General features: G+C 59.3%; 52 protein-coding genes, 1 tRNA gene, 1 pseudogene and 1 riboswitch (1 of these 55 cut by a window edge). Of the genes and pseudogenes, 36 read left to right on the top strand and 18 right to left on the bottom strand.

The window, feature by feature from the left end:
* Positions 1–358, bottom strand: the 5' portion of a protein-coding gene (gene lolB / locus CK911_RS11575) for a lipoprotein insertase outer membrane protein LolB (RefSeq protein WP_172954009.1). 221 nt of this gene lie to the left of the window's left edge; only the first 358 of its 579 coding nucleotides appear in the window; the start codon lies at positions 356–358; the stop codon falls past the left edge of the window.
* Positions 359–483: 125 nt separating this feature from the next.
* Here lolB and hemA point away from each other — a divergent pair, with 125 nt between their 5' ends.
* The 6 genes from hemA (at position 484) to kdsA (ending at position 5941) form a co-directional block, all read left to right on the top strand.
* Positions 484–1740 carry a glutamyl-tRNA reductase gene (gene hemA, locus CK911_RS11570; protein WP_098970076.1) on the top strand — a complete coding sequence of 419 codons (1257 nt, stop codon included), beginning with the start codon at positions 484–486 and terminating at the stop codon, positions 1738–1740.
* Between the two features lie 54 nt (positions 1741–1794).
* Complete coding sequence (prfA, locus tag CK911_RS11565; protein WP_042020540.1) at positions 1795–2883, top strand: peptide chain release factor 1; 1089 nt, start codon at positions 1795–1797, stop codon at positions 2881–2883.
* Positions 2884–2944: 61 nt separating this feature from the next.
* Complete coding sequence (gene prmC / locus CK911_RS11560) at positions 2945–3790, top strand: peptide chain release factor N(5)-glutamine methyltransferase (RefSeq protein WP_098970074.1); 846 nt, start codon at positions 2945–2947, stop codon at positions 3788–3790.
* Positions 3791–3878: 88 nt separating this feature from the next.
* On the top strand, positions 3879–4262 hold the full coding sequence (locus tag CK911_RS11555) for a SirB2 family protein (protein WP_098970072.1): 384 nt from the start codon (positions 3879–3881) through the stop codon (positions 4260–4262).
* 12 nt (positions 4263–4274) lie between these two features.
* Positions 4275–5075 carry a SirB1 family protein gene (locus CK911_RS11550; RefSeq protein ID WP_098970070.1) on the top strand — a complete coding sequence of 267 codons (801 nt, stop codon included), beginning with the start codon at positions 4275–4277 and terminating at the stop codon, positions 5073–5075.
* Between the two features lie 11 nt (positions 5076–5086).
* The gene (gene kdsA / locus CK911_RS11545; RefSeq protein WP_042020544.1) at positions 5087–5941 is read left to right on the top strand and encodes a 3-deoxy-8-phosphooctulonate synthase; all 855 of its coding nucleotides are present in this window, start codon (positions 5087–5089) and stop codon (positions 5939–5941) included.
* 52 nt (positions 5942–5993) lie between these two features.
* Here kdsA and CK911_RS11540 read toward each other — a convergent pair.
* Positions 5994–7330, bottom strand: a pseudogene (locus CK911_RS11540) (IS4 family transposase).
* Between the two features lie 175 nt (positions 7331–7505).
* Here CK911_RS11540 and CK911_RS11535 point away from each other — a divergent pair.
* Positions 7506–8468, top strand: coding sequence for an IS1595 family transposase (locus CK911_RS11535; protein WP_098969540.1), 963 nt, complete (start codon positions 7506–7508; stop codon positions 8466–8468).
* Between the two features lie 173 nt (positions 8469–8641).
* On the opposite strand, the gene CK911_RS11530 is transcribed toward CK911_RS11535, so the two are convergent.
* Complete coding sequence (locus CK911_RS11530) at positions 8642–8824, bottom strand: DUF3545 family protein (protein WP_042020087.1); 183 nt, start codon at positions 8822–8824, stop codon at positions 8642–8644.
* A 158-nt stretch (positions 8825–8982) separates the two neighbouring features.
* On the bottom strand, positions 8983–9933 hold the full coding sequence (gene tal, locus CK911_RS11525) for a transaldolase (RefSeq protein ID WP_139425208.1): 951 nt from the start codon (positions 9931–9933) through the stop codon (positions 8983–8985).
* A gap of 701 nt (positions 9934–10634) precedes the next feature.
* On the opposite strand from tal, the gene CK911_RS11520 reads away from it, so the two are divergent.
* Entirely contained in the window at positions 10635–12065 is a 1431-nt protein-coding gene (locus tag CK911_RS11520) for a sodium:alanine symporter family protein (protein ID WP_068976797.1), read from the top strand.
* Between the two features lie 197 nt (positions 12066–12262).
* Here the strand turns inward: CK911_RS11520 and CK911_RS11515 are convergent, their stop codons facing one another.
* Together CK911_RS11515 and cysZ are read right to left on the bottom strand one after the other, a co-directional pair.
* Positions 12263–12877 carry a trimeric intracellular cation channel family protein gene (locus tag CK911_RS11515; RefSeq protein WP_042020091.1) on the bottom strand — a complete coding sequence of 205 codons (615 nt, stop codon included), beginning with the start codon at positions 12875–12877 and terminating at the stop codon, positions 12263–12265.
* Positions 12878–13023: 146 nt separating this feature from the next.
* On the bottom strand, positions 13024–13788 hold the full coding sequence (gene cysZ, locus CK911_RS11510) for a sulfate transporter CysZ (protein ID WP_068976796.1): 765 nt from the start codon (positions 13786–13788) through the stop codon (positions 13024–13026).
* A gap of 110 nt (positions 13789–13898) precedes the next feature.
* Between cysZ and CK911_RS11505 the strand changes: the two genes are divergently transcribed.
* The 3 genes from CK911_RS11505 to ligA all read left to right on the top strand — a co-directional run bounded on the left by CK911_RS11505 (position 13899) and on the right by ligA (position 20610).
* Complete coding sequence (locus CK911_RS11505) at positions 13899–17273, top strand: AAA family ATPase (protein WP_098970066.1); 3375 nt, start codon at positions 13899–13901, stop codon at positions 17271–17273.
* 15 nt (positions 17274–17288) lie between these two features.
* Positions 17289–18503: a cell division protein ZipA gene (zipA, locus tag CK911_RS11500; protein ID WP_098970064.1), complete on the top strand. Its 1215-nt coding sequence runs from the start codon at positions 17289–17291 to the stop codon at positions 18501–18503.
* 100 nt (positions 18504–18603) lie between these two features.
* Positions 18604–20610, top strand: coding sequence for an NAD-dependent DNA ligase LigA (gene ligA, locus CK911_RS11495; RefSeq protein ID WP_098970062.1), 2007 nt, complete (start codon positions 18604–18606; stop codon positions 20608–20610).
* 82 nt (positions 20611–20692) lie between these two features.
* Here the strand turns inward: ligA and CK911_RS11490 are convergent, their stop codons facing one another.
* Entirely contained in the window at positions 20693–21667 is a 975-nt protein-coding gene (locus tag CK911_RS11490; RefSeq protein WP_098970059.1) for an ABC transporter substrate-binding protein, read from the bottom strand.
* A gap of 446 nt (positions 21668–22113) precedes the next feature.
* On the opposite strand from CK911_RS11490, the gene nrdD reads away from it, so the two are divergent.
* From nrdD to CK911_RS11470, 4 genes are all read left to right on the top strand, one after another.
* Complete coding sequence (gene nrdD, locus CK911_RS11485) at positions 22114–24231, top strand: anaerobic ribonucleoside-triphosphate reductase (RefSeq protein WP_098970057.1); 2118 nt, start codon at positions 22114–22116, stop codon at positions 24229–24231.
* A 100-nt stretch (positions 24232–24331) separates the two neighbouring features.
* Positions 24332–24841 (top strand): anaerobic ribonucleoside-triphosphate reductase-activating protein, encoded by a 510-nt coding sequence (gene nrdG, locus CK911_RS11480; RefSeq protein WP_098970055.1) that lies wholly within the window; start codon positions 24332–24334, stop codon positions 24839–24841.
* Positions 24842–24905: 64 nt separating this feature from the next.
* Positions 24906–25076, top strand: a complete 171-nt coding sequence (locus CK911_RS11475; protein WP_005343870.1) for a YqaE/Pmp3 family membrane protein — start codon at positions 24906–24908, stop codon at positions 25074–25076.
* 178 nt (positions 25077–25254) lie between these two features.
* Positions 25255–25647 carry a TonB family protein gene (locus tag CK911_RS11470; protein WP_098970052.1) on the top strand — a complete coding sequence of 131 codons (393 nt, stop codon included), beginning with the start codon at positions 25255–25257 and terminating at the stop codon, positions 25645–25647.
* A gap of 56 nt (positions 25648–25703) precedes the next feature.
* Here CK911_RS11470 and CK911_RS11465 read toward each other — a convergent pair whose 3' ends face one another.
* The 5 genes from CK911_RS11465 to CK911_RS11445 form a co-directional block, all read right to left on the bottom strand.
* Positions 25704–26060 carry an MliC family protein gene (locus CK911_RS11465; RefSeq protein WP_042058536.1) on the bottom strand — a complete coding sequence of 119 codons (357 nt, stop codon included), beginning with the start codon at positions 26058–26060 and terminating at the stop codon, positions 25704–25706.
* Positions 26061–26207: 147 nt separating this feature from the next.
* Positions 26208–26966, bottom strand: coding sequence for an ABC transporter substrate-binding protein (locus CK911_RS11460; RefSeq protein WP_098970050.1), 759 nt, complete (start codon positions 26964–26966; stop codon positions 26208–26210).
* 163 nt (positions 26967–27129) lie between these two features.
* Complete coding sequence (locus tag CK911_RS11455; RefSeq protein WP_098972621.1) at positions 27130–28122, bottom strand: DUF2955 domain-containing protein; 993 nt, start codon at positions 28120–28122, stop codon at positions 27130–27132.
* Between the two features lie 139 nt (positions 28123–28261).
* Complete coding sequence (locus CK911_RS11450) at positions 28262–29317, bottom strand: HlyD family secretion protein (RefSeq protein ID WP_098970048.1); 1056 nt, start codon at positions 29315–29317, stop codon at positions 28262–28264.
* 1 nt (position 29318) lies between these two features.
* A complete protein-coding gene (locus tag CK911_RS11445) occupies positions 29319–29831 on the bottom strand; it encodes a MarR family transcriptional regulator (RefSeq protein ID WP_098970046.1) in 513 nt (170 codons plus the stop codon).
* 974 nt (positions 29832–30805) lie between these two features.
* Here CK911_RS11445 and CK911_RS11435 point away from each other — a divergent pair.
* Genes CK911_RS11435 through CK911_RS11420 form a run of 4 tightly spaced genes read left to right on the top strand, consistent with a single transcriptional unit; the run spans position 30806 to position 35980 of the window.
* The gene (locus CK911_RS11435) at positions 30806–32122 is read left to right on the top strand and encodes a 2-hydroxycarboxylate transporter family protein (protein ID WP_098970042.1); all 1317 of its coding nucleotides are present in this window, start codon (positions 30806–30808) and stop codon (positions 32120–32122) included.
* 22 nt (positions 32123–32144) lie between these two features.
* Positions 32145–33695, top strand: coding sequence for an NAD-dependent malic enzyme (locus tag CK911_RS11430; RefSeq protein ID WP_098970039.1), 1551 nt, complete (start codon positions 32145–32147; stop codon positions 33693–33695).
* Positions 33696–33712: 17 nt separating this feature from the next.
* The gene (locus CK911_RS11425; RefSeq protein ID WP_098970037.1) at positions 33713–35281 is read left to right on the top strand and encodes a sensor histidine kinase; all 1569 of its coding nucleotides are present in this window, start codon (positions 33713–33715) and stop codon (positions 35279–35281) included.
* A 3-nt stretch (positions 35282–35284) separates the two neighbouring features.
* A complete protein-coding gene (locus tag CK911_RS11420) occupies positions 35285–35980 on the top strand; it encodes a response regulator (protein WP_042020115.1) in 696 nt (231 codons plus the stop codon).
* A 76-nt stretch (positions 35981–36056) separates the two neighbouring features.
* Here CK911_RS11420 and CK911_RS11415 read toward each other — a convergent pair whose 3' ends face one another.
* The gene (locus tag CK911_RS11415; protein ID WP_098970035.1) at positions 36057–36956 is read right to left on the bottom strand and encodes a DMT family transporter; all 900 of its coding nucleotides are present in this window, start codon (positions 36954–36956) and stop codon (positions 36057–36059) included.
* Positions 36957–37189: 233 nt separating this feature from the next.
* Between CK911_RS11415 and CK911_RS11410 the strand changes: the two genes are divergently transcribed.
* The 12 genes from CK911_RS11410 (at position 37190) to CK911_RS11355 (ending at position 47951) form a co-directional block, all read left to right on the top strand.
* Entirely contained in the window at positions 37190–38026 is an 837-nt protein-coding gene (locus CK911_RS11410) for an AraC family transcriptional regulator (protein ID WP_098970033.1), read from the top strand.
* A gap of 129 nt (positions 38027–38155) precedes the next feature.
* Positions 38156–39436 (top strand): GGDEF domain-containing protein, encoded by a 1281-nt coding sequence (locus CK911_RS11405; RefSeq protein ID WP_098970031.1) that lies wholly within the window; start codon positions 38156–38158, stop codon positions 39434–39436.
* A gap of 56 nt (positions 39437–39492) precedes the next feature.
* Positions 39493–39906, top strand: a complete 414-nt coding sequence (locus CK911_RS11400) for a VOC family protein (protein WP_098970029.1) — start codon at positions 39493–39495, stop codon at positions 39904–39906.
* Between the two features lie 102 nt (positions 39907–40008).
* A complete protein-coding gene (gene phoB, locus CK911_RS11395; protein ID WP_042020121.1) occupies positions 40009–40698 on the top strand; it encodes a phosphate regulon transcriptional regulator PhoB in 690 nt (229 codons plus the stop codon).
* Positions 40699–40706: 8 nt separating this feature from the next.
* Positions 40707–42014, top strand: coding sequence for a phosphate regulon sensor histidine kinase PhoR (gene phoR / locus CK911_RS11390; RefSeq protein ID WP_098970027.1), 1308 nt, complete (start codon positions 40707–40709; stop codon positions 42012–42014).
* A 342-nt stretch (positions 42015–42356) separates the two neighbouring features.
* On the top strand, positions 42357–43331 hold the full coding sequence (locus CK911_RS11385; RefSeq protein ID WP_042020124.1) for a PstS family phosphate ABC transporter substrate-binding protein: 975 nt from the start codon (positions 42357–42359) through the stop codon (positions 43329–43331).
* A 181-nt stretch (positions 43332–43512) separates the two neighbouring features.
* Positions 43513–44319, top strand: a complete 807-nt coding sequence (locus CK911_RS11380; protein WP_068976776.1) for a M48 family metallopeptidase — start codon at positions 43513–43515, stop codon at positions 44317–44319.
* Positions 44307–44813, top strand: coding sequence for a GNAT family N-acetyltransferase (locus tag CK911_RS11375; protein ID WP_098970025.1), 507 nt, complete (start codon positions 44307–44309; stop codon positions 44811–44813). Before CK911_RS11380 ends, CK911_RS11375 begins: the two co-directional genes overlap by 13 nt.
* 107 nt (positions 44814–44920) lie before the next feature.
* The gene (locus tag CK911_RS11370) at positions 44921–45823 is read left to right on the top strand and encodes an ROK family protein (protein WP_042020127.1); all 903 of its coding nucleotides are present in this window, start codon (positions 44921–44923) and stop codon (positions 45821–45823) included.
* Between the two features lie 41 nt (positions 45824–45864).
* A complete protein-coding gene (locus CK911_RS11365) occupies positions 45865–46584 on the top strand; it encodes a copper homeostasis protein CutC (RefSeq protein WP_098970023.1) in 720 nt (239 codons plus the stop codon).
* 255 nt (positions 46585–46839) lie between these two features.
* Entirely contained in the window at positions 46840–47451 is a 612-nt protein-coding gene (locus CK911_RS11360; RefSeq protein WP_068976772.1) for an FKBP-type peptidyl-prolyl cis-trans isomerase, read from the top strand.
* 188 nt (positions 47452–47639) lie between these two features.
* Complete coding sequence (locus CK911_RS11355; protein ID WP_042020132.1) at positions 47640–47951, top strand: DUF2845 domain-containing protein; 312 nt, start codon at positions 47640–47642, stop codon at positions 47949–47951.
* Between the two features lie 52 nt (positions 47952–48003).
* Here CK911_RS11355 and CK911_RS11350 read toward each other — a convergent pair whose 3' ends face one another.
* Positions 48004–48222 carry a DUF1107 family protein gene (locus tag CK911_RS11350; RefSeq protein WP_042020133.1) on the bottom strand — a complete coding sequence of 73 codons (219 nt, stop codon included), beginning with the start codon at positions 48220–48222 and terminating at the stop codon, positions 48004–48006.
* A gap of 204 nt (positions 48223–48426) precedes the next feature.
* Between CK911_RS11350 and yfcD the strand changes: the two genes are divergently transcribed.
* On the top strand, positions 48427–48909 hold the full coding sequence (gene yfcD / locus CK911_RS11345; RefSeq protein ID WP_253860321.1) for an NUDIX hydrolase YfcD: 483 nt from the start codon (positions 48427–48429) through the stop codon (positions 48907–48909).
* 91 nt (positions 48910–49000) lie between these two features.
* Here yfcD and CK911_RS11340 read toward each other — a convergent pair whose 3' ends face one another.
* The gene (locus CK911_RS11340) at positions 49001–49927 is read right to left on the bottom strand and encodes a phenylacetate--CoA ligase family protein (protein ID WP_098970019.1); all 927 of its coding nucleotides are present in this window, start codon (positions 49925–49927) and stop codon (positions 49001–49003) included.
* Positions 49928–50082: 155 nt separating this feature from the next.
* Here CK911_RS11340 and CK911_RS11335 point away from each other — a divergent pair, with 155 nt between their 5' ends.
* Positions 50083–50556: a peroxiredoxin gene (locus tag CK911_RS11335; protein ID WP_098970017.1), complete on the top strand. Its 474-nt coding sequence runs from the start codon at positions 50083–50085 to the stop codon at positions 50554–50556.
* Positions 50557–50681: 125 nt separating this feature from the next.
* The gene (locus CK911_RS11330; RefSeq protein ID WP_098970015.1) at positions 50682–51650 is read left to right on the top strand and encodes a calcium/sodium antiporter; all 969 of its coding nucleotides are present in this window, start codon (positions 50682–50684) and stop codon (positions 51648–51650) included.
* An 88-nt stretch (positions 51651–51738) separates the two neighbouring features.
* Here CK911_RS11330 and CK911_RS11325 read toward each other — a convergent pair whose 3' ends face one another.
* A complete protein-coding gene (locus CK911_RS11325; RefSeq protein WP_098970013.1) occupies positions 51739–52905 on the bottom strand; it encodes a type III PLP-dependent enzyme in 1167 nt (388 codons plus the stop codon).
* Positions 52906–53412: 507 nt separating this feature from the next.
* A riboswitch (glycine riboswitch) is annotated at positions 53413–53528 on the top strand.
* Between the two features lie 264 nt (positions 53529–53792).
* Here CK911_RS11325 and CK911_RS11320 point away from each other — a divergent pair.
* The gene (locus CK911_RS11320; RefSeq protein WP_098970010.1) at positions 53793–55169 is read left to right on the top strand and encodes a sodium:alanine symporter family protein; all 1377 of its coding nucleotides are present in this window, start codon (positions 53793–53795) and stop codon (positions 55167–55169) included.
* A 134-nt stretch (positions 55170–55303) separates the two neighbouring features.
* Here CK911_RS11320 and CK911_RS11315 read toward each other — a convergent pair whose 3' ends face one another.
* The gene (locus tag CK911_RS11315; RefSeq protein ID WP_098970007.1) at positions 55304–56020 is read right to left on the bottom strand and encodes a protein ligase; all 717 of its coding nucleotides are present in this window, start codon (positions 56018–56020) and stop codon (positions 55304–55306) included.
* 285 nt (positions 56021–56305) lie between these two features.
* Entirely contained in the window at positions 56306–56962 is a 657-nt protein-coding gene (locus CK911_RS11310; RefSeq protein ID WP_042020141.1) for a Bax inhibitor-1/YccA family protein, read from the bottom strand.
* A gap of 209 nt (positions 56963–57171) precedes the next feature.
* On the opposite strand from CK911_RS11310, the gene CK911_RS11305 reads away from it, so the two are divergent.
* A tRNA-Ser gene (locus tag CK911_RS11305) sits at positions 57172–57259 on the top strand.
* The last annotated feature ends 38 nt before the right edge of the window (positions 57260–57297 follow it).

The following is a 57297-nucleotide window of genomic DNA, read 5'->3' as shown; positions in this document are numbered from 1 at the left end:
GAATATGCCAGCCGGTCAGTTGATAGATAAGCGCTTCGGCATCCTGGCTCTGGTGGCGCTTGCCGTCGCTGTCGAGCAGGGTGATCTCGCCTTTGCTGCGGGAGAGCTCCAGAATGCTGGTGCCGATCAGGCTGCTGAGGTTGAGGCGATAATCTTCGCCATCCTGCTGCCAGTTGAGGCGGGCGCTGCCTTTCTGCTGGGGGGTGATGATGGCCATCTTGCCGACGATCTGCCAGTGGGTCAGCTGTTCGAGACGGGTCCGCTCCTGGTTCCAGTTCACCTGATCCCGTTGGGGTTGGGTGGTGGCACAACCGGCCAGCAACAGCAGGCAGGTGAGGGTGAAAATACGCAACAGCACGGCAAGGCTCCAGAGAGAGGAATTTGCCACAGTATACGGGGCTGCCGTATTGCTTTTAAAGACTTACCCTTTCTCGTACAATTGCCGCCTTTGCACCCTGCATATGAAATGATCGTCGCCCACTCATGAGTTTGCTAGCACTCGGAATCAACCACAACACCGCCAGTGTCGCCTTGCGGGAGCGGGTCGCCTTTGGCCCGGACTGCATCGATCGCGCCTTGCGTGAGCTGGTGAGCCAATCCGGTGTCAGCGAAGCGGTGATTGTCTCAACCTGCAACCGGACCGAACTGTACTGCAACCTGGATGGCGAGCAGCAGAGCGATGTGTTGCGCTGGTTGCAGCAATTCCACGGGCTGGACGCAGCCGAATTGGTCAATGCCATCTATCAGCACCATGACGAAGAGGCGGTGCGCCACTTGATGCGGGTGGCGTGCGGGCTTGATTCGCTGGTGCTCGGTGAGCCGCAGATCCTGGGGCAGATCAAGCAATCCTATGCCCACGCCCAGCAGGCGGAGTCGGTGAAGGGGGCGCTGGAGCGGCTGTTCCAGAAATCTTTCTCGGTGGCAAAAAGAGTGCGCACCGATACCGAGATTGGCGCCAGTGCCGTGTCGGTGGCCTTTGCCGCCGTCAGCCTGGGTCGGCGGATCTTCTCCGATCTTTCCCAGACCAAGGTACTGCTGGTGGGGGCGGGGGAGACCATCGAGCTGGTGGCACGCCATCTGCGTGAGCAGAACGTCACCCGGATGATGGTGGCCAACCGCACCTTGCAGCGCGCCCAGACCCTGGCGGCCGAATTCGGTGCCCAGGTGATGACGCTCGAAGAGATCCCCGACTATCTGCACGAGGCGGATATCGTCATCAGTTCGACCGCCAGCCCCCTGCCGATCATTGGCAAGGGGATGGTGGAGCGTGCCCTCAAAGCCCGCCGCTCCAAGCCGATGTTTCTGGTGGATATCGCCGTGCCGCGTGACATCGAAGCCGAAGTCGATGAGCTCTCCGATGCCTATCTCTACACGGTGGATGATTTGCAGGGGATCATCGAGCAGAACCTCGAAACCCGTAAAAGGGCGGCGGCGCAGGCGGAAGTGATCGTGCAGGAAGAGCGCGACGAGTTTATGGGTTGGTACCGGAGCCAACGCTCGGTCGATCTGATCCGCGACTATCGTCATCAGTCCCAACAGGTGGCTGACGAAGAGCTGCAGCGCGCCCTGCTGGCATTGGCACAGGGCGAGAGTGCCGAGCAGGCGCTCAAGGCGATGGCCCATCGCCTCACCAACAAGTTGATCCACGCGCCGACCCAGGCCTTGCGCCAGGCGGCTTCCCAGGGCGATCAGAGCGAGCTGTCCCGCTTGCGGCAGGCGCTGGGATTGTCCCAAGAGTAATTGTTCGGGGTTGCCATGCTGGCGGCCCCTTCCTCCATTGAGAATGCAAGAGTTATGAATCCGTCACTGATCAGAAAGCTGGAAGGCCTCATCGAGCGCCACGAAGAAGTTCAGGCCATGCTCGGCGAGCCGGACGTAGTCTCGGATCAGGAGCGCTACCGCGCCCTGACCCGCGAGTATGCCCAGCTGGAAGATATCGTTCACGCTTTCCAGCATTATCGTCAGGCGCAGGATGATCTGGAGACCACCCAGCTGATGCTGGAAGAGGATGACGCCGACCTGCGCGAGATGGCGCAGGAGGAGTTGCCACTGGTCAAGGCCGCCCTGGAGCAGCAGGAGCAGGCGATGCAGGTCATGCTGCTGCCCAAGGATCCCCGCGATGACAATAACTGTTATCTGGAGATCCGCGCCGGTGCCGGTGGCGACGAAGCGGCGATCTTTGCGGGCGACCTGTTTCGCATGTATTCACGTTTTGCCGAGCGTCAGGGCTGGCGCCTTTCCATCGTCAGTTGCAACGACGGTGAATATGGTGGCTACAAGGAGGTGATCGCCAAGATCGACGGCGAGCGGGTCTATGGCCGCCTCAAGTTTGAGTCCGGTGGTCACCGGGTGCAGCGGGTGCCAGAGACCGAATCCCAAGGCCGGGTGCACACCTCCGCCTGTACTGTCGCCGTGCTGCCGGAAGTGCCGGAAGCCGAGCAGATCGAGATCAACCCTTCTGATCTGAAGATCGACACCTTCCGCGCCTCTGGTGCCGGTGGTCAGCACGTCAACAAGACCGACTCGGCCATTCGCATTACCCACCTGCCGACCGGTCTGGTGGTGGAGTGTCAGGACGAGCGCTCCCAGCACAAGAACCGCGCCAAGGCGATGTCAGTGCTCTCTGCCCGCCTGCAGGCTGCCGAGGATGAGCGCCACCGCGCCGCCGAACAGAGCACCCGCCGCAATCTGGTGGGCTCCGGTGATCGCTCCGAGCGCATCCGTACCTACAACTACCCGCAGGGCCGTCTCTCCGAGCACCGCATCAACCTCACCCTGTACCGCCTCTCCGAAATTTTGGAAGGGGATCTGGACTGCATCATCACGCCGCTGGTGCAGGAGTATCAGGCCGATCAGCTCGCCTCACTGGCCGAGAACAGTTGATGCAACTGGTGATCCGGCAAGCTCGCATTAAGTGTTGCGCCCATAGGATGGGGTGGCACTGATGCAGATCCAGCAGGCCCGCTCCCATATCATGACGGTGCTGGCTGGCGGGGAATCCCCCCGTGCCGACGCCGATGTGCTGCTCTGCCATCTGCTCGATTGTCGCCGCGGCTATCTGATGACCTGGCCCGAGCGCGAGCTGGATGCCGCCCAGCAGGCCACCCTGCAAGGGTGGCTTGACCGTCGGCTGGCGGGTGAACCCATCGCCCACCTCATCGGAGAGCGGGAGTTCTGGTCGCTGCCGCTGAAAGTGAGCCCGGCGACCCTGATCCCGCGCCCCGATACCGAGGTACTGGTGGAGCAGGCGCTGACCAAAATCCCGCAAGGACCGTGTGCCGTGCTGGATCTGGGCACCGGCACCGGCGCCATCGCGCTGGCGCTCAAGTCCGAGCGGCCCGAGGTCGATGTATGGGCGGTGGACAGGATGGCCGATGCCGCCGCATTGGCCCGCGAAAACAGCGCCGCGCTGGGATTGCCCATTGAAGTGCGCGACGGCAGCTGGTTCGAGCCGCTGGGTGAACCGGATCGCGACCAGACGCCTCGTTTTGCGGTGATTGTCTCCAATCCCCCCTATATTGATGGCGCCGATCCCCATCTCGAGCAGGGTGACGTACGGTTTGAACCACGCTCGGCGCTGGTTGCCGATGAGGCCGGATTGGCCGATATCCGCCACATCGTGGCCCATGCCCCCGCTTATCTGCTGACCGATGGCTGGCTGTTGCTGGAACATGGTTGGGATCAGGGCGCTGCAGTGCGGCAGTTGCTGGGGGATAGCGGCTACCGCGAGGTCGCCACGGTGCGCGATTACGGCGATAACGACAGGGTCACACTGGGGCGCTGTCCGTAGCGGAAAGGTCCCGTTTTAGCCTGAGTTTGGCCGAACGACAGGTTTTATACGCTGGGTGCCGTTGTGGCGCTCCTTGCAAGGATTAACGATGTATTTTGTGCTCAAACTGCTGCACTTCTTCCTGATTGCCGGGGCCGTGCTGATGTTTATGCTCCGCTTCTACTGGGTGCAAACAACCGCTGGCCGTGCCTACAGCGCGCCTGTGGTGAAACTCAGTGGCTGGCTCAACGGTCTGGTGGTGCTCTCCGGCGTGCTGCTCTGTGTTGCGTTGGATCTCAACCCGTTCAATAACGGCACACCTTGGCTCAGTGAAAAGTTGATGGGTATTGTGGTGCTGGTATTTCTGGCGACCATGGCGCTGCGGCTGGCCAAAAGCAATCTTATCCGCTGGTGTTCTTTTCTGGGCGCCCTGGGGTGGCTCTTTTTCATTGCCAAGTTGGCAGTGCTCAAACAGACGAGTTTATTCGGTTAAGGCATGAAAAAGATGTTACGCATAGACGAATGGACCGATTTTGAAGCTCATGACATCACCGAACTGGCGTTGTCGATCAGCGATGAGATTTACGGATCTGCCGAGCAGGGAGGGCGTGAGTTGACCCTGCTGGATGAGTGGCTGGATGAACAGATCGAAGAGGGAACCTGCGACGAGGTGCGTGAGCAACTGTTGCAGGGCTTTTACCAGCAGCTCGGTTTTCATGGCGACTGGCATGATTACTTCTCTGCAAATAATAGTGACCTCAATCAGGTTCTAGTGCAGCGCAAGGGGATCCCGGTCAGCCTCGGTATTTTGATTATTCAGCTGGGGCGCAAGCTCGGGCTCGATGTGGAGGGGATCTGTTTCCCCGGCCACTTTCTGGTGAGCTTTGCCGGTGGTGAAGGAGAGGTCTATGTCGATCCCTTTACCGGCGATGAGCTGAGTCTGGCGCGTATCGAACTATTGCTGCGCGGTGCGTTGGGGGATTTGGCCACCCTGACCCCGGCTTATCTGCAACCGTCTGGGCAGTGGGAAATCATCGAGCGACTGCTCAACGTCAGCAAGGGTGCCCTGCTGCGGGAAGATCGCATGCCTGAGGCGCTGCGCTGCAGCGAGCTGCTATTGCGCATGAAGCCGGGTGACCCGCTGGAGACGCGGGATCGCGGCTTTATCTACGAGCAGCTCGACTGCCCCCGTCAGGCCGCCGACGATTTTAGCTATTTTATTGAACAATGTCCGGACGATCCGGTAGCCGATGTGCTCAAAGTGCAGCTGGCTGCGCTGGATCTTAGCCCCAAGCCTCTTCATTAAGGATGTCTTAGATGGATCAGAAGAATATCAAGATCAACGAGATCGACGTTGCCAACGACAAACCGTTTGTGCTGTTTGGCGGCATGAACGTACTGGAATCGCGCGATATGGCGATGGCGGTGTGCGAGAAGTATATGGAAGTGACGACTAAGCTGGGTATTCCGTTTGTCTTCAAGGCGAGCTGGGATAAGGCTAATCGCTCCTCCATCCACTCCTATCGCGGTCCGGGTCTGGAAGAGGGGATGAAGATTTTCCAAGAGCTGAAGGCCACCTTCGGCATGCCGGTGATCTCCGATCTGCACGAGCCCCATCAGGCCAAGGCTGTTGCCGAGGTGGTTGATGTGATCCAGTTGCCCGCCTTCCTGGCACGCCAGACCGATCTGGTGGAGGCCATGGCGCGCACCGGTAATGTCATCAACATCAAAAAGCCCCAGTTCCTGAGCCCGGGTCAGATGAAGAACATCACCGACAAGTTCGAGGAGTGCGGTAATGACCGCTTGATCCTCTGCGAGCGCGGCGCCAACTTTGGTTACGACAACCTGGTGGTAGACATGCTGGGCTTGGGCGTGATGAAGAAGAGCACCGGCGGTTACCCGGTTATTTTTGACGTTACCCACTCCCTGCAGTGCCGTGATCCGTTGGGAGCAGCCTCCGGTGGTCGCCGCGAACAGGTGACCGAGCTGGCTCGCGCCGGTATGGCAGTGGGCCTGGCCGGTCTGTTTATCGAATCCCACCCGGATCCGAAAATCGCTCGCTGCGATGGCCCGAGCGCCTTGCCGCTGGAGAAGCTGGAAGGCTTCCTCAAGCAGATGAAGGCCATCGATGACCTGATCAAGGGCTTCGAACCTCTCGATACCTCGGTCTGATCCCGAGGCTGTCGTGCTTGATGAAAAATGCCCCGTAATGCGGCAATGCTGTTCACTTAAGCGGAGCCGCATTGCGATCTACCGGAAAACGGGTCTTTGATATCTTCACCGCCCTGGGTCTCGATGGCCTGGGGCGTTTTTCTATGAACATGATGCCTATGCTGCCCCGCAACTCCGCCAATCTCCGCGGCGTATGCGCTGGCGATAGCGCGCCAGCCATCACCGCCATCTGGTTCGCTATGAACTGACAGGCAAATTTGAAGCTCACCTCATTGGGTGCTCGCTGATGGACTACCGCTGCCTGGCTCGCCTCCCGCCTGACCAGATTGTATCCAAGCAGCAAACCCCACAGCTCCTGATAGACCAAGTCCACTTTCTTGCTTCTCAGCGTGATGGCATTGTGCTGCATTGAGCTTTTGATATCCCGGTATCCCAGCTCGATTTCCCAGCGCTCGTGGTACAGGGTCGCCACCTGAGCTGCGCTGAATCGCGCCACGGGCAGTGAGGTAAATACCGTTTTCTCCTTGCCTGCCACCTCATAGGTCACTGCACGAACTTGCCAGTGCGTCGGCAACGCCGGGTTTTTCTTGCGTGCCTGAGTGAGACCTTCATTTGCAACAGACGGTCACCGTCGCCATAGCGTTCAAGTTCCGTATACACCAGCCCCTTGCGCTCCGGGATGAGCCAGTGACGATGGGTGTCTTCGGCCTGAATACGCAGCAACAGGTCGGCACCGAAGAAACCTTTATCCAGCAGGGTTACCGAATTGTCCGGCAATGATTGAATGAACTCGCTGGCCAGGGGGATTTCCCCTTTGCGGTACGGGCTGATGGCCGCGTTGGCAATGACATGCGAACGGACATTCATCAGCGTGACCAACCGCAGCATCGGGTAGGGGGTTTGCCGGTTGGTTGAGGTGTTACCCGAGCCGAAATGCGCTCTGAGTTCAGGCATATCCTGGGTTCGGAACAGGGCGCCATCGATAGCAAAGACTTGTAAGCCGTGCCACTGGCCTTCAGGATAACGTTCCCGCCCCCACACATCAGCACACTGCTTGAATAGCCACTCGAGCGGCTGTTTGCCGAGTCGCTGACGGGCTTGAGACAGGGCACTGTCAGCGAGCAAGGCATCATTTGCCAAACCTTCGGCACAGATGTTGAGGCGCCGAGCGACCTCGGAGATGGGCTCATTGCGAAAAAAGGCCATCCCCACGACGAGCCACAAGACCATATCAGCAGGTAAGCGGCGTCGGCGGATAGTGGCCTTTTCAGACAAGGCGGCAGCGGCAGTAATCCATTCGTCGGGAATATGGTCGGCAAAAATTGCCAACCGGGCCAGCATGTCGCCAGATGCTTCAATAACATCGCTCAGGTCGTTTGCAATAGACATAAAAAAATCCGGAACCAATGATTGGTTCCGGATTGTCCTACAGCAGAAGGATCGGTCAATGGATCCTTAACTGATCAGCATTGCGTTATCAACGGGGGTTTTTTATTAGGCTCTGTCCCAATTATGTGTTGAAAGGCTAAGCTTGAAGTAGGTCATTACCTTGAGGTCTACCATCATGGATACCCCAGCCTTTCAACACCTGTTGTCTCTCTTTCCACAGCTTACCCTGCGCCAACGCCGTGTTGCCCGGCAGGAGCTCATGGCGCCCCACACCATTACCTCACTCAATACCCAGCTACCTGCATGCAGCGGTTGCCCACATTGTCAGGCCGATGCCAATCAGCTGGCACCATGGGGATGGAGTCGCGGACTACGTCGCTATCGTTGCAAACTGTGTCTACGCACCAGTACCGTGCTGACCAAGACCCCCTTGGCCAGATTACGTAAAACGCAGTGCTGGGAAGACTACGCGCAAGCCCTCATTGAAGGACTCACTGTCCGCCGGGCAGCTCTGCGTTGCGGGGTCAGCAAGAACACCGCTTTCCTCTGGCGCCACCGCTTCTTGCGTGCGATGGCCGCCCATCAAGCCACACGGGAAGAGGGCATCGTTGAGGTCGACGAGACCTTCTTCCTCGAGTCGTTCAAGGGGCAGCGGGGATTACCTCGTCTGGCTCGGTGTCGAGGAGGTAAAGGGCGAACCCGGGGAACCGGGCCCGATTACATCCCTGTGATGGTGGTGCAGGACCGTGCTGGTCACCATGCAGATTTTCAGTTGGAAAAGATGAATGCCGAAACAGTTATCGCGGTCTTGAAGCCCCTGGTCTCGCCGGATGCAGTGCTGTGTAGCGATGGTGCGGGCGTATATGCCAGTTTCAGCAAAGAGCAGGGCGTGACCCATAAGGTGGTGCGCAATCGTCAGGGTGAGCGGGTAGTAGGAGCATTCCACATTCAACATGTAAACGGATATCACCATCGATTGAAAGAATGGATGGTGCGCTTTCATGGCGTGGCGACTCACTACCTGAGGAATTATCTGGGTTGGCGCAGGATGCTGGAGCGTTACGGGAAGGGAGTGAATATCAAAGCGTGTCTGCATGAGGCGCTGGGGCACCCCATGCAACACGTAATTGGGACATAGCCTTTTATTACTGGCAGCGCCCATCCTGCTCAATGCTGCGGGTGGCTTGTCACCCGTTTTGTCAGCGTTTCATGACTGCTGCAGCAGACCTGTGTGAGAGGGATTGGATGTTACCCAGCAGACATAAAAAAGCGCCCCGTTGATTGGGGCGCTTTTGTCTGAGTTAGGTGCTGTTACAGTTGAAACTCGTCTGTCAGACCTTCATACGCGATATCAATAGATTGCAGCTCCTTCTGCAAGCGCTGTTTGTCTTTGAGCGCTTCGATTTCACGCCATTTACGTTTCTTTCCCGTTGTCCCGCGGCTACGTGAACCGAGCTCAACTACCTCGTCATAATCGAAGTTGAACATTTCCATGGCTCCCTCCTTGGTTTTTATCGTTTTCATCACCCGTATAACATAACGAAGTTGAAAGTAAAACGTTTTCTTTACAGGGTTATGACAAGGTTGGAAAAGTCGATAAAAAAAACCGGGTGCCTTACCAGGCACCCGGTTTTACCAGAAAAATGAACCGATTACAGGCGGCTTGCCAGCATGGTTTCCAGCTTGCCCTGGTCGATGGCAAACATGCGGATGCCTTCACCCAGTTTCTCGTGGGCCATGGCGTCCTGGTTCAGTTCCCAGCGGAAGTCGGCTTCGGTCATCGGGGTCGGTTTGGCCTTGCGCTCACCGGTGTAGTTCAGCTTGCGTACCACGGCGCCTTCGGTTTTGCTCAGCTCTTCCAGCAGCGCTGGGCCAATGGTCAGGCGGTCACAACCAGCCAGTTCCAGGATCTCGCCGGTGTTGCGGAAGCTGGCACCCATTACCACGGTCGGGTAGTCGTGCTGCTTGTAGTAGTCGTAGATGGCGGTGACAGAGACGACGCCCGGATCTTCGCTTTGGGTGTAGTCACGGTTGTGCTTGGCCTTGTACCAGTCGAGGATGCGACCCACGAACGGGGAGATCAGGAAGGCACCGGCTTCGGCGCAGGCACGAGCCTGGGCGAAGGAGAACAGCAGGGTCAGGTTGCACTGGATACCCTCTTTCTCCAGTACCTCGGCGGCGCGGATCCCTTCCCAGGTGGAGGCCAGCTTGATCAGAATGCGGTCGTTGCTGATACCAGCTTCGTTGTAAAGACGGATCAGCTTGCGTGCTTTGGCGATGCTGGCAGCGGTATCGAAGGAGAGACGGGCATCCACTTCGGTAGAGATACGGCCCGGAACGATCTTCAGCACTTCCAGACCGATGTTGACGGCCAGCTTGTCGCCCGCGTCGATGATTTGCTGCGCCTTGTCCTGGCTCTGGGCTTTGGCCCACTTGATGGCGTCTTCGATCAGCGGAGCGTACTCGGGGATCTCGGAGGCCTTCAGAACCAGAGAGGGGTTGGTGGTGGCATCGATGGGCTGATAGCGTTTGATGGCTTCGATATCACCGGTGTCGGCAACAACAGTGGTCAGGGCTTTCAGCTGGGTTAATTTATCGGCCATAGCGAATATCATCTCTTAATGAGGGAGTCATCCCTGGGTTGCGGGCTTGAGACGGTGGTTCTGAAATAAAATTACAGGATCTTGATGCCTCAGGCTCAGAAAAGCGCGATGGGGGTGACCCATCGTCATTGCCTGCCTAATTAATACTTATGTGGTGCATCCTGCAATAGGGGCGCTTGGCTGTTAAATATCCAAGCGGTCTGGCCATACCGTTTTAGTACTAGAAACTATATGATTAATAAGGTTTTTTGTATTTTTCTGCAGGACATTTCCGGTTTGCTTGCAGATCAACTTTTTTAGCCAATATTCATATTTGTGTCGCCGATCACATAAATTACCTCATCACCTACTTGTAATTTTATTACTAGGAAAACGTTTGGCAAAATATCCCTGTTTGAAAGCCATTTCAGGCAAGCGTTTGCCTTTGCGAATAACTCATCAGAGCGAGATAAAAATGGTTTTCTTATGAGGCTCTACACTGGCGTGCCTGATTAAATTATTGGATTTGTTGAAAGTTTGCGATTTAAATGGCGCTTTATGAGCGTTTACCGTTCGTTTTTTGTGTCCCGGGTGATCGGGATCACTATTCCGGGCTCTCCCGCTGTGCTAGATTCCGCCCCTTTAGCGAAACGCTAATTAAACAACAGACAGAAAACGGTCAGCGCAGACTGGCCATGGATGTGAATAACAACGAGAGAATTATGGACACCTTGATTGCGATGCTAAACGACCTGATGTGGGGAGCTGTGCTCATCTACCTGCTGATCGGGGTCGGGATCTTTTTCACTTTCAGACTGGGTTTTATCCAGATCCGTCACTTTGGCCACATGTTTTCCGTGCTGAAAAACAGCCGTAAATCTGACAATGCTGGCATCTCCTCTTTTCAAGCGCTCTGCACCAGTCTTGCCGCCCGCGTGGGCACTGGCAACCTGGCCGGTGTGGCTGTTGCCATCTATCTGGGCGGCCCCGGTGCCATCTTCTGGATGTGGCTGATCGCCTTTATCGGCATGGCGACCGCCTTCGTCGAAAGTACCCTGGCCCAGCTTTACAAAGTTAAGGATGAGGATGGCAACTACCGTGGCGGCCCGGCTTATTACATGGAAAAGGGCCTTGGCATGCGCTGGATGGGGGTGCTGTTCTCGCTCTGTCTGATCCTCGCGTTCGGTCTGGTATTCAATGCGGTGCAGGCCAACTCCATCAGTCTGGCGATGAAGGTGGCGTTCGGTATTCCTGACTGGGTCAGCGGTCTGGCACTGGTGGTACTCTCCGGCCTCATCATCTTCGGCGGCATTCGTGGCATTGCCCGTTTTGCCGAGCTGGTGGTGCCGGTGATGGCGCTGGCATATATCCTGCTGGCGCTGGTGATCGTGGCGATGAATATCACCGAGCTGCCCCATGTCTTCATGTTGATCATCAAGTCCGCTTTCGGGATTGAGCAGGCGGGTTCTGGCGCCATGGGTTATGCCATCTCCCAGGCGATGATCAACGGCATCAAGCGCGGTCTCTTCTCCAACGAGGCGGGGATGGGTTCTGCCCCCAACGCCGCCGCGACAGCGACGCCCTATCCGCCGCACCCGGCTTCTCAAGGCTATGTACAGATGCTGGGGGTCTTTATGGACACCATCGTCATCTGTAGCTGTACCGCCGCCATCATCCTGATGTCCGGTCAGTTTGAGCCGGGCTCCGGCGTGACAGGGGTGGAGCTGACCCAGCGGGCACTCTCTTCCCAGATTGGCAACGGCGGCAATATCTTCATTGCGGCAGCGATCTTCTTCTTCGCGTTCACCTCTATCGTGGCGAACTACTCCTATGCCGAGACCAATCTGGTGTTCCTTGAGCACAACCACAAGGGCGGCCTGATGCTGTTCCGGGTGTTCGTGCTGGGGATGGTGATGTTCGGTGCCGTGGGTGAGTTGCCGATTGTGTGGGCCATGGCCGATGTCTCCATGGGGTTGATGGCCATCGTCAACCTGGTGGCGATCTTGCTGCTCTCTGGTGTGGCGATCAAACTGGCCAAGGATTACAACGATCAGCTCAGACTGGGTAAGGTACCGACCTTCGATGCCAACAAATACCCGGAGATACGCTCCCAGCTGGAAGCAGGGATTTGGGACAATCCACCCCAAAAATAATAATCTGAAAGGTCTATGAAGGGGGGCGCGGATGGCGCCCCCTGTTTATTGGCTCTGCCCCGATTAGCTGGGCGGTTGCAAGGGCTGAGTGCAACAGGTAATTGGGGCATAGCCATCAATATGCTCATGAAAAAAGCGCCACTCGGGCGCTTTTTTGTTGCTCGCAATCCATACCGCCTCGCCAGAAGCCAGCGTACTCAGTGGGTCGCGTACTGGTAGTTGAAGGTGGGCAGTCCCCACTTGAAGCGTACCGCCAACAGTCGCAGCACAAAGCCGATGCCGATGGAGCCGAAGGCCGCCCAGTTGGTCGGCAAGCCCTGATCCAGCGCCAGACAGTAGAGAGCAGCAGTGATCAGTGAAATGGCCGCATAGAGCTCGCGACGAAACACCAGCGGAATCCGCTGGCAGAGCAGATCCCTGAGCACCCCGCCAAATACCCCGGTCACCACCGCCATGATGCAGGCAATACCGGCACCGTGGCCCATCTCCAGCGCACGGGCAGCGCCAAAGATAGAGAACACCACCAGCCCCAGCGCATCGAGTGCCAGAAACAGCTTGCCGAGATAGCGCATCAAGGGGGCCGAGACCACTCCCGCCATCGCCGCGGCAGCAACCAGCAGCACATATTCCGGGTGTTCAATCCAGAGCAGCGGATAGTGGCCCAGCAGCACATCGCGAATGGTACCGCCCCCGATGGCCGTCGCCGAGGCGATGATCACCACACCAAACAGATCCATCCGTCGCCGACCCGCGGCCAGCGCGCCAGTCATCCCTTCGGCTACCAGGCCGATCAAGAAGAGAGCATGTAACATGAGATATTCCAGGGTACGAGAAAGGCCCGTATCCTACCTACTCGTGTTATATGGGACAAGTAATCCAACCTATACATGAATTTAATTCATGCTAAATAGTAAAAAGGCACCGTTTCGGATGCCTTTTTCTAATCAACGTTCAAGGGTTAGCGCCCCAACTGCTCCTGCCGGTAGTGATCGACCCACATGGCGGTGGCGCCACAGATGGCGACGGGCATCACAAACAGGTTTACCACCGGAATGGCGGAGAAGAGGGTGACCAAGGCGCCGAAGCTCAGGCTCTTGCCACGGCGTTGCTTCAAGGCATCGCGCATGGTGATGAAGTCGATCTTGTGGTTGTCGAACGGATAATCCACATACTGGATCGCCATCATCCAGGCACTGAACAGGAACCAGAGCACCGGCGCCAGGGTCTGGCCGACCACCGGGATGAAAAACAGGATCAGGCAGCCGATGGCCTTGGGCAGGTAATACTTCAGTTTGGTCCATTCACGGCCGAAGGTGCGCGGCACATCCTTGACGATATCCAGCATGCCGCTGTCATTGGCGGGCTGGCCGGTGAGGATCTGCTCCACTTTTTCCGCCAGCAGGCCGTTGAACGGGGCGGCGATCCAGTTGGTGACCGAACTGAAGATAAACGAGAAGACCACCAGTATGGTGATGAGCGCGATGGGCCACAGCAGGTAATCGAGCCAGTCTAGCCAGGCCGGGATCTGCTGATGGAGCCAGGCGAACAGACCGTCAAGTTGCAACAGGAGGGCATAGAAGGCCCCGGCAAACAGCACGAAGTTGACTAACAGCGGGATCAACACGAAGGTGCGGATGCCCGGTTGGCGGATCAGGGAAAAACCGCGCAGGAAGTAGTCTGCACCACTGATTGACTCTTTGACCATATGGGGGGATTGGCTCATGTGAGCTCCATCTATGCATGGGAGAACAGCCAGCATATTACAAACATCCCTTTGATTTGGTAAAGTCGCCTGCCCGCCTTCCTTTTATTTCGCCACTGATACAGGTCGCCATGCGTCTGAAACTGATCAAACTCGCCGGCTTCAAGTCGTTCGTCGAGCCGACCCGCATTGAATTATCGGCAGACATGACTGCCGTGGTGGGCCCTAACGGCTGTGGCAAATCCAACGTGATCGATGCGGTGCGCTGGGTGCTGGGAGAGAGCTCTGCCCGCCATCTGCGTGGCGAGAACATGACCGATGTCATCTTCAATGGCTCCATCAATCGCAGCCCCCATGGTCGCGCCTCGGTCGAACTAGTGTTCGACAATCCCCATAATCGGGTCCCCGGTGAATTTGGCCGTTTTACCGAAATTTCGGTGCGCCGCGAAGTGCTGCGTGACGGCTCCAACTATTACCAAATCAACGGCCAGAAGTGCCGCCGCAAGGATGTGACCGACCTCTTCCTTGGTACCGGTCTTGGCCCCCGCAGCTACGCCATCATCGAGCAGGGCACCGTGAGTCGACTGGTGGAGTCGCGCCCTGCTGACCTCAAGCTCTTTATGGAGGAGGCGGCTGGCGTCTCTCGCTACAAGGAGCGACGCCGCGAAACCGAGCAGCGGATTCGCCACACTCGCGAGAATCTGGAGCGGCTCGGCGATATTCGCGGCGAGTTGGGTGCTCGTCTCGATCACCTTAAATCCCAGGCCGAAACGGCCGAGCGCTATAAGCAGCTCAAGAGCCGTTCGCGCGCCGCGCGCGCCGAGCTTATCGGCTCCGAGTTGTGGGCGCTGGAAACCCGTCTGGGCGAGGCGAAAGCCGAGCTGGCGCAGGCCGAGCAGGCGTTGGCCGCATTGGATGCCAAGCGCACCGCCGACGAGGGGCGCCACGTCACCCTGTCGGTCGCCAGACAAGAGGCGCAAGCCGAGCAGGCGAGTCGCCAGCAACAGATTTTTCTCGGGGGGCAAGCCATCGCCCGGCTGGAACAGCAGCAACTGCACCAGAGCGAACTGGGGCGTGACTGGCAGGCCCGTGCTCAAGCGTTGGGCGAGCGGATCGCCACCCGCAAGGAGCAGCTTGCCAGCCAGCAGGAGCAGTTGACCGAAGGGGTATTGCGCGGCGAGCAGGAAGACGCCCGGCTGGAGCAGTGTGAGCAGTTGCTCACCGAACAGCAGGAGACCCGCCAGCAGGCCAGCGAGGGACTGGAGCGGGCCCGTCAATGCCAGCAGCAGTGGCAGCAGCAGGTGACCCTGTTACAGGGCCAACTTAACCAGACTCGTGCCCGGTTGGGGGGTCTGCAGGAGCTGCAAGCCAAGACTCGGCTGGCCCGTCTCAAACTGGAAGATGAGCGCTCCGGCCCCCTTGGCGCAGAGGCCAACGATCTGCAACCGGCCCTCGATGCCTTGAGTGGCGAGCTGGAGTTGACGCGGGCCGCCACCGGCGAGCTGACCGAGCAGCTGGCCTTAGCCGTCGAAGCCCATGAGCAACTCAAGCAGCAGCATGGCCAGCAGCTAGGCCTGCAACGGGAGCTGCAGGCGCGGCAGGGGACGCTGGACCAGATCCTCGGCGAGCAAATGGAGGGGGCGACCCTGGCCGATCGGCTGCAGGTTGCCCCCGAGTGGGCATCGGCGCTCGACAAGGTACTTGGCCGCTGGCTGACCGCCACCCCTGCGGACGAGTGCAATCTGGCGCAAGAAGGTCTCTGGATTGGCCCGGCGCAACCGGCGGTTGCCGGCACTCTGGCGGCGCAACTGGGCGGCGAGCACATTCCCGCTTTCCTCAATGCTATCTGGCTGGTCGAAAGCCGCGAGGCCGCATTTGCCCGCCAGCATACCCTTGCCGCCGGTGAGTCACTGCTGACCAGTGCGGGCGACTGGTTCGGTCCCAACTGGACAGATCTGGGGCAGGGCGCGGCGCTCGGCACCATGGCGCTGCTGGGGGAGCGTGAGCGGTTGCATTCCGAGCAGGAGAGCGTTGCCGCGGGGCTGGCGCAACTGGCTGAGCAACTTGTCGCAGCCGATGCCCGGCGCGCGCAACACGCCAGTGCCCAGGAGTTGTCGCAGCGAACCTTGCGCGAGCAGGAGCAAAAATGGCAACAACTGCGCGAAGCCTGGAGCCTGCAACAGGGTCAGCGGCAGGAGCGGTTGCAGCGGCTGGGCCAGCTTGGCGAAGAGCTGATCCGGCTCGATCAGGAGCAGGCCGAGGAGGCAGAGCGGCTGGCCAGCGCCCGTGAGCAACTGGAGCTCGATGAAGCGCGTCTTGCCGAGTTGCAGGAGCAGGGGGAACCGCTGACCCAAGGGTTGCAGGCCGCTCAGGAGCGGGTGACCCGCTGCGAGCGGGCGGTGGAGGAGGCGCGTTTGCGCCGTGAACAGCAACAGGCTGCCAGTCAGCGTTTGCAGCTGGAGCTGGTTAACTTGCGCCACTTGCTCACCTTGGGCCAAGAGGAGCTGGCAAGGCTTGGGCTGGATCTGGCCGGGCTCAAGGGGCCTGCGAGTGATGCAGGGCCTGATCTGGGCCCGTTGCTGGCAGATCAACGCAGTCTGGAAGCGCTGCAACTGGCTTGCCAGCAACGCTTGAGCGAGCTGGAGCGTCAGTTGAGCGAGCTGGAGCAGGCCAGAAGTGCCGATCACAAGCAACTGGTGACCCTGCAGGAGAAGCTGGCGACTCTGCGTTTGGAGCGAGAGCGCAACCTCACCCGTCGGCAAGGGCTGCACGAACAGTTTGAAGAGCTGGGGGTCAGGCTGGTGGATCTCGATCAGGCGGTACTGATTGCCGCCGATCGGGGCAAATTGCGGCAGGAGATCCAGACCCTGGAGGCGCAAGTGGAGGCACTTGGCGCCATCAATTTGGCAGCGCTGGCGGAGTATGAAGAGGCGAAAACCCGGGCAACTTACCTGGAAAACCAGTGTCAGGATCTCGAACAAGCGCTGGAAACATTGAGCCAAGCCATTAAAAGAATTGATAAAGAGACACAAATACGGTTCCGGGATACTTTCGATAAGGTCAACGAAGATTTAAAATCCCTGTTTCCGAAAGTGTTCGGTGGGGGCAGTGCCTGGCTTGAGTTGACCTCCGATGATCTTTTGGAGGCCGGAGTGAGCATCATGGCGAGACCTCCGGGTAAGAAGAATGCTACCATTGCCCTGCTTTCCGGGGGGGAGAAGGCGTTAACCGCGCTTGCGCTGGTTTTTGCCATCTTCAGACTCAACCCAGCACCATTTTGTTTGCTGGATGAGGTGGATGCACCGCTCGATGAAGTGAACGTCGGTCGCTTCTGTTCTCTTGTCAAAGAGATGTCGAGCACAGTACAGTTCGTTTACATCAGTCATAATAAGGTCTCCATGGAGATGGCTGAGCAGCTGGTTGGCGTCACGATGCAAGAGCCCGGGGTTTCTCGCATTGTGTCGGTCGATATTGGTGCCGCCGTCGCTTTGGCTGAGCAAAACTAGAAAGAGAAGCAGCTAATGCAGGAATTGCGTTACATCTTGGTTGCCCTGGGCGGTATTGCTATTGCGGCATTGCTCATTCACGGGTTGTGGAGCAACAAAAAGAATCGTCAGGCGCCGATCAAAGAGAAACCGGCCGGACGAATGGACTCGAAATCGCGGGATCGTGATAACGACAGCTTCGACAGCGATGGCATCGGCCAGGTGCGCGTGGTCGCTGCTGGCCGTCGTGCCGAACCCAAATTGCACAGCGAAGAGAGCCGCCAGCCGGAACTCGCTCGTCGTGCCACTGTTCCTGCGTTTGATGATGAAGACGAGGAAGAGGATCTGCCGCCGCCCGTAGTGCGCAAGCCTGCTGCCCGTCCGGTTCCACCGCCCCCTGTGTATCAGGAAGAAGAGGACGAATTTGACGAGCCTCTGCCAGAGCTTGCTGACGAGGTGCCTGCAGCCCCGGTGCGCAAGCCTGCTCAGGTGATCCGCCGCACCCCGGTACACCGCACTCGTCCCCAGCGCGAACCGATGATCCAGTCGCTGGATGACGAACCGCTGGTCGAGCCTGCTTATGCTACCGCCCCGACCTTTGGTGTTCGTAGCGAGGCAGCCCGTAGCGAGACTGCCAGAACCGAGACTGTCCGTACCGAGAGTGTTCGCAGCGAAACTGTGCGTGCAGAACCGCTCCGTGCCCCCGAGCCGCAATATCAGCCGCAGCCCCGTTATGTGGCGCCTGAGCCGGTATATGAAGAGCCGGTCTATGTCGCTCCCGCTCCGGTAGTTGAAGAGCCGCGCATGGCGCCGCAACCGGTTGAGAAGATTTGGCAGGATGTCTATGTCATCAACCTGATGGGCCGTCCGGGTCATGATCTGCAAGGGGCAACCCTGTTGGCCTCTTTGATGGCGTTGGGCTTCAAATTCGGCGAGATGGATATTTTCCACCGTCACGAAGATCCCAATGGCAAGGGTGAAGTGCTTTTCTCGATGATCAATATGGTCAAGCCGGGTACCTTCAATCCGTATCGGATGGAGCAATTTACTACCCCGGGCGTGTCGCTGTTCATGCAACTGCCGCTGCGTAGCAATACCGCCTTTGCGTTCGAAGATATGCTGCAGGCGGCTGACCAGCTGGCCAGTGATCTCGATGCCATGCTGACGGATATGCATCGTAGCCCGTTGAGCGATGAGACCATCGCCCGCTACCGTCACGAATTGGCTACCTATGAGGCCAGTCGCGACTAATACGCCATACGGGTCGAATGAATAAAAAGTGCGGTACCCAGGTGCCGCATTTTTATTTGTACCCCTGGCTGGATTTTCAATCACACCTCGAGACTTCTCCATGAGCGAAACCCTCTCCCGCCACCGTCAATTGTGTGAACTGCTTACCGAATATGGTCATCAGTACTATGTGCTGGATAACCCCACAGTACCGGATGCCGAATACGATCGCCTGATGCGCGAACTGCTTGAACTTGAAGCGGTCCACCCCGAGCTGAAAACCCCGGCATCACCCAGCGTGCGGGTCGGCGGCCAGCCGCTGACTGCTTTTAGTCAGGTGCGCCACGAGATCCCCATGCTCAGTCTGGACAACGTATTCAGCAGCGAAGAGCTGCAGGCGTTCGAGCAGCGGATGAGCGATCGCCTCAAGCGTGAGGTGCGTTTCACCTTCTGCTGCGAGCCCAAGCTCGATGGTCTGGCGGTGAGCCTGCTCTATGTGGATGGTCAGCTGGTGCAGGCTGCCACTCGGGGTGATGGCGCCACCGGTGAGGAGATCACCGAAAACGTGCGTACCATCAAGGCGATCCCGCTGGTCTTGCGTGGCACTGGCTGGCCCGCCCGGCTGGAAGTGCGTGGCGAAGTCGTTATGCCCAAGGCGGGATTTGAAGCGATGAATGCCAAGGCGCTGGCTGCTGGCGAGAAGGTGTTCGTCAACCCGCGTAACGCGGCTGCTGGCAGCCTGCGTCAGCTCGATTCGCGCATTACCGCCAGCCGTCCCCTGAGCTTTTATGCCTACGGGGTCGGCGTGGGTGGCGATCAGCTGGGCGACTCCCACTTCGATCGTCTCAATCAGCTCAAAGCGTGGGGCTTGCCGCTCAGCCCCGAGGTGAAGCTCAAAGAGGGGGCTGCCGGTTGTCAGGCGTTCCACGACGACATTCTGCTCCGCCGTGGCGAGCTGCCCTATGAGATCGATGGGGTGGTCTACAAGGTTGATGCTATCGCCCTGCAAGAGGAGCTGGGCTTTGTGGCCCGCGCACCGCGCTGGGCGACTGCTCACAAGTTCCCGGCTCAGGAGGAGATGACGGAGCTTGAGAACGTCGAGTTTCAGGTTGGCCGGACCGGCGCCGTGACCCCGGTGGCCAAGCTCAAACCTGTGTTCGTCGGCGGCGTCACCGTTTCCAACGCCACCCTGCACAATGCCGACGAGATTGAGCGTCTCGGCGTGATGATCGGCGATACCGTGATCGTGCGCCGTGCCGGTGACGTGATCCCGCAGATCGTCGCCGTGGTGGAGGCGCAGCGCCCCGTTGATGCCCGCGCGATCCTGTTCCCGACCGAGTGTCCGGTCTGTGGCTCTGCGGTCGAGCGGCTGGAAGGGGAAGCGGTTGCCCGCTGCTCAGGTGGTCTGTTCTGCGAGGCGCAGCGGGCGGCGGCGCTCAAGCACTTCGCGGCGCGCCGTGCCATGGATGTGGATGGCCTCGGCGACAAGATTGTCGAGCAATTGGTCGACAAAGGGCTGGTGAAGACCCCAGCCGATCTGTTTCGCCTCAACGCCATTCAGTTGGCCGGTCTTGAGCGGATGGGGCAAAAATCGGCGCTCAATCTGGTGGCTGCCATCGACAAGGCGCGCAGCACCACCCTGCCGCGCTTCCTGTTTGCCTTGGGGATCCGCGAAGTGGGGGAGGCGACCGCCCTCAATCTGGCCAATCACTTCCTCACACTGGATGCCTTGCGCGCCGCTACCGTGGAGCAGCTGTTGACGGTGGCAGATGTGGGTGACGTGGTAGCCAAGCATGTTTACTACTTCTTGCGCCAACCCCATAACGTGGAGGTGCTGGAGGCCTTGCTGGCTGCTGGCATCCACTGGCCGGCCATCGAGAAGAAGGAAGCAAGCGATCAGCCCTTTGCTGGCAAGACCTTTGTGCTGACCGGTACCTTGACCATCCTCTCTCGCAACGATGCCAAGGCGGCGCTGCAGGCGCTGGGTGCCAAGGTGGCGGGTTCGGTATCTGCCAAGACCGATGTGCTGGTAGCGGGGGAAGCAGCTGGTTCCAAGCTGATCAAGGCTCAGGAGCTTGGCATCACCATCTGGACCGAAGAGGAGCTGCAACAGGCGTTGCAGGGCTGAATAGCCCTCACCAAGCCTGCTGACCGCAGCACCCGATAAAAGAGAACCCGGCATGGCCGGGTTCTCTTTTTTGTTTGGGCGGTCACTCACGCCAGAGGATCTTGTGGCGCCATTTGTCGGGCACGGTGAGCTGCCAGCGGGCCAGTTCGCTCTTGCTGAAGACATATTCGCCACGCAGGGCCGCTCGCGGGGAGATGGTGCGGGGCAGGGTACCCGCCAGTATGGTGTTGATGAGGCTGGCTGCCTGTATCCCCTGATCGTTGCCGTCCAGTACCAGTCCACCGATGGCCATTCCTTTGTCGACGGTAAATTCCCAGAAGCAAAACAGCGGCACCGGGCTGTGTTTGCTGGTCCACTCCAGTACCGTCTGCTCGTCCACATGCTTACCCTGATCATCGACCAGCGTGTGGTAGAGACCGAGGAAGATCGCCTGATAGCCGTTCTTCTTGGCGTTGAGCACCGCCTCCTGCCAGAGGCTGTAGTCGCCCATCAGCTGGCTATTGACCCGGGTTTGGCCGACCCGCAGTTCGGTCTGGGTCTTGAATTCATCCTCGATGGCAGTGAGCGCGACATTGCTGGAATCAAACAGCACCAGCGCCTTCTTGATACCACCCATCAGCTGGCTCATCTCGCTGATGTTGCGTTTGAGCAGGGGGCGTTCCAGCACGCCGGTGATCTTGGGGTGGCCGACAAAGCCCTTGAGGCGGGGGTTCTCGTTCATGCCGAGAAAGACCACTGGGGTGCCCAGTGAGGCGATCTCGTTGGCCAGATAGTTGATGGCATTGTCATCCCCCAGTACCACCAGATCCGGTTTGTTCTTGAGATAGAAGTCGATGGCCCGTTGGGCGATCTCATCAAACTCCTCCCGCGGATGGCGTTTGGTATCCATATAGAAGTGAGAAATCTGATGTTCCCCATCTAATCCGTCCAGCAAGCCTTTGTTATAACTCTGGTCCCAGCGGTATTCGGGATGGTAACTGCTGATCACCAGAATATGGGCGGCATAGAGCGGTAAAGATAGGCTGGTCAGCAGCAGTAGCAGCAGCGACTTGAGCATAACGGCTCCGGTATCAAGGGATAGTGTGTGCCTGCTCAGTATGTGTGGTTTTAGCTGGCACTGTCATCCCGAAATTGGTGCAGCGAGCCGCGATTTTTTTTCAGGTCTCAGGATCGGACGCCAGCCCGCACCACGCTTGAGATTTGATTCGATTGGAGCTTTTTGTGGTTGGTCGTGAACTGTCCCGCTCGCTGAAAAACCTGTTCTGGATCAAGAAATGAGGAGGCGCTTTGGTGCCTAATAGACACCACATATGGGCATGCATTCGTTTTTAATCCCTATATGTTGTGTTATTAAGCTGTGCATAAGCTGTTCCTTTCCTATCTTCAGCCCAGGTTTGTCAAGCCTCGGCTGAATTTATTTGTGTCCAGGATGAGACGCCGGGAGGGGGGCCCAACAAGGGTGAGCCAAGGGCAGATTGCCTGGCCTTTTAACGGGGAAAATCGATGAAACCGGTTGTGATCAAACGTGACGGATGTCGCGCACCATTCAATGCCCAGCTGATTGCAGAGGCGGTCAGCCGTGCGGCAGAAGCGGTCAATCAGGCCAGTTCGGCTCTGGCACTGCGCATCTCAAGCGCGGTCAGTCAGGAGCTGGAAGGGCGTGGTGAAGTCGATATCCACGAGATCCAGAACCGGGTCGAAAACCACCTGATGGCCTCCGACGACAAGGCCATCGCCCGTGCCTATATCGAATATCGCCACGATCGGGATCAGGCCCGCGAGGCGCGCGGTCGTCTGGCGCAGGAGATCCGTGGTCTGGTCGAGCAGACCAACGCCGCCCTGCTCAACGAAAACGCCAACAAAGACTCCAAGGTGATCCCGACCCAGCGCGACCTGCTAGCCGGTATTGTCGCCAAGCACTATGCCACCAGCCACATGTTGCCCCGTGATGTGGTACAGGCCCATGAGAGCGGTGATCTGCACTTCCACGATCTCGACTACTCCCCCTTCTTCCCGATGTTCAACTGCATGTTGATCGATCTGAAAGGGATGCTGACTCACGGCTTCAAGATGGGCAATGCGGAGATCGATACCCCGAAATCGATCAGCACCGCCACTGCCGTGACTGCCCAGATCATCGCCCAGGTGGCGAGCCACATCTATGGCGGCACCACCATCAACCGCATCGACGAAGTGCTGGCTCCCTATGTGACCATCAGCTGGCAGAAGCACCGTGAAGTGGCCGAAGAGTGGGGCATTGCCGATGTGGACGCCTACGCCATGGCCCGCACCGAGAAAGAGTGCTACGACGCCTTCCAGTCGCTGGAGTACGAAGTCAACACCCTGCACACCGCTAACGGTCAGACCCCGTTTGTCACCTTCGGCTTTGGCCTGGGCGACTGCTGGGAGTCGCGCCTGATCCAGCGCGCCATCCTCAGCAACCGTATCGCTGGCCTTGGCAAGAACAAGAAGACCGCGGTGTTCCCGAAACTGGTGTTCGCCATCAAGGATGGCCTCAACTATAAGGTCGGCGACCCCAACTACGACATCAAGCAGCTGGCGCTGGAGTGTGCCTCCAAGCGGATGTATCCGGATATCCTCAACTACGACCAGGTAGTGAAGGTAACCGGCTCCTTCAAGACCCCCATGGGCTGCCGCTCCTTCCTTGGCGCGTACGAGGAGAATGGCGAGCTGATCCACGAAGGCCGCAACAACATTGGCGTGGTGAGCCTCAACTTGCCGCGCATTGCCCTGAAATCCCGTGATGAAGCGGACTTCTGGGATCGTCTGGATGCTGCCCTGCGGGTAGCCAAGAAGGCGCTGATGTACCGCATCGAGCGGCTCGACGGGGTCAAGGCCCGGGTTGCGCCGATCCTCTATATGGAAGGGGCCTGTGGCGTGCGTCTGAAAGCAGACGACAACGTCAGCGAGATCTTCAAGAACGGCCGCGCCTCTATTTCGCTCGGTTATATCGGGGTTCACGAGACCATCAATGCCCTGTTTGGCGGCGATACCCATCTGTTCGATAGCGAGATGCTGCGCCAAAAGGCGATCGCCATCATCGAGCGTCTCAAGGCGGCGACCGATGCGTGGAAGGACGAGACCGGCTATGGTTTCAGCCTCTACTCCACCCCGAGCGAGAACCTTTGCACCCGCTTCTGCCGCATCGACGCCAAGGAGTTTGGCGTGGTATCCGGCGTGACCGACAAGGGTTACTACACCAACAGCTTCCACCTCGATGTGGAGAAGCAGGTCAACCCGTACGACAAGCTGGACTTTGAGGCGCCCTATCCGCCCATCGCCAGCGGCGGCTTCATCTGCTACGGCGAGTACCCCAACATCCAGCACAATCTGGAAGCGCTGGAAAACGTCTGGGACTACAGCTATGACAAGGTGCCCTATTACGGTACCAACACCCCCATCGACGAGTGCTACGACTGCGGCTTTACCGGCGAGTTCGAGTGCACTTCCAAGGGCTTTACCTGCCCGCGCTGCGGCAACCACGACCCCGCCAAGGTGTCGGTGACCCGCCGTGTCTGCGGCTACCTCGGCAGCCCGGATGCGCGCCCCTTCAATGCGGGCAAGCAGGAAGAAGTGAAGCGCCGCGTCAAACATATGTAAGCGCACAAGCGATGAAGAGCTGGCCCCTGACTCAAGGGGCCATTTTCATTGGAGGGCGGCAGCCATGCCGCTGTCCCGTGAACGAGGCAGGAAACAAGCGATGCACTACCACAAATACTACCCGGTCGATGTGATCAACGGCCCCGGCACCCGCGCCACCCTGTTTGTTTCGGGTTGCGAGCATCAGTGCCCGGGCTGCTATAACCAGAGCACCTTGCGGCTCGATGGCGGTCAGCCGTTCGATGAGGCGATGAGCGATCGCATCATTGCGGATCTCAACGACACGCGGATCAAACGGCGAGGTCTGTCGCTCTCCGGCGGCGATCCGCTCCACCCGGCCAACGTGCCCCACGTGCTGGCGCTGGTAAAGCGGGTACGCGCCGAGTGTCCGGGCAAGGATATCTGGTGCTGGACCGGCTATCGGCTGGGCGAGCTCTCCGCTGCCCAGCGCGAGCTGGTTGCCTTGCTGGATGTGTTGGTGGATGGCCGCTTTGAAAAAGCGCTGGCGGACCCGGGTCTGCTGTGGCGTGGCAGCAGCAATCAGCAGATCCACGACCTCAACGCCTGGCGTGAAACGGGTGAGCGGATCCCCTGTCTGGTTTGCAGTTGAAGCCTGGGATGTTTATGGTTAGCCCATTCCTGTCCCGACGACATCATTAATGAGGAGAGCCGAGATGAACAATCTGCTCAAGATCCTGCTGGCCATTTTCCTGCCCCCTGTGTGTGCTTTTATTCAGGTGGGTTTTAGCCTGCACTTTTTAATCAACATTGTGCTGACCCTGCTGGGCGGTCTGCCTGGCATGGTCCATGCGCTCTGGCTGGTGGTGAGCGACAAGCGTGGCTGATGCCACCGGCTGACTAATGAGCTTATTGACGATAAAAGGGCCAACCTCTCGGGGTTGGCCCTTTTGTTCATGTTCATACGAATACTTTTTCGTTAGGATGGGTGACTGACCAATTGGGGCGCGCGTTGAGCGTCCTGCAGTCTGGCAACAAGAGCCGGCAAAGAACAGGGAGCGTTATATGAAGTGGAAAGTCGCAGTATGGTCAGGTCTGGCAGTGACACTGTTGTTGGGGTGCTCATCCCGTCAGGAGGTGGCGCGCGAGCGCGCTCCGATCGTTATCCCCCTTGAGCAGCTTTCCAGCTACTGGATTCAGGAAAATAAGTGGTCATGGTTCGGTGATGATCAACAGGTATTGCCTGCCAAACCGGTCAAGGGGTTCGTGGAAGTGCGTTACCAGATTGACTCCAACGGCACGCCAATCAAGCCGGAAGTGGTGGCCGCAGATCCCCCCGGCGAGCTGGAGCAGAGCGCGCTGGCGACCCTTTCGCGGATCCGTTACAGCCCGGCAGAGGGCAACCCGGATGCCATTCCGGTCGAGGTGACCAACCGCTTCGAGATCGAGATCAACTGATCCCCCACCACTCTGATGCCAGAGAAACAGAGACCCCGGCCAGGCCGGGGTCACGTTTATTGCTGTTTGCAGTCGTTGTAGGCGGTCTGCCACTCGCCATCCTGATCCCGCAGCTCGACAAAGCCCTCATCCCCCTTGTTCCACCAGACGGCCTCATGCTCGTCCGTATAGCGGGCACCGGAGGCCGAAATGGCCTGGGGCAGGGTGTAATCCTTGCCGTCCGGCAGCGACAGCTTGATAAAGCTGAGGCTCTCGTCGGAGAGAGAGAAGTAGCGCACCTGCACCTTCTTGCCCTGCTCGCACTGGTAACTGACCGGCTCGCCACCGGTGACGGAGAGGGTATTGCCCTGATTGCAGCCGGCGAGCAGGCCGAGGGCCAGCGCACCAGCGGCCATCATATGTACTTTATTCATGATTACAGCTCCATTGGTGTCATACGGGCGTGAGCCTAACAGGTTGCCGTTATTGTGCAATCATCGCGGCCATTTGGTGCGTCGCTGGCTGTCCGGCATACCGTCGCGAGTGTGAGGAGAGGATCGGCGTTAGCAAGGCATCCGCCATCAGTGCAAGCCGAGCTGGGTTTCAAACTGGCGGATCAGAGTCTCATAGGTGCCGTTGTTCTTGATCTTCTGCAGCCCCTGCTCGAACCGCTTGGCCAGCGCTTCCCCTTGCGGGGCGTTGCGGGAGAAGGCGAGCCAGAAGCCATCGGTGGAGAGTTTGCCAACCTTGACCACCTTGCCGGTCAGCTGCTTCTGCTGGATCTTCAGGTAGCCCGGCATGCCGTTCATCAGGATGTAGTCGACCCGGCCGCGCACCAGCATCTCGAGGATCTGGGCATCGGATTTGGCCTGAAAGCGGGTGATCCTGGGGTTCTCCATAAAATCGGTGGGGTAGGTGTAACCGAGGGTGATGCCCACCCGCTTGCCCTCCAGCGAGGTGAGCTTGAGATCCCGTTGCGGGTCGCTGGCAAGGGCGAAGATGGCAAGATCCTCCTCGAACATGGGGGTATCGTGCCAGCGGTACTGGTAGCGGTTCTCTTCGGTGATGGTGGCGTTGAAGCACCCCGCAAGTTTGCCGCTTTTCGCATCGTGCATGCAGCGGGCGAAGGGGAGGGTGCGAAACACAATCTCGATCCCTTCGGCGGCGAACACTGCCTTGACCAGCTCCGGCGCCAGCCCGCGAGGCTGGCCATCCTCCTTGTCGCGCTCGCAGTAGGGAGCCCAGTCATCCTCGGCACCAATGATCAGCGGGGCGGCCCCGAGCGAACTGGTGGCCAGCAGCACCAGACAAACCAGCCATTTTTTTAACCACGGAACCATAGGTGCACCTCATCGACAGCAGCCTTACAAGCATAGCCACACTTCTGCGCTGATCCGTGGCGGCAGGAGGGCGGCAAACAAGAGAGACAAAAAAACGCCCCGGCAGGCGACGGGGCGAAAGAGAGCTCATCCATGGGCTGACAACAGTGTTTACAACAGGAAATCAGTAACCGAAGCGGGTTGCCTCGAAGCGGTTGAGCAACCGGTGGATGAGGTAGCAGGCCAGCAGGGTGACCACGATGGCAAACAGGATGCTGCTGACCCGGTAGAGGGCGCTGAACACCAGATCGTTGCCCGGGGTGAGGTATTGGCCAAACAGGATACCGAGGGTGGTGAGGGCACCAAAGCCGACCCCCGAGCCGCCTGCCTCCTTGACGTGGGCATGGCTGAACAGCATGGCGCCGAGCCACAGCAGCGGGGCGACCAGCAGCAGTTGTCCTGACCAGTCATAGAGCAGCAGCTGGCCGAGCAGGCCAAAGGTGACCCCCAGCAAGGTGCCCATCGCCCGTTTGCGGGCATAACTGAGGGCGCCGTTCCAGTGCATGGGGAACAGCACCAGCAGGGTGGTGGCCTGGGCCGACATGGAATCACGCAGATCAAACAGCTGAAAGGTCAGGAACGACAGGGTGGCCACTGTGGCCCCCAGCAGCGCCTCGTGGCGCATCCGGTGCGGCGCCTTGGCGGCGGGTGCCGGTTTCGGTCGTGCCTCCAGGTCGGGGATCAGCGCCGTCATCAGATAGGCGATCAGCACCGACAGGATGTTCGCCCAGATATTGTTGAAAATCAGATCGTTAAGATCGGTCTGTGGATAGCTGGCAAAGTGCAGCATGATGCTGAGGCTCAGCACCCCGTTGGCCCCGAACAGAAACAGGCTGCCCCGCGACATGGCAGCGAAGCGGTAGAGAAACAGCAGAAAGGCGATGGGGGTCATCAGCGCCGGATAGCTGCCAAACAGCCCCCCCAGCAACCCGACCTCCACACCACAGACCACTGCCGAAGCGATAAGCTGGCGGGCGGCATGGCCATTCATCACCGGCACCATCCCCAGCAGCAGCACCGGCGTGACCGTGTAGAAGACCCCGTAACCCCAGCCAAACAGCTTGCAGAGCAGAAAGCCCGTGGTGCAACCAAAGGCGATGCGCAGGCACTGGCGCAGTTCGTTGCCGGTGAGAGGCCGGTACCAGAGGTGGGTGGCAGCCCCGCTGCTGGGGTGGGCTGCAGCGGTATTGGCCGACGGCTGAGTGGCGTGATGAGCAGGTACTGTATTAGTAGACACTTGTTTAATAGACACGTAATTAATAGACATAGTGCAGCAGGCTGAGCAGGTGGATCTGGCCCCGTGCCAGCATGGCAGTCAGGGCATTGTCCGGCAGCAGTTGCACCGTGGCCCGCGCACCGGCTGGCAGATGGTCGGGTAACTGGTCCAGCTCAAGGTGCAGCCGCATCCGCTGGGCATCCCGTACCCAGCGATCCGACTCCACCGGCGCCGCCAGCCGACCATTGGCATCAAACTGACCGGCACTCACCCCGGCATCCAGACTGCTCACCCGGGCAGAATAGATCTGACCCGGCTCGCCATCGAAGGCGACCAGTGCGCGGGTTTGCTCGCCGACATGGCGCAGGCTCTTCTCCCGAAAATCGGCAATGACATCCACCTGTTCCGATACCAGCGCCAGCAGCGGGCTGCCCGCGCTGGCGATACTGCCCGGCTTGAGCTGCAGGTTGGTGATGGTGCCATCCTGATCCGCGTGAACCCGGCTGTAAGAGAGGGCCAACTCCGCTTGCGCCAGCTTGTTGCTGGCCTGGCGCAGCAGCAGGTTGCCATCGCCCATCACACCACGGCTGGCTTTGATCTGGGCCAGTTTAGCCTGACTGGCGCGCAGGTTGGCCTGCGCGCTACGCAGGGTGCTGTCAGCCTCATCTTTTTGTTGTAGCGAAACCATGTGGCGTTGAAACAGGGCATCGGTGCGCTCAGCCTCGCGCCACTTCTGGTTGGCCAGGGTCTCTTTGGCGTTGATGTCGGCAACGGCGGCCGTCAGCGCGGCATCAAGTTCACTGTTCTGTTGTTCGGCCTGGGCCAATGCCAGTCGGGCTTGCTCCACTTCCAGTTCAAAGGGAACCGGATCCAGCGTAAACAGCAGATCCCCTTTCTTGACCTGCTGGTTGTTGTGCACGGCGACCTCGATCACCTTGCCGCTCACCTGGGGGGCCAGCTTGGTCACCACCCGGGTCGCCATCGCCTGAGGGGTGAGGGGCATCAGCAGATCGGCTATCAGAAAATAGGCAAAAAGGGCGGTAAAGCCTGCCATGGACCATTTGATCCAGCGGGTAAATTGTTGATCCGGGGTCATCTTATTCTCTCTCTGTGTCGGTCTCGGGAGGGCTTGTATCGCCTCCGGCCTGTCGGTCGTGGTGCTGTTCAATTTTGCTAATGGCGTTGGCCGAGATCCGCTGCACCGTGGTTTCAAACAGTTGCAGGGTCTGTTCATCGATGCCCCCCAGCAGCTCCCGGCGGATATTCATGATGCGGTCGGCGATCTGATCGAGCAGGGTCTGGCCAGCCGGGGTCACACAGACGATGCGGGCCCGCTTGTCCTGACTGCAGCAGTGGCGCTCAATCAGCCCCTGCTCTTCCAGCTGGCCCAGGGTGCGCATCAGGGAGGGAAGCTCTATCTCAAGGGCTTCGGCCAGGGTCTTCTGGCTGACATGGTTCCCCATGCGGGAGAGCTTCCACAGCGCGGTCCAGCGCGGATGGGTGAGGCCAAGGGGGGCCAGCTCCAGATCGGCGGCAGTACGCCATAGCCGGTGCATCCGCGCTATCTGCTCGGCGAGTGACAGCTCGCGCAACCTTTCCAGATCCGTCATCTTCTCATCCTCAATGTACTTAGCCTGCTAAGTATTCTACTTGTTTAGCAGGCTAAGTAAATAGTGTGATGACGATCATGTTTCTGGTCGGATCTTTCGTCGGGGCAGGTAAGTGGCATTCGAGCCCCTGATATTATTTGCGGCACTTATCCGCTTGTGGCTCTTTTATCGCTCCCGAGATAGCGCCATGAATGGAGGATATCCGGCGGATATTTTCATGAAATTTTCAGGTTCAGCGAGCAGCGCTTTTTTTATCCGCTAATATTGATGGGGTTATAAAATAAGGGGAAACCGGTTGTGGATGGATATGACAGTGGATGTGTGTATCTGGCAATTGAAACGCTGCTGAGTGATGGTGAATATGGTGCAGAGTCACATCATGGGATGAATCGGGAGGGCACTGTCAGAAGTACCGATATCAGTCATGATTTTGACCCCGCCAATATTCCACTGTTGTTGGCAGAATAGACCTGATCGTGTGCAAGCCTTGTGAGTTCAAGCCAGTGCTGTGGTGTTCGCTGGCTTGACTCATCGTTATGTTAATTATCTCCGTTTGCTCTCCCCTCCTGCCGCCGCGCCCCCCCCTCTTTGCCTTGAAAACCCAGTGTAGCCTGCGGTTACAGTCACTTCGTTCCTATGGTTAAACCAGCTGAATGACACTCATGGTGGGTGATGGGAGGGCATGGTCGCGAGGCTTTTCATCTGGCTCTGTTATTGCTTCAACATAACCAGATCATTCTGGCGCTATTAGTACTTTGCAATAAAACAACGGTCATTCGCATCGTTCAATTTATCCCCCAAGCCCTTTGCCGGGTATCGCCGCCGTGACTTGTAGGGTATTGGATGACGGGGTCGGGCGGCGTCATGATGTTTAAGTTTTTAATGTTTTTATATGGCTTTGCAGTCTGGCTAACCGACAGCGGGACGGGGGATCAATAAAGTAGCAGCCACAATCACACGCAGAGCACATAACAATGAAAAACCTCTCGACCCTACAAACCACACAAGAAAAGGCCGCCCTGCTGGGCGGCCAACAAATTGCCGGTATGCCGCTCTTTATATTTCTCGGGCTGGCGACCTGCGTTCTATTTTCCGGCTGGAATGGCTCTCTGCCCCTTGGCATGGTCGGTGCGCTGGCGCTGATGTTCGTGCTGGGTACCCTGCTGACCGAGCTGGGTGAGCGGATCATGCCGATCCGCGAATATCTGGGGGGCGGCACCATTCTCGCCATCTTTGGTGGTGCCGCCCTGTTTGAATATCAGCTGCTGCCGGTGCAGGCGGGGCAGGTCATCACCAACTTCATGAAGGAGGGGGGCTTTCTCAACTTCTTTATCGCCAGCCTGGTGACCGGTTCGGTGTTTGGCATGAGCAGTGCCCTGCTCAAAAACGCCGCCATGCGTTACCTGCCGGTGATCCTGGGGGGCGTGGCCCTGGCGCTGCTCAGCGTCGGCCTGGTCGGCTCCCTGATGGGCTATGGCTTCAAGAATGCCGTGCTGCTGATCGGCCTGCCGATCATGGGCGGCGGTATGGGGGCGGGGGCTGTGCCTCTGGTGGAGATCCTCTCCGGCCCGATGCAGATGTCCAGTGCCGATCTGTTGTCACGGATGGTGCCCGCCGTGGTGATCGCCAACACCCTGGCCATACTGGTGGGCTCCCTGCTGGCACGGCTCGGTCGCCGTTACCCCTCCCTGACCGGCAACGGTAAGCTGATGATCAAAGATAATGGCGAGAGCCTTGCTGACGAGCAGGTGGAAGCACCGACCCTGCAGAGTTTGGGGATGGGGCTCTTTATCAGCTCCAGCATGTTCGTGTTGGGTTCATTGCTGGGCAACTTTATCCCCATGCACCCCTTTGCCCTGATGATCCTGGCGGTCGCCTTTATCAAGGTGAGCGGCCTGTTGCCGCGCCGTTATGAACAGGCAGCGGCCGACTGGTATCAGTTTGTGGTGAGCAATCTTACCCCCTCCCTGCTGGTGGGGATCGGTGTCGCTTACACCAGTATTCCGGAGCTGATTAGCGCCTTCTCAATCAGCTACTTCGTGCTGGTCATGGTCACCGTGATCGGTGGCGCCCTCGGTGCGGCGCTGGTGGGGCGCATGATAGGTTTTTATCCCATAGAGGCGGCCATCACCGGTGGCCTGTGCATGGCCAACATGGGCGGCACCGGCGATGTGGCGGTGCTCTCTGCGGCCCAGCGGATGAAGCTGATGCCGTTTGCCCAAATCTCCTCTCGTCTTGGCGGTGCTGTGATGCTGATTTTGGCCACTGCCCTTATCTCTCTTATCGCGTGATCACCGAATACAGGAAACAGACATGAACGACATCATGATGGGCACCAGCCTGCCCTATGCAGAACGCAAGCGCCAAGGTGTGCGCGGTCGCATGCCCCACAAAGAGGAGTCCCTCTCCCAGCAGCGGCGCCGGATCTATCGCTTGGTCAGCGCCATGCAGAGCCCGTTCGATCAACACCTGCTGCTGCGCCAGCTGCAGGAGGACAACCCTGTGCTGTTTTACGATCTGGTGCGCCACCACCTGCCCGAGCTGCTGCCCATCATCTACACCCCAGTGGTGGGCGAGGCCTGCCAGCGCCACAGCGATCTCTACCTGCGCAGCCACGGCCTCTACCTCTCCTGGCACGATCGGGATGATCTGGACGATATCCTCGAGTCGGTGGAGCAGGAGGTGGACGTGATCGTCATCTCCGATGGGGAGCGGGTGCTGGGGCTTGGCGATCTCGGCATCGGCGGCATGGGGATCTGCATCGGCAAGCTGGCGCTTTACTCGGCGGCTGGCGGTATCAACCCGGCGCGCACCCTGCCGCTCTGTGTCGATGTGGGCACCAATAACCCCGAGCTGCTGGAGGATGACTCCTACCTTGGCTGGCAATCCCAGCGGATCGATGGCGAGAGTTACTACCACTTCATGGACCAGGTGGTGGCCGCCATTCGCAAGCGCTGGCCGCAGGTGGTGCTGCAGTTTGAAGATTTCGCCGGCAAACATGCCGCCAACCTGCTGACCCGCTATCGGGATGAGCTCTGCATGTTTAACGATGACATTCAGGGCACGGCGGCGGTGGCTTCTGCCTGCGTGCTGGCCGGTTTGCAGCGGGCGGGCACCTCTTTGCGTGATGCCCCTGTGTTGATTGTCGGCGCGGGCTCGGCCGGTTGCGGCATCGCCGCCATGCTGGCCCAGCTGGCGGGCGGCAGCGATGGCGTCTGGCTGTTTGATCAGGATGGGGTGGTTTGTGGCGATCGTCCCACCCTGACCCGTGCCCAGCAGCCGTTTGCCCGTGCCGTGGAGGAGGGTAACAGCTCGCTGCTGGAGACCATCCGCCAGGTGCGCCCGGCGGTCTTGATCGGGGTGAGCGGCCAGGGTGGCCTCTTTACCCGTGAGGTGTTGCAGGCGATGGGGGAGGTGTGCGAGCAGCCGGTGATCCTGCCGCTCTCCAACCCGACCCGCAGCGCTGAGGCTACCCCCGAGCAAGTGTGGGCCGCCACTGATGGCCGTGCCCTGCTGGCCACCGGCAGCCCCTTTGCGCCGGTGACGGTGGCAGGGGATCGGCGGGTGGTCTCCCAGTGCAACAACGTCTATGTCTTCCCGGGGATTGGTCTGGGTGCCTGCGCGGTCAAGGCGCGCCGTATCAGCGATGGCATGTTGCTGGCCGCAGTGCGGGCGGTTGGTGCTTACCCACTGCTGGCGGGCCGACTGCTGCCCCCCATCGAACAGGTCGGGGAGGTGGCCCGGGCGGTCGCCAGCGCGGTGGCACTGGTTGCCAGAGAGGAGGGATTGGCCGATTTTACTGGCGATCCGGCACCTTTGATTGACCAGACCTGGTGGCATCCGCACTATTGGGTCGCATCCTGACGTTTTAAGGTTCTTGCATGAAACTTCGCCATCAGCTGGTCACCCTTTCGCTCGGGCTCTCTCTGCTGCTGATCCTCATCCTGGGTAGTCTGCTCGCCCTGTTTATCCGCCATCTGCTGGAGAGCAATCTGCAGGAGAAGGGGAGCGATCTGGCCCGGGTCATGGCGGCCGATACCCGGGTGGTAGCCGCCTTGCGCAAGGGTGGTGATCCTACTCTGCGGGATTATATGGAGGGTGTCAGTAGCCGCACCGACGCCACTTATATGGTGGTGACCGACGAACATGGTCGTCGTCTCAGCCATCCCAAGCCGGAGCTGGTGGGGCAGAAGTTCCGTGGCGAGGATATCTGGCCCGCGTTGCAGGAGCGGCGCAGCTACTGCTCCAAGGATCGGGGCACCATGGGATTGGCGATCCGCTGCTTCTCGCCGGTGCTGGGGGCGGATGGCCGCACTATGGGGGCTGTGGTGGTCGGTTATCTGATGCAGCAGGTGGAGGGTATCTATATGGAGCGGGTGGCCCTGCTTATCAGCGCCATAGTTGCGGTGCTGGGGTGCGGCCTGCTGCTGGCGCTCTGGGTGCAATACCTGCTGCGCAAGACTTTGCTGGATCTGGAGCCAGAGACCATTGTGCGGCGCTTCACCCTGCAGGATCTGGTGCTGGAGCACATCACCGAAGGGGTGATTGCCCTCGATGGCCACGGCCATATCAGCATGATCAACAGTACCGCCAGCTATCAGCTACGGTTGCCGGCCACCGGGCGTCACGCTCTGCTGGGGCAGTCACTGGCGGAGCTGGTGCCGCCGCTTGCCCCCTGTCTGGATCAGGAAGCCGGGGAGGTGAGTTTCACCATTCAGGGGGAGTCCTTCGTTGGTCGCTGGCAGGCGGTGCAGGGCAAGGTACCGGGTCGGCTGCTGATCTTCAGCCGACCTGAAGTGGCCGCCAGTCTGGGGGTGCAGGTGACCCACTTGCGTCAGTATGCCGAGATGCTGCGGATGCAGAGCCACGAGTTTGCCAACAAGCTGAGCAGCCTTTCTGGCCTGTTGCAGCTGGGTCACGTGGATCAGGCGGTAGAGCTGATCCAGCAGGAGAACGACGCGTGTCAGACCATGCTGCAGGAGCTGCTGCACCTGATCGACAACAAACCGGTGGCGGGGCTTATTCTTGGCAAGTTCAGTCGGGCCCGCGAGCTGGGGGTGACCCTGGAGCTCGATCCCGACTCGGCGCTGGCGGAGTATCCGGCCTCGGTCTCGGCCGATCTCATCACGCTCATTGGTAACTTGTTGGACAACGGCCTGCAGGCGGCCTGGCGCAATCGGCAGCAGCGGCCGCCCCGGGTGCTGCTCTCTCTGTGCGATGTGGGGCGGCGGCTGGTGATCGAGGTGGAGGACAGCGGCGAAGGGGTGGATGAAGAGCTGGCCGATCATCTGTTCGATTACGGGGTGAGCCGCCAGAGCGGTGATCACGGGGTTGGCCTGTTCCTGGTCAAGGAGACCGTGGGGCGACGTGAGGGTGTGATAGAATGGCGACGAACCGCCGAGCAGACCACCCTGTTTGGTATCTACTTGAATAAAAACCAATTAATGTGAGCCATGGACCCAATAATCACGCTTGTTATTGAAGATGATGATCGGATCGGTGCCATCTTGGCAGAGCTGGTGGCGGCTACGTCAGGCTTCGCGCTGCTGGGCCGGGCCGGTACTTTGGCCCAGGCCGATGCCATGATGGCCGGTGCTGTGCCCCAACTGCTGCTGGTGGATGTCTCCCTGCCCGATGGCTCCGGCCTCGAATGGGTGAGCCGTCTGCGCAGCCACAACCGCGAAGCCTACGTCATCATGGTGACCGCCTCGCGGGATGTGGAGACCATCCAGCAGGCCCTCAATCTGGGGGTTCATGACTACGTCATCAAGCCATTGCGGCTGTTTCGCATCCAGCAGAGTCTGGACGAGATCCTGCAACTGCACCGTAAGCTGGGTGAGCGGGGTCGGCTGGAGCAGGAAGATCTCGACAAGCTGTTGGGCAAAGGTGGCCGCTCCCAGCCCAAGGAGGTGCGTATCACCCCCAAGGGGATCGACAGCATCACCCTACGTCAGGTGCTGGATCTGCTGGCCGGTGAACCGGACAACGTCTTCTCCACCGATACGGTGGCGCTGCGACTGTCCCTCAGCCGCACCACGGCGCGCCGCTATCTGGAGTATCTGGAGTCGGAAGATCGGGTGGATGTGGATCTCAACTACGGTCAGCGGGGTCGGCCGGAGCGGCGCTACCGCTGGCGCCGGGCGGGTTGAGGTGCCCACTGGCAAGCATTGCAGAAACAACAAGGGAGCCATTGGCTCCCTTGTTGTTTCTGGACACAGTGCAATTTCAAGCGGCTTCCCGTTCGGCCACCGGCACACGTCTCTTCAGCTGGGAGGCCATGACCCCACCCAGGATGAGACCGCCACCCAGCAGGTGATAGCCGTGGATCGGCTCCCCCAGACTGATGACCGCGATGAGCGCGGTACAGAGCGGCAGCAGGTTCATAAAGACCGAGGTACGGGCGGCCCCGAGGCAGACGATGGCGCGCATCCAGCAGTAGGGGGGGATCAGGGAGGAGATCAGCCCGGCAAACAGTACCAGACCCCACCCTTCGGCAGGCACCGCCAGCGAGTCGGCGCAGAGTGCGACCGGGATCAGCAGCAATACCGCCAACAGGATCTGCATATAGAGGTTGAGCCAGGGGCCGAACGGCAGATGCCAGCGGCGAACCAGCAGACCATAGAGGGCATAGCTGACAGAGCCCAGCAACATCATGCCATCTCCCGGATTGATGCCATCGTGCAACAGCGCCAGTGGCTGGCCCTTGCTCAGCAGCCAGAACACCCCGAACAGGGAGATGAGCATGCCAGCCAGTGCCTGCTTGCCGGGGTGCTGGCTAAAGAACATGGCCCCCAACAGCAGGGTCAGCATCGGGATGAGCGAGCCGATCACCCCCATGTTGGTGGCCGAGGTGCTGTGGGCGGCGTAATAGGCCAGACACTGGAACAGCACCATGCCGAGCGCGGCCAGCACCAGTAGCTTGCCAAACCAGGGGCGGATTTCGTGGCGGCGGCGCCACAACTGGGGCAGGCAGAAGGGGGTCAGCGCCAGGGCGGCGATCAGCCAGCGGTAGAAAGAGATGGCGGCCGGGTCGATGACGCTGGCGGCGGCCTTGGAAACCACAGTATTGGTAGCCCAGATCAGTACCGCCATCAGCGGAAAGAGAAGGGGGGAAAAGACTCGCATTAAATGCTCCTTATTATCAGGAGGCCAAGTCTACTATTGTCTTTATATTATCAAGTAGCGTAAAACAGACAGATGACCCAGCAGAAAAGACAACTCTTTCTGATACTGCTTATCCCGACTCAATGGCGTTGGTTTCACCCGAACCTTGTTGTTGCCACTTATCTTGTCCAGACGCCATGCCCGAGGGGCGTTGCATCGATGACTCTCCTCCCTCTCGCTGACAAGGAGTGCTGATGGCAACCCATCACTATCAGCCGGTAGATGTCGATCTGCCCGCCCCCAATCCGCTCTATTTCAGTTATCAACAGGTGCTGGCCGACAGCGCGACCGTGCTGCACTCCCACCCCTGGGGCCAGCTCAATATGATCAGTCTGGGGATCATGGAGATAGTGCTGGGGGAGCAGCGGCTGGTGGCGCCAGCCGACTACCTGATCTGGGTGCCGGCGGATCTCGATCACACCTCCTACAACGAGCAGGCCCTCGATTACACCTCCATCTACGTCAGCCACCAACTGGCGGCCAAGCTGCCGCCAGAGCCAAGGCTGCTGTTGCTCACACCGTTAATCCGGGCCCTGCTGGCCGATTTTTGTGAACGCAAGATAGGCCATATGGCGGATGCATGGGATCAGCATCAGGCCGAGTTACTGGTAGAAAAACTGACCCGTACCCGCAGTCAGGAGAATTACCTGCCGATGAGTCAGGACAAGCTGCTGGCCCCCATGCTGGCAGTGCTGCACAGCGATCCTGCCGATCCCCGCACCCTGGCGCAGTGGGCCGGGCAACTGCACACCACCGAGCGTACCCTGGCACGGCGTTGCCTGCGGGAGCTGGGGATGAGCTTTGGTCAGTGGCGGTCGCGCTTGCGACTGCTCAAGGCGCTGGCCTGGCTCAAGGGAGACATGCCTATTCAGGAGATCAGCTGGCGGCTTGGTTACGGCTCTACCTCGGCCTTTATCGCCATGTTCAACCGGGAGTTGGGCTGCTCGCCGCAACGTTATCGCCTGCAGTCGGCAGAGCGGGGGGGCGCAATGGTGGGAAAAGGTGACGATGATCTGCGCACACCTCGATAAGTGACCTGTTTCTTGTCGTGCCAGGGGTTATCATAGCGTTTTGTTATCGTCGGCCATGATGGGCTCGCAGATGAATTGTTCTGCCCGAGTCAGTGGCCTGCGTTTCCATATTGACGCGATGGGGTCAGCATGATCGCTTCCAGTTCCCGTTTTGCCGAGTCGCTGTTCTGGTATCTGCTGGCGTTGACCGGCTGCTCCATCCTGCTGTTCGAGTTCGGCCCCGAAAGAGTGCTAGATATGAAGGGATGGCCGCTCTCCGTGACCGTACAGCAGGCGGCGGATGCTGCGCCGGGGTCGGTGCGTGACCACCCCTCGGCGGATGGTAACCCCGGGGTTGAGTGCATTCTGGCAGCCAGTCCGGACAGTTATCCCAGTTGCGGCTTGGTCCTCACCCTGACGTCGCGTGAGCAGGGGATTAATCTCGCCCGTTTTGACATGCTCCATATTCGTTTGAGCGTGACAGGAGAAGGGGCGCAGGATTGGCGCTTCTATCTGCGCAACTACAATCCGGTGTTCGGCAAGATGGATAACCCGTTGCAACCCAAGTTTAACGAAATCATCTTTCGCCCGGCCGATTACGGCAAGGCTCATGAGGTGCCGCTGGATGTATTCACCCCGGCGACCTGGTGGATCAAGCAATTCAATGTGCCGCTGCAACAGCAGGGGGCGAATTTGACTCGGGTCTATGCCATCGAGGTGGTAGCGGGTTCAGAGATGCCGCCCGGCAAACACGGGGTAGTGATCGAGGAGCTGCAATTTCATGGCCCCTGGCTCGATGCCAGCCTCTTTTATCGGTTGATCCTGCTGGTCTGGTTTCTCTATGGCTGTGCGGTTTTTCTGGTCAACCATCTCTATATGAAACAGCGCTTGCAGCATGCCCATCAAGCCAAGCTGGAGGTGGAGGCGCTCAACCGTACCCTGAGCGAAGAGAGTCGCCGCTCCCGCGAGCTGGCCTGTTACGATCCGCTGACCGGTGCCCTCAACCGTCTTGGTGGTGAGCGACTGCTGGCCGAGATAGGTGAGCTGGCTTGCGCTGTTATCTATATCGATGTGGATCACTTCAAACAGATCAACGATACCCATGGCCATCCGGTGGGGGATGAGGTGCTCAAGCATCTGGTCAGCGAGATCCTGCTGCAGTGCGATCCGCTCTGCCATCTGGTGCGTTGGGGTGGGGAGGAGTTCGTGTTGCTCTGCCTCCATTACGACGAACTGCGAGCCTGTGCGTTGGCCGAGCGGCTGCGTGCCAAGCTGGAGGCTGATCCTCACTGGCCGTCGGCCTTGCTGGTGACAGCCTCGTTCGGTGTGGCCGAGCGTGAGGGGGATCCGCTGGAGCTGTTGCTCAAGCGCGCCGACGAGGCGCTCTATCAGGCCAAAAAGCGGGGTCGCAACCGGGTGGAAGTGAACTGACCGCAGTACTATCGCGCCGCCAACCACCGAACAACCAATGAATGCGAGAGAGCAAGATGACAACACAATCGATCGGGGCGCTGACCCTGCTGGTGGCCGAGTACGACCAGGCCATCGGCTTTTTTACCGAAGGGCTCGGCTTTGAGCTGCTGGAAGATACCCGGCTTGATGAGCCGGGCAAACCGGGCAAGCGCTGGGTGCGGGTTGCCCCCAAAGGTGCCCCCGGTTCAGCACTGCTGCTGGCGCAAGCGGCCAATGCGCAGCAGCAGGCCGCCATCGGCCAGCAGGGCGGCGGCCGGGTGTTCCTGTTTCTCGAGACCGACGACTTCTGGGGGGATTACCAGCGGATGCAGGCGTACGGTGTTCATTTTTGTGAACAGCCCCGCGAAGAGCCCTACGGCACAGTGGTGGTGTTTGAGGATATCAGTGGCAACCGCTGGGATCTGCTGCAACGGGCTGCTGCCAACTGAACCTGAAAACCTTTATCATCCCGCCTGTCATAAAGTCATAAAAGTGTCACATAAAGTTCTAATAATTGGCGCACCCATCTTCACACAGGAGAGAGAAGGGATATGGCTAAGCGAATTCTGGTGGTCGAGGACGAAGCACCGATCCGCGAAATGCTCTGCTTTGTGCTGGAGCAGAAGGGATATGAGACGATTGAAGCGGAAGATTACGCCGATGGACTGGCGAAGGTGTGCGAACCCTACCCCGAACTCATCGTGCTGGACTGGATGATGCCGGGCGGCAGTGGCATCCAGTTTATCAAGCAGCTCAAGCAGGATGAGGTGACTCGCCAGATCCCGGTGGTGATGCTCACCGCCCGCGGTGAAGAGGAGGACAAGGTACGTGGTCTGGAGGCCGGTGCCGACGACTACATCACCAAGCCTTTCTCGCCCAAGGAGCTGACCGCTCGCCTCCATGCGGTGATGCGCCGCGTGTCGCCCACCTCGGTGGACGAGGTGATCGAGGTGCAGGGACTGAAACTCGATCCTGTCTCGCACCGGGTCAGTGCCGAAGAGAAGGCGCTCGATATGGGGCCGACCGAATTCAAGCTGCTGCACTTCTTCATGACCCATCCCGAACGGGTCTATAGCCGTGAACAGCTGCTCAATAATGTCTGGGGTACCAATGTGTACGTCGAGGACAGAACCGTGGATGTGCATATTCGTCGCCTGCGCAAGGCGATTGAAGAGACAGGGCACGACAGATTGATCCAGACGGTGCGTGGAGCCGGATACCGCTTCTCAACCCGTCTCTAGGGGCAGTTATGTTGCAACCTTACGCCTGGCGGCGACAGTTGTGGCGGATGGTGTTCTTCTATACGCCGTTCGCATTGGTTGGTTGGTTGATTGATCACCTTCCGCTCTGCTTGTTGGTAGCCGCTGTGCTTCATCTGGGCTGGCACTACCGTTTCCAGAAGCGGCTATCTGACTGGCTGTGGCACGATCGCAGCCTGGTGCCCCCCAGCGGCAGTGGCAGCTGGGAGTACATCTTCAACGGTATCTACAAGTTGCAGCAGCGTCACCGCGCCCGCCGTCGCGAGCTGGCGGGATTGATCCGCCGCTTTCGGGAGGGGGCCGAGGCCTTGCCCGATGCCGCCGTGGTGTTTCGCACCGACGGTAGCATCCTCTGGTGCAACCGGTTGGCGGAGCAGCTGCTCGGTTTTCGCTGGCCGGAGGATTCTGGTCAGCATATCGGCAACCTCATTCGCAATCCGGCGTTTAACGCCTATCTGGGCAAGGGGGCGTATGACGAGCCGCTGGAGATGCACTCCCCGATTAATGAGGAGAAGTTTCTCGAGTTTCGGATCATGCCCTACGCCTCGGATCAGGCGATGCTGGTGGTGCGGGATGTCACCCGTTTGCGCAGCCTCGAGAAGACTCGCAAACACTTTGTTTCCAACGTCTCCCACGAGTTGCGCACACCGCTGACCGTGCTCAAGGGGTATTTGGAAATGACGGCGGAGATGGCCGAGGAACCGCTCTCGCCCGCCATGTGGGCCAAGGCACACAGGGTGATGATGGAGCAGACCATCCGGATGGATAATCTGGTCAATCAGCTGCTGATGTTGTCGCGCATCGAGGCCGCGCCCACCGTGGATCTCTCCCATCTGGTGGACATGCCTGCCATGCTGGGGCTGCTGGAGCAGGAGGCGCGGGCGCTGTCGGGGGATCGGGCCCACCAGATCGAATTTATGGTACAGCCTGACCTGTTGGTGCGCGGGGATCAGGAGCAGATGCGCAGCGCTGTCTCTAACCTGGTCTACAACGCCATTCACTACACCCCTGCGGGGCGCAAGATCACGGTGGAGTGGCGCAAGCAAGGGGCGATGGCGCTGTTTGCCGTGAGCGACGAGGGGGAGGGAATCGCCCCCGAGCATCTGGCGCGCTTGACCGAGCGCTTTTATCGGGTCGACAAGGCCCGTTCCCGCCATACCGGCGGTTCCGGGCTCGGTCTTGCCATCGTCAAGCACGCCCTCAGTCATCACGACTGCCAGCTCGATATCGAGAGCCGGGTCGGCCTTGGCAGCCGCTTCAGCTTTCTCATTCCTGGCCGTATGGTAGTGATTAAATAGTCTTTTATGGCAATGGGTTAGATGCAACAAGAGGGCCACTGAACGTGGCCCTCTTTTCATTTGTTCGAATCTTTCGGTATGTCATTAAAGTGTCACATTAAATCCATAAATTTGTCACTGCCAGGTCAGATACTGGCGCCGTCTTAAGAGCAGACCTTCTGCCATGTTGGCCAGAGGAGCCTGAATGAAACGCAACGATCTGATTGACTGACTCAGTCGGGTTGACCATCACAAGACAGTGTTAATCGGCGCCATGTATTGGCAATAACCTTCTGTCATCTTTGATAGAGGGGACAGAATGAAACTCAAGGCAGTCGCCTTCTGTAACTTTGGAGAGATTGGATGAAACTCAACAAACTGGCTGGTGTAATCGGATTCACCGCAGCAACCCTGTTTTCTGTCAGCGCTCTGGCTGCCGGTGTGGATAAAGATCTGCCGGATTACACACCAACCAGCGGCATCTCGGGCAACCTGTCCTCTGTCGGGTCGGACACCCTGGCCAACATGATGACCTTTTGGGCCGAAGAATTTAAGCGTGTTTATCCCAACGTCAACGTGCAGATCCAGGCCGCCGGTTCTTCTACCGCACCGACTGCCCTGACCGAAGGTGTTGCCCAGTTTGGCCCGATGAGCCGTGCCATGAAGGCCGGTGAAGAGGAAGCTTTCGAGAAGCGTTACGGCTACAAGCCGACCGCTATCCGCGTCGCGGTGGATGCGCTGGCGGTGTTCGTCAACAAGGACAACCCCATCAAGGGGCTGACCATGCAGCAGGTTGACGCTGTCTTCTCCAGCACTCTCAAGTGCGGCGAAGCCAAGGCAGCCACCAAGTGGTCTGATCTGGGTTTGGATGGCAACTGGTCTTCCAAGGATCTGCAACTGTTCGGTCGCAACTCGGTATCCGGCACCTACGGTTACTTCAAGGAGCACGCCCTGTGTAACGGCGACTTCAAGAGCGGCGTGAACGAGCAGCCGGGTTCTGCCTCCGTGGTGCAGTCAGTTTCTGCTTCCCTGAACGGCATCGGTTACTCCGGTATCGGTTATGTCACCTCCGGCGTGCGTGCAGTCCCGCTCTCCAAAGATGGCAAAACCTTCATTGAAGCAACCTCTGACAACGCCATCACCGGCAAGTATCCGCTCTCCCGCTTCCTGTACGTTTATGTGAACAAGCATCCGAACAAGCCCCTTGCCCCGATGGAGCAAGAGTTTGTCAAAATGATCCTCTCCAAGGCGGGTCAGAGCATAGTCGCCAAAGATGGCTATGTACCGGTGCCAGCCAAAGTGGTGCAGGCTGACCTGAAAAAGCTGGGCATCATCTAAGCGTCAGTTACCTGGATGTTGTGATAAAGCGAGCCCCTAGCGGGCTCGTTTTGTTTTTGGCGATTATCCGTTTTGTTAATAGCGTGAGCTGGTGGTTTTTACACCAGACGGGGGCGGGTTCTCTTGCGTCGCGGGGCGGCATTTCCGAGAATAGGACAACGTCACGGCAAAGGATCCCCTCATGATTGCGTCTCTCACCAAGTTTGGCCTGGTTGCCCTCTGCAGCTCCTTGCTGGTTGCCTGCGCCCAGTCACCCACCGGCCGCAGCCAGATGTTGCTCTACTCCCCCCAGCAGATGAGCCAGCTGGGCGCTGACTCCTTCGAGCAGATGAAGAAGCAGGAGAAGGTGAGCAAGGATGCCAAACTCAACGGTTATGTCTCTTGTGTCGCCAAGGCGGTGACCGCCCAGGTGCCTGCCAGCTATGGCATCACCAGCTGGGAGGTAGTGGTGTTTGATTCCAAGCAGGTCAACGCCTTCGCCCTGCCCGGTGGCAAGATCGGGGTCTACAGTGGCCTGCTCAAGGTGGCCAAGAATCAGGATCAACTCGCCACCGTTATTGGCCACGAGCTGACCCACGTGCTGGCCCAGCACTCCAACGAGCGGCTCTCTCGCAGCCAGCTGGCCGGTATCGGTCTGGCGGCAGCCGACATCGCCATGGGCACCAGCGAGTATCGCGGTGCCACCATGGCCGCTCTTGGCCTCGGGGTCGAGGTGGGTGTGATGCTGCCCTATGGCCGCACTCAGGAGAGCGAAGCCGACCGTTTGGGCCTGGAGCTGATGGCCCGTGCCGGTTTTAACCCTGCACAAGCCGTTCCCTTGTGGCAGAACATGAGTGCTGCTGCCGGTGGCAACGCGCCGCCACAGTTGCTTTCTACCCACCCCAGCAACGAGAACCGTATCGCGGAACTGCAGGCACAACAGGCGCAAGTGCAGCCGCTCTATGAGCAGGCCCGCGCCAACGGTCTGGTGCCCCAATGCAAGGCATAAGCTTGCGCATGGCGCGCAGTGAAGATGCCGCCGCCATGACGGTGATGCAGCGAGCCAGCTGGCTCGCGGCTTATGGTCAGGTGCTCGGTGCCGACATGCTGGAGCAGCTCGATGTCACCGCCCATCTGCAGATCTGGCAGAGCCGTCTGGCCGAGCTGGGCCCACGACCCATGCTGCTCTGTCTCGATGAGGTGGTGGTTGGCCTGCTCTACTGGCAGCTACTGCAGGAAGAGGGGCAGACCCGTGCCCTGATCCGCGCATTTTACCTTCACCCTGATCACTGGCGGCAAGGCTACGGCAAGCGGCTGTGGCAGACGGTGGCGATGCAGATGCGCCGCGCTGGTTGCAGTTGCGTCAAGTTGTGGCTGCTCGATGGTAACCACATTGGCGAGGGATTCTACCTGCGTCGCGGCTTCGTCTTTGACGGCGAGGAGCGCACCCTGACAAGCCTTGGGCACGCCTGCCTGCAGCGACAAATGAGCCGTTTGCTCTGAACACTCTCCCGTTTTTCGCCCCCGGTCACTTTATTTTTTTTGCGAATTAATACAATGTCACCCCAGAACAGATCGGGATAAACACGGGCTGACAAGGGAGTGCTGGCATGTATTACGGCTTTGATATCGGTGGAACCAAGATCGCCTTCGCGGTCTATGACGGCGGGTTGAACCTCTGCCATGAAGAGCGAATGAGCACCCCCGGCAACGATTATGAGGGGTTGCAGCAGCTTATCCAGTCTCGGGTCGAGCAGGCAGATACCCGCTTCGGCGCCAAAGGCTCGGTTGGTATCGGTTTTCCAGGCATCATCAACAGCCATGACCACAGCATAGTGGCGGCCAATCTGCCCTCCATCAATGGTCGTCATCTGGGGGCTGACTTGGCTGAGCTGCTAGGGCGACCGGTCAAGGTTGAGAACGATGCCAACTGCTTCCTCTGGTCTGAAGTGCATCAGGGGGCTGCCGACGGTGCAGGCAGTGCGCTCGGTGTCACCATCGGTACCGGTATTGGCGGCGCCGTCTATCTGGCGGGCACGCTGATCCAGGGCCGTAACTGGCTGGCTGGCGAGATTGGTCACTACCCCTTGCCCGCCACCATGCTGATGAAGTACCCCGAATTGCCCCGTCCCCGTTGCGGCTGCGGCCGTCTGGTCTGTTTTGAAACCTATGCATCCGGCACCGGTCTGGAGCGTCTCTATCACCATTTCCATGGCCAGCGCGCCACGGGTCACCAGATTGTGGGGCGTTTCGAGGCAAATGAGCCCCATGCGGTCGCAACCATCGACTGCTGGCTGGAGATCATGGCTGCCGGGCTTGCCACCGCTATCTCGGTGATTGATCCCGAGGTGGTGGTGTTGGGGGGCGGCCTGAGTGGTCTGCCTGCCCTCTATGAACAGTTGCCGCTGCGCCTGCCGGGCCATTTGTTGCCCGGTGTTGCCCTGCCCGAGATCCGCCAGGCCCGCTTCGGCGGCGCCGGTGGTGTGCGCGGCGCAGCCTTGCTCAATCTATGAGATCAGATGTGGGGTCTGATCTCCCCGAAAAAGGAGTCCTCATGACCCGTCTTGAAATCTGTATCGACAACCTGGAATCTCTGTTTACCGCCCAGCAATCCGGGGCGGATCGCATCGAGCTCTGCTCTGCGCTGGGTCTGGGTGGCCTGACGCCTTCCTACGGCTTTATGCAACTGGCCGCCCGCCACGCCAGCGTGCCGGTGTACGCCATGATCCGCCCGCGCGCCGGGGATTTTTGCTTCAACGACGGCGAGTTCGAGATGATGCTGCTGGATATCGCGGCCGCGCGCGCTGCGGGCCTGCAAGGGGTGGTGGTCGGTTTGCTGGATGAGGAGGGGCGGGTACCTGCCGCCAAACTCCAGCAACTGGTGGACGCAACAGGCCCCTTGGGGGTCACCTTCCATCGCGCCATCGACCTCTCCTCCGACTGGCGCCTCGACCTGGAGACCATAGTCGCTGCCGGTTGCGAGCGCATTTTGAGCTCGGGCCACGCCGCAAGCGCGCTGGCGGGGTTGGAAACCCTGCAGGAGATGCAGCAGGCGCTGGCGGGGCGCGCCAGCCTGATGCCGGGGGCCGGGGTCAATGCCGACAACGTGCGAACCATCATCGAGTTCACCGGAGTGAGCGAAGTGCATATGTCCGGCATGGGCTGGCGCGGTGGCATGGTGCCTCATGGCGTCAACATGGGCACCTCGGATGATGGTCGGGTCAATATCACCGATGGCGCCAAAGTGGCTGCGGTACGCGCTCTATTGAAGTAAGGCGTGAGGAAAGCTGCGTGGTGGCATGGTGTCCCTCCGTACGGGGTCAATATCACTGACGGTGGTAAAGTTGCTGCAGTCAGAGCCTTGCTGAATCGCGTTTAAGCAGATCGCCGCCGTTGGGCGGCGTTCATCCGCTTCTTGTGTGAAGTTCCTCCCACTGACGGGGAAATCAGGGGCGTCCCCGGCAGCACCCCGGCCAAAAGTCTGATATTATCCCGCCTCTTTACTACATGGATCTGGAGCAACATCTCAATGTCCCAATACGACTCTATCGAACAGAAGGCCAGCTATGGCATCGGCCGCAACATGGGTGAGCAACTGGCGCAGCAAGCGTTCGCCGGTCTGGATATCCCGGCTCTGCAACAAGGTCTGGCAGATGCGCTCAATGGTCTGGAGTTCGCGGTCAGCCGTGACGATGTCAATGATGCCTTTCAGGTGATCACCGCGCGCATGCAGGAAGAGCAGGAAGCCGTTGCCAAGGCCGCTGCTGCCGATGGCGAAGCCTTCCTGGCTGACAACGCCAAGCGCGGCGAAGTGAACGTGACCGACTCCGGTCTGCAGTACGAAGTAATGGTTGAAGGCAACGGTGCTGTACCGGTAGCCGGTCAGTCCGTTCGTGTGCACTACCACGGTACCTTCACCCACGGTGGCGTATTCGACAGCTCAGTCGCCCGTGGCCAGCCGGCTGAATTCCCGGTAACCGGCGTGATCGCTGGCTGGGTTGAAGCGCTGCAGCTGATGCCGGTTGGTTCCAAGTGGAAGCTCTACATCCCCCACGATCTGGCCTACGGTGCCCGTGGCGCTGGTTCCATCCCGCCCTACTCTGCACTGGTATTTGAAGTCGAGCTGCTGGACATCCTGTGATCCTGCGAGTTTGATGCAAACGGCGACCTTCGGGTCGCCGTTTGTTTTAGTGCTGCCCGATAGACAGCCGGTGTCGTGACCACCATGCTGCGAGAGCGGGGGGGAGCGCTATTTTGCACCATTGACCGGTTTTTTCAGCAACAGGAACAGGCATACTGCGACTCATTGGACAGGATAAGGGGTACCCGATGAACAAGATGAAGAACGTGGCGGCACTCACTCTGCTGCTGTTAAGCATTCCGGCCAGTGCCGATGCCATGCGTTGCAAGAACGCCCTTATCACCGAAGGGGATACCACCGCCGAGATGTTGCTCAAGTGCGGTGAGCCGATGCTGCGCGAAGAGCTCAACCGCAATGAAGAGAACCAGTTTGGCAACCTGGTGCAGGTCAGATATGGCGAGCGCTGGACCTACAACTTCGGCAAGAACGAGTTCATGCGTTTCGTGACGGTGCGCAACGGCATGATTACCGACATCGAAAACGGCCCGCGCGGCGACTAGCCGGCGGGCAAAGCATGGATGCACAACAGACAGTAGGGCAAGACCCTTTGACTCACATGTCCGGCAACAGCTCGTTGTGACCAAGCTGGCTGACGGCCTGATTGATCTGGCGAGCCAGCCTTAGCCGCTGGCGACAGGTCAAGCCATGGAGGCTGATCCTGCCCGCGTTGAATTCAAATGTCCCCAGCGACTCGATGGCAAAATAGCCTCGGTGAAAGCTCTTGATGTAGCGAGCGATCTGCCGCGGGGATAACTGCTTGAACACCTTCATCACACGTTCCCTGATTGCCTGGACAGGGCACACTATGGTGTCAGTCGATGACACTGAGATGACGGTTTATAAAGATTTGCATGAATCCTCACTCTGACGATGGGAGCCAGAAAAAGAGCCGCCCCGGCAGAAAAAGTAGTGCCATGACAAAGGGCTGCACCGATATACTGCGGGCTTGAATGGAACGAACAAAAGGGTCTGCGCGTGGAATGGGTTGATGTGGTGGACGGGAATAACCGGGTGATTGGCGTGGCCGAGCGAGCCAAGGTGCGGCGGGAGAATCTCTGCCATCGCGCCAGCTATATTCTGGTGCTCGACGACGCGGATCGGATCCTGGTGCAGCGGCGCACCCTCAGCAAGGATTTCTGCCCCGGCATGCTGGATGCCTGCGCCGGTGGTGTGGTCACGACCGGTGAGGAGATGGAGCTCTCCGCCCGGCGCGAGCTGGCCGAGGAGCTGGGTATCGCGGATGTTCCCCTGCAGGGCTTTGGCAGCTTCTACGCCGAAGGGGAGGGCTACCGGGTCTGGGGCGGCCTCTTTAGTTGCCGCTATCAGGGGGCGTTGCAGCTGCAGGCCGAAGAGGTGAGCGCGGTGCACTGGATGAGCCTGGCCGAGATTGCCGAGCGCGCCACCGAGTTTACCCCTGACTCCCTGCTCGCCATCGCCACCTGGCAGGCGAGACGCTGACAAGCGTCAGACATTCTCCTCGCCAGAGACAAGACGGGCAGCCTGATGGCTGCCCGTTTGCATTTGTGCATCTGTGCATCTCTGTGGGTTGCTACACCAGCTTGAGGCGCCGGTTGGTGCGCCCGCAAGCGCTCGGCTTGGCGAGCCAGTGCCCTTGCCAGTCGGTGAGCAGCCGCAGCAGGGGATACTCCAGATCGAGCCTAGTCACCACCAGTTGGCCTATTTCGTCGCCGCTCACCGGTTCGCCGCTGGCGGGATCGACTATCTCGACGATACAACTCTCGTTGACGATAAAGCCCTGACCGGGCTGGCTCTCATAGGCCACCACCCCAATATCTTGCCACACCAGACAGTTGAGGGCCGCAATGCCGTGAATGGCGCGCAGTGGCGCGGTTTCAGGATGGGTGGCTTCGCACAGCAGGGCGCGGCGCAATGAGTCGGTCGGGATCTCCGCCGCCTCGGCAGCCTCCAGCAGGTCGAGCAGGGTTACCAGCGGGCCGACATAGCCGGTGGGTTGATAGCGCAGCAGCGCCTCCAGCTGGCGCTGGGTATCGTGGGGCCCGCACGGTACCACAGGGGCCCCCAGCTGGCGGGCACCGTTATCGAAGATAAAGGCCGTAGGGCCAGCGTGATAGTCGTGGCCGTTGAGCATCACCTCCCCCGCCTTGAAACCGGCGGCAAACAGCGCCCGGGCGGCGCCCCACCAGTCCGCCCCGGCATACTCGGGGATGGCCAGCTGGCCCGGACAGGAGAAGACCCGCAGCGCCTGACTGGCTGGCCGACCGGTGAGACCGGCGAAGGGGGGATGGGCCTGCTGGGCGGCAAACAGTTCTTTGCTGTCCAGCAAGGGAAGGGTGGCCAGCTCTGCCAGATCCTCAAGGCGACACTGGCGATAGGCGCTGGAGTAACCGGCGCAGTATTGGCTGACATGGGTAAGCTGATGATTGAGCTGGTCCAGTTGCTGCTGTTCGCGCATGGTGGGGGGACGAATTTCCAGACCATCGTAGTAGTGTTGCATGGGGCCTCCTGGCGCCGTGAAACCTGCTCAAGAGTAGTCTGCCCAAGGGGAAAATGCCTGCCGCCATCCGTGGCCCTGCTCCGTGTACCGGTTAGGCGGCGTTATCACTCTGGGATAAACTGGCCACTTTCCACCACGACTCAGGACGAGAACCCATGATTGCTGTAGGACAACCCCTGCCTGCGGGCGAATTTACCTTTATCACCGCCGAGGGCAAGCAGCTGCGGGATAGCCGCACGCTGTTCGCCGGTAAAAAAGTGGTGCTGTTTGCGGTACCCGGCGCTTTCACTCCTACCTGCTCCAATGCCCATCTGCCGGGTTACGTGGTGCTGGCTGATCAGTTCATGGCCAAAGGGGTGGATGCCATCTGTTGCCTCTCGGTCAACGACGCCTTTGTGATGCGGGCTTGGCAAGTGGCCCAGAATGCCGAGGCGATCACCATGCTGGCGGACGGCGATGGCAGCTGGACCCAGGCACTGGGTCTTGCCAAGGATACCGGCGCCTTTGGCGGCATCCGTGCCCAGCGCTTTGCGTTGATCGCCAACGATGGCGTGGTCGAGCAGCTGTTTGTTGAGGCGCCCGGCAAGTTTGAGGTCTCCGATGCGGCGAGCCTGCTGGCTGCACTATGAAATGTTAATCATGGTTTGATTTCCTCTTGAAATGGGAGGTCTGCCCGTTACACTTGACCACCTTTATGGCAGAGCCAGGACCCGAGTCTGGCTCTGCTATTTTCTGGCGATGGGATGGAGAGATTATGACCCTGGCTTTTGTTGCCCTGATTGCCGGACTGGCGCTGCTGGTCTGGAGTGCAGACAAGTTTGTCGATGGCGCTGCGGCGACCGCCCGTTATGCGGGGATGCCGCCGCTGCTGATCGGCATGGTGATCATCGGTTTTGGCACCTCGGCCCCGGAGATGGTGGTTTCGGCACTGGCCGCCTCGCAGGGCAATCCCGGGTTGGCGCTGGGTAATGCTTATGGTTCCAACATCACCAATATCGCGCTGATCCTGGGGTTGACGGCGCTTATCAGCCCGATCGCGGTCGCCTCTCAGGTGGTGCGCAAAGAGATCCCCATCCTGCTCGGTATTACCTTGCTCTCCGGTGCCCTGCTGCTCGATGGTCATTTGGGCTGGATGGATGCGGCCATTCTGGGTGTGGCGTTTGTTGGTCTGATGGGCTGGTCCATCTGGGCTGGCATGAGGGGCAAGGGAGATGCGCTGGATACCGAGACCGCCGAGGATATCGAGAGCGAGGGGATGTCCCTCAAGCGCGCCATTCTCTGGCTCATTGTCGGGTTGGTGCTGCTGATCGGCGCCTCCCGTTTGCTGGTATGGGGCGCGGTGACCATCGCTCAGGCATTTGGCATCAGTGATCTGGTGATTGGTCTCACTATCGTGGCCATCGGTACCTCGTTGCCAGAGCTGGCGTCATCGCTGATCGCCATTCGCAAGAATGAGCACGACCTGGCGCTGGGCAACGTGATTGGTTCTAACCTGTTCAATACCCTGGCGGTGGTGGGGATTGCGGCGGGTATCCATCCGCTGGACGTGGCGCCGGAAGTGCTTACCCGTGACTGGACCGTCATGATGGGGCTGACCCTGTTGCTGTTGGTGATGTGTCTGGGCCGCAAGGGACAAGGCCGCATCAACCGGCTGGAGGGTGGCGTGCTGCTGAGCTGCTTCGTCGCCTACACCGGTTGGTTGCTGACCAGTCAGTTTATCTGACCGGTGCCGGTGAAATGAGAGAGGGGGAAGCTCAAGCTTCCCCCTGTTGTTTTTGCTCGGTGAGTCTGTTGGCCGATGAACTGTTCGCTCAGGCCACTGCCACCAGCTTCTGCCCCTTCTGGCTGCTGTCCAGAATGAGGATGCTCGCCTTGGGGAAGAAGTTGAAGGTGGAGGCCGAGGCCCAGGTGTAGGCCCCCATCACCTTGCCAATTACCAGTTCGCCGATGGCGAGATCCGGCAGCATGATCCCTTCGCGGATCACATCCACACTGTCGCAGGTGGGGCCGGAGAGCACCGAATTGTGCTGCTCGCCGTTGGCATAGGGGGTGCTCACCGGATAGGTGACATGGTCATAGAGCTGACCGTTGTAGCTGCCGTAGAGGCCGTCATCCAGGTAGTACCAGATCTTGTCGCCGCGGTGGGCTTTGCCCATTACGCTGGCCACCGAGGTCATGGCCGGTGCGCTGATAAAGCGGCCCGGTTCGGCAATCTTCTGTACGGTGGCGGGCAGCTTGGCCAGCGCCTCGCGGATCGGCGCGCAGAAGCCGTCGATGTCGAATTCGCCCCCCTCATAATCCACCGGGAAACCGCCGCCGATATCCAGCACCCAGGGCTTGAGCCCGAGATCCCAGGCCTGCTCCATGATCTCGCGGCAGGCATCGATAGCCTGTACATGGCGTCGTGAGTGTGGCACCTGAGAGCCGACGTGGAACGACAACCCCATCACCTTGAGGCCCTTGGCGTGGGCCAGTTGCAGCAGCGGCAGGGCCTGCTCCGGGGTGCAGCCGAACTTTTTGGAGAGATCGACCTTGGTCTCCGGGTTCGGGAAGCTGACCCGCAGCAGCAGTTTCACTTCGTCCTTGTAGGGAATGAACTTCTCCAGCTCCAGCGGGTTGTCGTAGACAAACACGGTGCAGCCGAACTCCAGCGCATAACGGATATCGCTGTCGCGCTTGATGGGATGGGTATGAATGCAACGTCCCGGGCGGACCCCCTGACTGCGCACCAGATCCACTTCGCCATTGGTGGCCAGGTCGAAACAGGCCCCCTCTTCCTTCAAGACAGAGACCACCGCCTCATGGGGCAGGGGTTTGAGTGCATAGTGCAATCGTACATCGGGCAGGGCGGCGGCCAGAGCCCGATACTGTTTGCGGACAGCTGCCTTGTCGAGCAGCAGCAGGGGGGAGCCGAATTGTTCAACCAGCTGACGGTAATCTTGTGCGACCACATCTTTTGCAACCAGAGTCTCGTTCATTCTCTTTTGGTCATCCTTAGGGGGCGTGATATGCCCAAGCCATATGCGATTGAACCGGCGACGGCCGGGTCAGGCGAGCGGTCCGGTGGGACCAACCGAACACAGTGCATAAATTGATGGCAAAGTGCTTGGTTATGCGCCGGATTATCGGCTTATTGATTCTGTGCGCAAGCATTTTGATTGGATATGTTGGCAAGATTTTCTTGGCGAAACGAGAGAGAGCCCTGTTCTCTATCCGGCACTTTTCCCGTTCGGGTCGCATTTCAGTCGTTAGTGCCTAACTTTTTGATAGTTAACTAATATTTAACAAGGTGGTGAGGCTTTGCACGGAAGGCAAAAAAGTGCGGTGGTCGGATTTCAAGTGCGAGACAGCTCACATTTTTTGGATTAACATGCCCGCTTCCTAATCCAAACTAGTTCGGATGAAGGTAGCAGGAGAGCGATGGGGGACCATCCACCGAAGAAGTGAATCTTTCAGGTACCGGGCAACCGGTGTGGACTGCTACTGGACGATACTCTGGAGAGACCCGTTAAATCGGGCGCCGAAGGAGCAAGGCACCATGACTACCCGCAAGGGCAGGCTGGTGTCGGAAACTCTCAGGCAAAAGGACAGAGGGGATGGGATGGTTGTACCTGAGCTTGGAACTGTTCACGATCTGTCACGAGAGGTCGTCAGCAAGGTAAAGAGCAGCGCAGGAACCGGAGTGTATGTGAATACATGAGCCTCTCGGTCCCACATAAGCGAGCTGCACATGAGCCTTGATCACGGCCTCGCAGTAAGAGCGTAAACAAGTTCTTGGCCCGCATCCGATCGCCTCTGGCCGATCGCGACACCTATGGGAAGATCATCCTTCTCCTCCTTAATCTTTGTTTTTTAAGGAGGATGCATGTCATCAATTCAATCGGCGTTAACCGCCATCGATAGCTTTATCTGGGGTCCGCCCCTGCTGATCCTGCTGGTCGGGACCGGTATCTATCTCACCCTGCGTCTGGGTCTGCTTCAGGTGGTGCGCTTGCCGCTCGCTCTGCGACTGGTCTTTGGCCGCGATCAGGGGCAAGGCAAGCAGGGGGATGTCTCCAGCTTCGGCGCCCTTTGTACCGCCCTCTCTGCCACCATTGGCACCGGCAACATCGTCGGGGTTGCCACCGCCATCAAGCTCGGCGGCCCCGGTGCCCTGTTCTGGATGTGGATGGCGGCGCTGTTCGGCATGGCCACCAAGTACGCAGAGTGTCTGCTGGCGGTCAAATATCGCGAGCAGGATGCCAACGGCCAGATGGCGGGTGGCCCCATGTACTATCTGGAGAAGGGGCTGGGTTCCAAACCGCTCGCCAAGCTGTTTGCCCTGTTTGGCATCGGCGTGGCCTTCTTCGGGATCGGTACCTTCCCGCAGGTCAATGCCATCTCAGACGCCATGAGCCTCTCCTTCTCGGTGCCCCGTGAAGTGACCGCCGTGGTGCTGACCCTGATCGTGGCGCTGGTGACCCTGGGGGGCATCCAGTCCATCTCCAGCGTGTCGAGCAAGGTAGTGCCCTTCATGGCCATCTTCTACATCGTCGCCTGTCTCGGCGTGCTGCTGAACAACGCCAGCGCTCTGCCCGATGCCGTCATGCTGGTGATCGAGAGCGCCTTTAGCGGCCATGCAGCGACCGGCGGCTTCGTCGGCGCCAGCATCATGCTGGCCATTCAATCCGGGGTGGCGCGGGGGGTCTTCTCCAACGAATCGGGGCTGGGCTCTGCGCCCATAGCGGCGGCGGCGGCCAAGACTGACTCCTGCGTGGAGCAGGGGCTGGTCTCCATGACCGGTACCTTTATCGACACCATCATCATCTGCACCATGACCGGCCTGACTCTGGTAGTGACCGGGGTATGGGGTGGTGATTTGAGCGGTGCCGCCATGACCAGCGCCGCCTTTGCGCAAGGACTGGATGCTCATATTGGCCAGTATCTGGTGAGCATTGGCCTCTTGTTCTTCGCCTTTACCACCATCCTGGGCTGGAACTACTACGGCGAGCGCTGCACCGAGTACCTGTTCGGGGTGAAGGCGATCAAGCCCTACCGCGTCATCTATCTGGCGCTGGTGGCGAGCGGTGCCTTCCTCCATCTGGATATGATTTGGCTGCTGGCCGACATCGTTAACGGCTTGATGGCGGTGCCCAACCTTATCGGCCTGATTGGCCTGCGCCATGTGGTGATTGCCGAGACCCGTGCCTACTTTGGTCGGGATCTGGATAGCGAAGCCGAGCCGGAGCCGCAGACTGCCTGAGTTGGCTGTGCTGTTGCGGGATTTGCTCCGCGAGGTGAGCCTTAAGAAATCAAAGCCACGACCTGATGTCGTGGCTTTTTTGTGCGCTGCGCTATTTCCATGGCGGGCATTTTCCCTCCCCCTCTGGGAGAAGGTCAGGGTGAGGGGGATAGCTCCCCGCTCAGCAGGCTATCCAGACGTGCTCGCACCTTCTCCACCAACGCCTGGTCGCTACCGCGCCAGCCAATGCAGCTTGCCAGCGTGGTGGAGGTTCCCGTCATAAAGCGCAGTTCGCCGCCCGCCAGTTCGTAGAAGCGGCTCGCCATCTTGGTACCCTCATCCACATCGCCTGCCACCAGCAGCATGGCTTGTGCCAGCACGGCGCCCTGGTGATCCTGCCCCGGCGCCAGCCAGCGCTGGGCGGTGCCGGTGATCTTGCGCCCCCCGATCACCAGATTGTACTGACCATCGCAAAAGGATCCGGGCACGAAGTCGTAACTTCCCGCAAGGCCGTACTCCGCCAGCAGGGTCAGCAGTGGCGTGCCCAGCAGCCGGTAGTAGTGGGCGAGATCTGTGGTGGTGCGGGGCAGCAGTAAGGAGAGGTTGAGAATGCCCGCCCCATGGGGCACGGCGGTACCGCCGCTGTCGCGCACATGTACCGGCCAGCCTTCATCTGCAAGTTGCTGGCAGGCGGCTTCGTAATGGGGGAGGCGGGTATCCTTGTGGGTGACAATCAGGCATTGGGGCGCCTGCCAGAGGTGAGCGCGGGGCTGGCCGTCACGGGCACAGTCGCGCAGCCAGTGTTGCTCCTCAGCCAATATCTGGGCGGGGGTACAGGTGTTTGGGAGCGTGGGGAGCAGGGCATAGGGCATGGTGACATCCTCGGGCAAGCGCTGTCAGCACACTACCCGTGGCCGTTGGCAAGGTAAAGCCCGCCGCGTGCCTGTCTCTTGATCATCATTCGCGTTTAAGGTGGGCAGAACGGGCGATACAGCAATGTGCCCCGGTACGATGCAGACCACCTGGCTTGACCAAGAAAAGGGTGTTTGAACGGCGATCGGCCTTATCCCGAGCAATGCACTCGCGCAAAAAAAACTCCCCACCGATGGGGTGGGGAGTTGGGTATCAGCGACAGCGCCGAAGCGGGGTTGCTCTGATTAGTTGCGGTTGCCGCCAAGCAGGCTCAGCAAGCTCAGGAAGATGTTGTAGATGGAGACATACAGGGTGACGGTGGCAGAGATGTAGTTGGTCTCGCCGCCGCGCACGATCTGCTGGGTAGTCAGCAGGATGGCACCAGAGGAGAACAGCATGAACATGGCAGACAGGGCCAGGCTCAGGGCACTCATCTGCAGGAAGATGTTGGCAACCATGGCCACCAGCAGCACCCAGAAACCGACGAACAGCATGCCGCCGATAAAGGAGAGGTCACGCTTGGTAGTCAGGGCATAGGCCGACAGACCGAAGAAGGTGAGCGCGGTACCGCCAAGGGCGGTCATCACGATCTCGCCACCACCGTTGTTCATGTACATGTTGATGATCGGGCCCAGGCTGTAGCCCATCAGACCGGTCAGGGCGAAGGTGAATACCAGACCCATGCCGTTATTCTGGTTTTTCTGAGTCAGGAACATCAAACCGTAGACGCCGATCAGGAATACGGCCCAGTGCAGCGGCGGCATGTTCATCACAGTAGCGACCCCTGCCACTACGGCAGAGAAGCCCAGCGTGAGGGAGAGCAGCATATAGGTGTTACGCAGCACCTTGTTGGTATCACGTACGGCACTTTGGGTGCCAGTGAAGATAGAACGGGTATCCATCTTGGGTGTCCTCTTGATGTCCGGGTGAGGCGGCGAGCGGCCGTCTCGTGATCGCTGTTTGTTACCGCTTGTTATACGCATTGTATGTAGAACAAATAGGGATGACGAGGAACAATTTCAAGCCACCTGCCATTTTGCTCCCGCACACTATCCCACAGGAAATATGTATTGCATATGAACGGGCCATTGACGTAGTATGCACGCCGTTCGGAGGGGTGGCAGAGCGGCTGAATGCACCGGTCTTGAAAACCGGCGATGGGTGACCATCCGTGGGTTCAAATCCCACCTCCTCCGCCATCTTAAGAGAAAGCCCAAGCGATTCAATCGCTTGGGCT

It is taken from the genome of Aeromonas sp. CU5, from assembly GCF_002586745.1.
Taxonomy (GTDB): Bacteria; Pseudomonadota; Gammaproteobacteria; order Enterobacterales; family Aeromonadaceae; genus Aeromonas; species Aeromonas sobria.
Note: the sequence above shows the minus strand (reverse complement) of the source record. Positions and strands in the feature narration are given on the sequence as shown.

Coding starts and splice junctions, on each gene's coding strand:
- CK911_RS11530 (WP_042020087.1), bottom strand. CDS start 8,824: ATGGAAATGTTCAACTTCGATTATGACGAGGTAGTTGAGCTCGGTTCA.
- CK911_RS11310 (WP_042020141.1), bottom strand. CDS start 56,962: ATGGATACCCGTTCTATCTTCACTGGCACCCAAAGTGCCGTACGTGAT.
- CK911_RS11360 (WP_068976772.1), top strand. CDS start 46,840: ATGTCCCAATACGACTCTATCGAACAGAAGGCCAGCTATGGCATCGGC.
- CK911_RS11350 (WP_042020133.1), bottom strand. CDS start 48,222: ATGAAGGTGTTCAAGCAGTTATCCCCGCGGCAGATCGCTCGCTACATC.
- CK911_RS11435 (WP_098970042.1), top strand. CDS start 30,806: ATGAAAAACCTCTCGACCCTACAAACCACACAAGAAAAGGCCGCCCTG.
- CK911_RS11520 (WP_068976797.1), top strand. CDS start 10,635: ATGGACACCTTGATTGCGATGCTAAACGACCTGATGTGGGGAGCTGTG.
- ligA (WP_098970062.1), top strand. CDS start 18,604: ATGAGCGAAACCCTCTCCCGCCACCGTCAATTGTGTGAACTGCTTACC.
- CK911_RS11490 (WP_098970059.1), bottom strand. CDS start 21,667: ATGCTCAAGTCGCTGCTGCTACTGCTGCTGACCAGCCTATCTTTACCG.
- cysZ (WP_068976796.1), bottom strand. CDS start 13,788: ATGAGCCAATCCCCCCATATGGTCAAAGAGTCAATCAGTGGTGCAGAC.
- CK911_RS11325 (WP_098970013.1), bottom strand. CDS start 52,905: ATGAACGAGACTCTGGTTGCAAAAGATGTGGTCGCACAAGATTACCGT.
- CK911_RS11420 (WP_042020115.1), top strand. CDS start 35,285: ATGGACCCAATAATCACGCTTGTTATTGAAGATGATGATCGGATCGGT.
- kdsA (WP_042020544.1), top strand. CDS start 5,087: ATGGATCAGAAGAATATCAAGATCAACGAGATCGACGTTGCCAACGAC.
- CK911_RS11315 (WP_098970007.1), bottom strand. CDS start 56,020: ATGCCCTATGCCCTGCTCCCCACGCTCCCAAACACCTGTACCCCCGCC.
- CK911_RS11410 (WP_098970033.1), top strand. CDS start 37,190: ATGGCAACCCATCACTATCAGCCGGTAGATGTCGATCTGCCCGCCCCC.
- phoB (WP_042020121.1), top strand. CDS start 40,009: ATGGCTAAGCGAATTCTGGTGGTCGAGGACGAAGCACCGATCCGCGAA.
- CK911_RS11535 (WP_098969540.1), top strand. CDS start 7,506: ATGGATACCCCAGCCTTTCAACACCTGTTGTCTCTCTTTCCACAGCTT.
- hemA (WP_098970076.1), top strand. CDS start 484: ATGAGTTTGCTAGCACTCGGAATCAACCACAACACCGCCAGTGTCGCC.
- CK911_RS11405 (WP_098970031.1), top strand. CDS start 38,156: ATGATCGCTTCCAGTTCCCGTTTTGCCGAGTCGCTGTTCTGGTATCTG.
- CK911_RS11425 (WP_098970037.1), top strand. CDS start 33,713: ATGAAACTTCGCCATCAGCTGGTCACCCTTTCGCTCGGGCTCTCTCTG.
- CK911_RS11515 (WP_042020091.1), bottom strand. CDS start 12,877: ATGTTACATGCTCTCTTCTTGATCGGCCTGGTAGCCGAAGGGATGACT.
- CK911_RS11330 (WP_098970015.1), top strand. CDS start 50,682: ATGACCCTGGCTTTTGTTGCCCTGATTGCCGGACTGGCGCTGCTGGTC.
- nrdD (WP_098970057.1), top strand. CDS start 22,114: ATGAAACCGGTTGTGATCAAACGTGACGGATGTCGCGCACCATTCAAT.
- CK911_RS11450 (WP_098970048.1), bottom strand. CDS start 29,317: ATGACCCCGGATCAACAATTTACCCGCTGGATCAAATGGTCCATGGCA.
- CK911_RS11415 (WP_098970035.1), bottom strand. CDS start 36,956: ATGCGAGTCTTTTCCCCCCTTCTCTTTCCGCTGATGGCGGTACTGATC.
- CK911_RS11385 (WP_042020124.1), top strand. CDS start 42,357: ATGAAACTCAACAAACTGGCTGGTGTAATCGGATTCACCGCAGCAACC.
- CK911_RS11340 (WP_098970019.1), bottom strand. CDS start 49,927: ATGCAACACTACTACGATGGTCTGGAAATTCGTCCCCCCACCATGCGC.
- prfA (WP_042020540.1), top strand. CDS start 1,795: ATGAATCCGTCACTGATCAGAAAGCTGGAAGGCCTCATCGAGCGCCAC.
- CK911_RS11470 (WP_098970052.1), top strand. CDS start 25,255: ATGAAGTGGAAAGTCGCAGTATGGTCAGGTCTGGCAGTGACACTGTTG.
- CK911_RS11550 (WP_098970070.1), top strand. CDS start 4,275: ATGTTACGCATAGACGAATGGACCGATTTTGAAGCTCATGACATCACC.
- CK911_RS11365 (WP_098970023.1), top strand. CDS start 45,865: ATGACCCGTCTTGAAATCTGTATCGACAACCTGGAATCTCTGTTTACC.
- CK911_RS11320 (WP_098970010.1), top strand. CDS start 53,793: ATGTCATCAATTCAATCGGCGTTAACCGCCATCGATAGCTTTATCTGG.
- CK911_RS11555 (WP_098970072.1), top strand. CDS start 3,879: ATGTATTTTGTGCTCAAACTGCTGCACTTCTTCCTGATTGCCGGGGCC.
- CK911_RS11355 (WP_042020132.1), top strand. CDS start 47,640: ATGAACAAGATGAAGAACGTGGCGGCACTCACTCTGCTGCTGTTAAGC.
- tal (WP_139425208.1), bottom strand. CDS start 9,933: ATGGCCGATAAATTAACCCAGCTGAAAGCCCTGACCACTGTTGTTGCC.
- CK911_RS11430 (WP_098970039.1), top strand. CDS start 32,145: ATGAACGACATCATGATGGGCACCAGCCTGCCCTATGCAGAACGCAAG.
- zipA (WP_098970064.1), top strand. CDS start 17,289: ATGCAGGAATTGCGTTACATCTTGGTTGCCCTGGGCGGTATTGCTATT.
- prmC (WP_098970074.1), top strand. CDS start 2,945: ATGCAGATCCAGCAGGCCCGCTCCCATATCATGACGGTGCTGGCTGGC.
- CK911_RS11445 (WP_098970046.1), bottom strand. CDS start 29,831: ATGACGGATCTGGAAAGGTTGCGCGAGCTGTCACTCGCCGAGCAGATA.
- nrdG (WP_098970055.1), top strand. CDS start 24,332: ATGCACTACCACAAATACTACCCGGTCGATGTGATCAACGGCCCCGGC.
- CK911_RS11375 (WP_098970025.1), top strand. CDS start 44,307: ATGCAAGGCATAAGCTTGCGCATGGCGCGCAGTGAAGATGCCGCCGCC.
- CK911_RS11380 (WP_068976776.1), top strand. CDS start 43,513: ATGATTGCGTCTCTCACCAAGTTTGGCCTGGTTGCCCTCTGCAGCTCC.
- CK911_RS11465 (WP_042058536.1), bottom strand. CDS start 26,060: ATGAATAAAGTACATATGATGGCCGCTGGTGCGCTGGCCCTCGGCCTG.
- CK911_RS11460 (WP_098970050.1), bottom strand. CDS start 26,966: ATGGTTCCGTGGTTAAAAAAATGGCTGGTTTGTCTGGTGCTGCTGGCC.
- CK911_RS11400 (WP_098970029.1), top strand. CDS start 39,493: ATGACAACACAATCGATCGGGGCGCTGACCCTGCTGGTGGCCGAGTAC.
- CK911_RS11475 (WP_005343870.1), top strand. CDS start 24,906: ATGAACAATCTGCTCAAGATCCTGCTGGCCATTTTCCTGCCCCCTGTG.
- phoR (WP_098970027.1), top strand. CDS start 40,707: ATGTTGCAACCTTACGCCTGGCGGCGACAGTTGTGGCGGATGGTGTTC.
- CK911_RS11335 (WP_098970017.1), top strand. CDS start 50,083: ATGATTGCTGTAGGACAACCCCTGCCTGCGGGCGAATTTACCTTTATC.
- CK911_RS11370 (WP_042020127.1), top strand. CDS start 44,921: ATGTATTACGGCTTTGATATCGGTGGAACCAAGATCGCCTTCGCGGTC.
- CK911_RS11505 (WP_098970066.1), top strand. CDS start 13,899: ATGCGTCTGAAACTGATCAAACTCGCCGGCTTCAAGTCGTTCGTCGAG.